Below are 56,771 nucleotides of genomic sequence, written 5' to 3' on the forward strand. Positions count from 1 at the left end.
ATCGACCGGGCGATTACTCCTGCCAGACCGGATGCACCACTGCCGTGATCTGGAAATCCCGGCTTTCCTGGCCGATCTTGCCGGTCAGACCGGCGTGGTGGTCGCGGATTTTGTAGTTTTCGCGTCCATCGGAGAGGATATACCAGCTTTTCCGGGTTTTGGCAGCATTCTCGCGGGCCGCGACAACGGCTTCATTGTAGGTCATGGCGGTTCCTCGATGAGTTAAGACGTTCATTTTGTGTTCTTTGGTGTTACTGGTTTTTGGGTTTGCAAGATTTTTCAGCTAGCCAAGAGGCGATTCCCATGGCATGCTTGACGATGGGTTTGTGATTTTGCCACTTGGGGAGCGACCATTTTTTAACGATTGTCAGTGGTTGCGGGAAGAGCGGCTGTCTGGCGATCTCAAGGATGCGTTAACAGGTCTCCCCGTCAGGCAAACGGCATTCTGCCTCGAATGGACGAGGAGTTCAAGGGAAAATTTGATTTTTTTTCTTATTTGTTTTTCAAGGATTTTTTTATTCATGATCCCTATTGATCATTCCAATCGTCTGATCGGGGTGCAGAGGTTTTTTTCTTGATTCACAAGGGGTCTGGATTGGTTTTTCAGGGTATGAGGTTTTCGTGACTGGGGAGCTGAAATGAGCAGATTTTCCGGAAAAAGGGTATTGGTAACCGGCGGTGCGGGTTTTCTCGGATCGCATTTGTGTGAGCATCTTCTGATCGAGGGTGCGGATGTATTGTGCGTGGACAATTTTTTTACCGGCAACAAAAGGAATATTCTCGCTCTATTGGATCATCCCTTTTTTGAATTGCTGCGTCACGATGTAACCTTCCCGCTGTATGTCGAGGTGGACGAGATTTTCAATCTGGCTTGTCCGGCCTCGCCGATCCATTATCAATTCGATCCCGTGCAAACCACCAAGACGAGCGTGCATGGGGCGATCAACATGCTGGGTCTGGCCAAGCGGGTACGGGCCAAGATCATGCAGGCATCGACGAGCGAGGTGTATGGGGATCCACAGGTTCATCCGCAACGAGAGGATTACTGGGGCCATGTGAATCCCATCGGACCACGATCCTGTTACGACGAGGGCAAACGTTGCGCGGAGACGTTGTTTTTCGACTATCATCGTCAGCATCGGTTGCGCATCAAGGTGGCGCGGATCTTCAATACCTATGGTCCGCGCATGCATCCCAACGATGGTCGGGTGGTCTCGAATTTCGTGGTGCAGGCGCTGCGCGGGGATCCGATCACGGTGTACGGAGATGGCACGCAGACGCGTTCGTTCTGCTATGTCGATGACATGGTGGAGGGTTTTTTGCGGCTGATGTGTTCCGGGGACGACTTTCTCGGGCCGGTGAATCTCGGCAATCCCGGCGAATTCACGATGTTGGAGTTGGCGAGCAAGGTGGTGGAGCTGACCGGTTCCCGATCGTCGATCGTGTTCGCGCCGTTGCCCACCGACGATCCCAGGCAGCGTCAACCGGACATCGGGTTGGCCCGGGAGCGGTTGGACTGGCAGCCAACGGTGGTTCTGGACGAGGGGTTGCGGAGGACGATCGACTATTTCGATCAGGTGTTGTCAGGTGAAAAATGAACGCTGCGACAGGAGCCGCTGGAATCGACGCCGCGCGGCACATCCGCGCGGTGTGGCGGGCCGCCCGTTGAGCGGGATCTCGATTGGGTTCATAATGGCTGCATGAGGAACATCCTGGACCCGGATTTCGATTCAACAGGGTTCGTGGTTTTGGGTTCACCGTTGTCGGGAGTTGCCACGCATGTCCTTGGAACCGTTTATCCGTCATCGTCTGGCCGAGCGCCAAGCGCTCGGAGAGGCGCCGATTCTGCTCATGTCCCATCTGGTGCTGGGTCATCCCTCCCTGGACGAGAACCGGCGCGTGATCGATGCCATGGCCGGGGCGGGTGTCGAGTTGATGGAGTTGCAGATCCCCTTTTCCGAGCCGATCGCCGATGGTCCGGTGATCGCCCAGGCCAATCAGCTCTCCCTGGACGCCGGCTTTCGCGTCGCCGATGGTCTGGCGTTCGCCCGTGAAATGGTTCGGCGTCATCCGGGCGTGGCTTTTCTGATCATGACCTATGCCAACATTCTCATGGCCTACGGGGTGGAACGGTTCATGCGCGCCGCCGCCGAAATGGGGATGCGCGGGTTGATCATTCCCGACTGGCCGCCCCAGGTGGCGGGGGAACCGATGGGGCTGTGCGCGGAGATGGGCCTGGACTGGGTGCAGCTGTTCACCCCCACCTCGACGGACGAGCGGTTGGGGTATATCGGCGGCCTGGCGCGCGGATTCTGTTACTGCGTGGCGCGCAAGGGGGTCACCGGCGCGCATACCGATTTCAATGCGGATCTGACCCAATTCCTCTCCCGCTGTCGTCAGGTGACCGGGGTGCCGTTGGCGGTGGGTTTCGGGGTCGGCACGCCCGCCGACGTGGCGGCCTTGTGTGGACAGGCGGAGATCGCGGTGGTGGGCACGGCGGCGATGCGGATTCATGCCGAACAGGGCGCCGAGGCGGTGGGGGCCTTCTTTCGTGGTTTGAGACAGGGGGTCGCGTGATGCCCGACGGATGGGATCAAGGGCCCATGGTCCCTGGACTCCATGCCCCGATCCGTTCGGATTCGTGACACCTCGAAGGCCCTGCCTCCGCACCTGAGCCGGCAACTTCGCACGCCCCAGGCCTCCAGCACCCGTAAACCGCCGCCGCGCACCGTCCTCCATGACCGAATCCTCCCACGATGTGCTGATCGTCGGCGCCGGTCCGGCGGGCCTGGCCGCCGCGCTGCACCTGAAACGACATCACCCTGATCTCACCATCGCGCTTTTGGAGAAGTCAGCCCGCATCGGCGCGCATCTGCTCTCCGGCGCCCTCCTCGACCCCCACGACCTCCTCCCTCTGTTGAGCCCCGAGGAGATCGCCACCGCACCCCTGGGACCGGAGGTCATCCACGAAACCCTGCTCCATCTGACACGCCACCACGCCATCCCCCTGCCGCACGGCTGGTCCCATCGCGGCTGTCGCATGCTCGCCCTGGGGAGCTTCTGCCGCTGGCTGGCTGGCCTGGCGGAACAGGCCGGGGTGGAGATCTATCCCGGATTCGCCGCCCGGGAGTTGCTGTGGGAGGGGGAGCGTCTGCTCGGCATCCGGACCGGCGATCAGGGGGTGAATGGCCGGGGCGAACCCGGACCCGGCTTCGAGCCCGGCCTGGCGATGCACGCCCCGGTCACCATCCTGGCCGAGGGGTGCCGGGGGCATCTGACCGGACAGGCGATCCGGAAACTCGACCTCAAGCGCGGTCGCCCGCCCCAGACCCATGGTCTGGGTTTCAAGGAGCTCTGGGAGATCCCGACCGATCGGACCGTCGCGGGGGTGGTGCATACCCTCGGCTGGCCACTGGCCGGATCCCAACACGGCGGCGGGTTCCTCTATCCGGTCGCACCCGGACGGCTGGCCATCGGTTGGGTGGTCGGGTTGGACTACCGGGATCCCTGGTTCGACCCGTTCGTGGCCTTCCAGCAGTGGAAAAACCATCCGCGCATCCGCGCCCGGCTCGTCCGAGGCCAACCGCTCGCCTTCGGCGCCCGCGCGCTGGTGGAGGGAGGGTGGCAGTGTCTGCCGCGTCTGGAGTTCGATGGGGGGGTGCTGATCGGGGATGCGGCGGGATTTTTGGATGCCGCCCGCCTCAAGGGGATCGGCAACGCCATCCGATCCGGGGTGGCCGCCGCGGAAGGGGTGATCGCGGCCTTTGAAACCGGGGATTTTACCGCCGCCGGACTGCGCGGCTATCCGGATCGGGTCGAGGCATCGGCCTGGATGGCAAGACTCAAGGAGGTGCGCAACGTGCGACCGGGATTTCGTGCCGGTTGGCTCCCCGGACTGGTCAACGCCGCCTGGGAACGGTTCAGCCGGGGCCGCTCTCCCTGGAGCTGGCGCTGGTCCATCGCCGATCGGGCCCGCTTGCAGGAGGTGACGCCAGATCGATCCCCCCCGACCATGCCCGCGCCGGCGCCCTGGATCCTCGACCGTTCCACGGCGCTCGCCTTGAGTGCCATCCGTCATCGTCACGATCAGCCATGCCATCTGCGGGTGCAGGATCCGGAGCGGCTCGCGAACGCGGGGCGAACGCGCTTCGCCAATCCCGAAACCCGTTATTGTCCCGCCGGGGTCTACGAGGCGAGGTGCCCGCCCGAGGTGGAACGGACCGTGACGCGCATCCGTGCGGAACGGTGTCTGCACTGCAAGTGCTGCGACATCAAGGATCCGTTGGATACCCTTGTCTGGACACCGCCCGAGGGGGGAAGCGGTCCGGATTATGGGGCGATGTAGCGTAGCGCCTCACGATCGCCACCAGCCCGGCAAGCGCCCTGATTCAACACGGAGGCATTGCCCCCCTCAGGCCTCTCTGGCTGCGTATTGCGCCGCTTTCTGGCGGATGAAATGCCGCCAACCCGGATCATCCAGGGCATCGGCAATGGTGAAGATGTCCTTGTCACCCCGTCCGGAGAGATTGATGATCACGATCGCATCCTCGGGGAGCGTGGGCAGCTCCTTCAACGCCTGGGCCACGGCATGGCTGGATTCAAGTGCCGGGATCAATCCCTCGGCACGCATCAACTCCTGCAACGCGGCAACCACCTCGCGGTCGGTGGCCGCCTCGAAACGCACCCGACCGGTCTGATGCAAATGGGCCAGGATCGGCGACACCCCGACATAATCCAACCCCGCGGCCACGGAGTGGGTGTCGAGCATCTGGCCGTCGCCGTTCTGGAGAAAGAAGGTCTTGTATCCCTGCGCCATGCCGACGGTGCCGGATCCCGAGGCCAACCGCGCGGCATGGCGACCGGTTTCGACCCCCAGACCGCCCGCCTCGACCCCCACCAGATTTACCTCCGGATGGTCGAGAAACCCCTGGAAGATCCCCATGGCATTGGAACCACCTCCCACGCAGGCATACACATGGGTGGGCAGACGCCCTTCGGCGGCCAGGATCTGCGCCTTGGCCTCGGTGCCGATGATCGACTGGAACCAGGAGACCATGGCCGGAAACGGATGAGCGCCACAGGCGGTGCCGAGCAGATAGTGGGTGTCGTCCATGCTGGCCACCCAGTCGCGCATCGCCTCGTTGACCGCGTCCTTGAGGGTTTTGGAACCGGAATGGACCGGAACCACCCGCGCGCCGAGCCGTTCCATCCAGAAGACGTTGGAACGCTGTCGTTCCACATCCTCGGCCCCCATGTAGATCACGCATTCGTATCCCATGCGCGCGGCCATGGTGGCGGTGGCCATGCCATGTTGTCCGGCGCCGGTTTCGGCGATGACCCGCCGCTTGCCCATGCGTTTGACCAGCAGCCCCTGACCCATGACGTTGTTGGCTTTGTGGGCGCCGGTCTGGTTGAGATCCTCGCGCTTGATGTAGACCCGGCGACCGTATCGGGCCGAGAGGTTTTCCGCGAAGGTCAAGGGGGTGGGGCGTCCGGAGTAGTTCTCCATCAGGCGGACGTAGCTGTTCCAGAACGCCGGATCGGCGCGCGCCTCCTCATAGGCCGCGGTGAGGCGGCGAAAGGTCTCGTGGAGGATCTCCGGGATGAAGGCACCGCCGAAGTCGCCAAAGTAACCGGTTTCCATGTTTGTTTCCCAAAGGTTCGGATCGCCAGGATTATCCGGATGACGTATCCGGATGTGGCGGGTACTATAGCGGTTCGCTCCCGCTTGAGAAAGTGCCACGAGGAAAAAAATGACCACGACCATCCATCAGCGGCTGTTTGGTGATTCCATACATGGAATCACCAAAGGTCCTGCACGAATCGAAAAAATCGATTCGCGCATTGCTGCGCAATCTGGCGGGCCATGAATGGCCCGCGTCGGCTGTTTGGCAGGTGCCAAACAACCGCTCAGGTGCGACTGCCGGAGCTGACCGTACACTATGCGCTGGTTCGCCATCCGCTGCGCAAGCGGTTGGCGCTGCGCGTCACGGCGGAAGGGGCGATCGAGGCGCGGGCGCCGATGCACATGAGTCAGGCCACGGTGGAGCGGTTTCTGCGCGATCAGGCGGCCTGGTTGACCGAACAGCTGGCGCGCTGCCGATCGCACCCCCCGACCCGTCCGGTGCTGGCCGACGGCGTTCTGATCCCGCTGCTCGATGAGCGCCTGGTCTTGCGCGTCGCCGGAGAGGGGATCACCCGCGCCCGACGGGTGGGAGACGAACTGTGGCTTCCCGTTCCGCTCTCTGCGGATGGGCTGGAGCTGGCCCTGGAGCGGTGGTATCGCCGTCGCGCCGCGGAATACCTGCCGGAACGGCTGGCCCACTGGGCCACCCGCATGGGGGTCACCTGGCGGACGGTGACGATTCGCGGTCAGACCGGTCGCTGGGGGAGTTGCTCGAGTCGCGGCGCCATCAATCTCAACTGGCGCCTGATGCGTCTGCCTGTCCGGCTGGTGGATTACGTGCTGGTGCACGAACTCTGTCACCGCTTCGAGATGAACCATTCTCCGGCCTTCTGGGAGCGCGTCGCCGCCGTGCTGCCGGATTGGTCGCATCTGCGGCGTGAGCTGCGGAGGTACCCGATCGCGGGTTGAGTGTTTCAAAGCAACGGATCGTCAGATATACAAAAGATAAGCGGATCAATCCGTTCTGTCATCCGCTGACCAAGCCTGTTCGCGCTGCAGGCGGGCGATGAAAAAGCCGTCCATGTCGTGCAGGGCCGGCTCGAAACGAAGATCCCCTTCAGGCATCAGGGCCGAGGCGGGCAGATCGGGGGTGTCGGGCGGGATCGGCACGCGTTGCCAGTCGGGATGGCGCGTCAGAAAGGCCTCGATCTGTTCGCTTCCCTCTTCCGGTTCCAGGGAGCAGACCGCGTAGACCAGCAGCCCGCCCGGAAGCAGTCGTGCGGCACACGCCTCCAGGATCCGCTTCTGCGTTTCGGCCATGGCAGCCGGATCTCCGGCCTGGCGGCGCCAGCGGATCTCCGGATGACGCCGGATCACCCCGGTCGCCGAGCAGGGCAGATCCGCGAGAATCTTGTGAAACCGCCGTCCTTCCAGAAGCGTCGTCTCCGCGGCATCCCCGGTGATGATCTCCACCCCGTCAACCCCCAACCGGGTCAGATTCTCCCGCAGGGTCCGCAACCGTCCCGCGTGCGCATCGACCGCGCAGATCCGTGCCCGGTTTTGCGTCAGGGCGGCCAGATGGGCGGTTTTTCCTCCTGGCGCGGCGCAGAGGTCCAGAATCGCCTCGTCCGGGCGGGGATCGAGCAGTCGGGCCGGCCATTGGGCGGCGCCATCCTGCACCAGAAACCACCCTTGCGCGTAGCCGGGCAGAGCCTCGATCGCCGGGGCTTCCGTCACGATCACCCCTTCGGGCGCGTGGGGATGGGGTCTGCCGTGTGCGCCGAGAGCGGCCAGCAGGCTCTGTCGGTCGGTTGCCAGGGTGTTGACGCGCAACGTGAGTGGCCCGGGGTGTTGATTGGCCGCCAGGCGTGCGCGGGTGGTGGTCTCGCCTGCGTTTGCCAGCCAGCGGGATACCAGCCAGGTGGGATGGGAGAATTCGGTCGCCAGTTGGTTCAGCGGATCGGTCCGGGAGGTTGGGATCGCCTGTGGATCAACTTGTGTCGCCGCGCGCAGAACGGCATTGGTGAAGCCGGCCAGGGGGCGATCCGGGGAGGTTTTGATCAGGGTGACCGCTTCGTCGATGGCGGCATGGGGTGGCACGCGCAGGAAGTGGATTTGATAGAGCGCGGTGCGCAGGACCGCTCGGGTCAGGTGTTTGTTGGCTGCCAGGGGGCGGGTGAGGCAAAGGTTCAGGATGGCGTCGAGCAGACTGAGGTTGCGCAGGGTGCCGGCGGCGATCTCCAGGGCGAAGTGGCGATCGCGGGGTGGAAGTTGGGAGAGTTGCGATTCGTCGAGGCGCAGGGCCAGGCCATCGCGGCAGACCCGTTGCACCGCCAGGGCGGCCAGACGGCGGGCGGTGATCGGGTGGGTGTTTCGGGATGTTTGGGAGGGTGTGATCGATGCGGTGGTCATGGGGGCCGTGGAGCGAAGATCCCCACTGTTGCGGGGATGACATGGGGATCGAGCCGGTTTGGTGACGGCCTCGCGAGGGGCCAGACTCCGTATGGCGGGATTCACGGGCAATCAACGGAAGGAGGGGCCGACAGGAATCACGGATCCAGGATGAAGACGACTCGGCACGGTCACGGGATGACGATCACCCCGTGGCCGGGTCCAATGCGGGATTCATCATGATTTCTTGTCGTTCGGCGCGGCCCTTTCCTTGTCCGGCAGGGTCTTTTCCCTGGTGATCATCCCCTTGCCATCGGGCAACAGCAGCTGCAAACGGAAACGGACGCTCTCCGGCGGCGGCTTGACGAACAGAATCTGATAGGCGGCGGTCTGGCCTGGCATCATTTTGCTGACCTTCAGACGCTTCTCCTCGCTTTGCAGGCCGGCCATGGTGCGCAAGGCCGCCTCGCTGCTCTCGTCCAGGGATTTGTCATCCACCACCCGACCCACGTACCCCAAGGCCGAGGTCAACTCCTTGCCCTCGGCATCCAGCAACACCACCCGGATCGCCGGCACATGTTTGACCAGACGGCTGGTGTTGGCCATCTCACCGGAGATCAGCAGCACCATGCCATGCGGATAACGACGCCACTCACCCTGGGCAGAGTGGAAACGGTAGTCGCTGAACAGATCGAAGCGCTTGTAGGTCCACCAGTCGGTCTGGGCGAGCAGACCCACGCCAAGAGCGATCAACAGAAACACCGACAGGAACCAGAGCCGACGCGCGCCCGGTCCCCCTCCGGACACGGGCTCCTCCACCGTCTCCTCCTCGACGGTATCATCGATCAGATTGGGTTCCACTTTCACGAAAGTCTCCTTTTTCGGCTCCGACTTGACCGGCGCGGGTGGCGGCGGTGGAGGTGGCGGAGGCGGTGGCGGCGGTGGGGGTGGTGGGGGTGGTGGTGGGGGTGGTGCTTGCTTTTCTCGTGCCAGTCTTGCAAGTTCCAACTCCCTGGCCGTGGGTTTGCCCAGGGCCAGTCTCCCCAACGACCCGACGACGGTTTCGGCGTCATCATCCACATCATCGACCGGAGGAGGGGGTGGCGGTGACGCGACGCGCGCCGGAGCGACCGGGGGCGGGGGAGGGGGCGGTAACGCCTCCTCCTCTTCCAGCTCCTCTTCCAGCTCCTCTTCCGGCTCGGCTTGCAGATAGGTGTCGATCAGACCGCTCCGGGCAGGCGCCGACTCCTCTTCCATGTCGCCGGAGAGATCTCCCATCAACCCACCGAAGGCTTCGTCCGCGGAGATCTCCTGGGCGACCGGTTGCGCCTCGCGGGTGGTGGCATCCGCGTCGGAGGGACCAAAGGCATCCATCACCGGGATGTCGCCAAACGCATCCAGATTGATATCCTCTTCCTCGATGATCTCTTCCGGTTCGGGCAGGTCCGCTTCGCCGGGCTCGGCTCCCTCTTGAAAAAAGCGGGCCGACTCCTCGGCGGGCAACTGCCTGAAATGTTCGGTCTGGTGGTCTGTCGCGCTCTTCGAGGCGACGCCTCCGGCAGGAGTCCGGGTGGTCTCACCACCGCGCACGGCCTCGCCGGCGCGCGCATCCGACCCGCGTACCGTTTCGCCCTTGGCGTCGCGACTCTTGGGCGGCGGCTGAAAAAAGACCGCCTGACACTGGGAACACTTCAGCTTGCGTCCCGAAGGACGCAGGATTTCGTCATCGACGTCGAATTGCGCGCGACAACTTTCACATTGAACGATCACGTTTCGACTCCACGATCGGAAAGCCGCCAGACAAAATAGCACGATCCTACTATACGGAATTCTCGCGTGCGAAACAACGCAACCCGGTCAACATATCGCCTGAACCCGCGGGATGGGATGAGAATCCTTTCCAGGCACCCGTTTGAGGCGGTCCGCAAGGTGTGGGAGCGCGTGACAACAGAGATCCACCTCTCCAGTCATCCGCTTGAGGCGGTCTGCGTGGACAACCAGAGCTTTGATTTAACGAAACGGACTTGTGATCCGACCTGGGAAACGATACCATGAAAAATGACTGCCAATCCATCGTGTTCACGGTGCCATGATCCAATTTCACAACGTCACGCTGCGCTATCCCACCGGTCACGAAGCCTTGAAACGGGTCTCCTTCCGTCTGCCCAGGGGATCGTTTCACTTTTTGACCGGTCACTCGGGCGCTGGCAAGAGTTCGGTGCTGCGCCTGATCTACCGGGCCGCGTTCCCCTCGGAGGGATCGGTGCTGGTGGATGGTCGCGACGTGGCACGCCTGACCCGCGGTCAACTGCCGGCGCTGCGTCGCGGGATTGGGGTGATCTTCCAGGACTTCAAGCTTCTCTACGACCGGTCGGTCTTCGACAACGTGGCCCTGGCCATGGAGGTGGCCGGTCACGAGCCGGCACGCATTCCCGGACAGGTGCGCCGGGCATTGCAGAATGTCGGCCTGCTGGAACGGATGCATCAAAACCCCATCACCCTCTCGGGCGGTGAACAACAACGCCTGGCCATCGCCCGCGCCACGGTGAACCGTCCACCCCTGGTGATCGCCGATGAGCCGACCGGCAATCTCGACAAGGAGATCGGACGCCACATCATGGCGCTGTTCGAGGGTCTGCATCGGCAGGGAACCACGGTTCTGGTGGCGACGCACGATCTGGATCTGGCCGCCGAACTCGCCCATCCCCGCCTGGACATGCGCGATGGCGCCCTGTTGCACACCGCGCCGCAACCCATTTCCGATGAGGATGCCGCATGATCCGGCCCTCTCCCCATTCCGGCGACGCAGGCTCACCCCCCGGCGCGCCGGCCCGGATGCCCCCAGGGGGATATGGCCTGTTCGCGCGGATTTTCCACGCGCGTGCCATGAAACAGGCGTGGCGTCCATTTGCCGAGCGCTCGCTCTCCCACTGGACCACCAGTCTGGTCATTGCCCTGGCCTTGACCATTCATGGTCTCTTTTCGTTGTTGCTGGTCAACGCCAACCTCGCCTTGACCCACTGGGAAGATGACAATCTGGTGACGGTGTTCATGCGTCGCGGGGTGGAGCGTGAGCAACTGATCCAGGTGGGCAAGCTGATCAAGGGTCACCCAGGTGTCGCGGAGATGACCATCATCCCCCCCAAGGAGGCGGTGACACGACTCAAAACCATGCTCGGCGACGAGGGCGCCCTGCTCGATGAGCTGGATGAAAATCCCCTTCCCTATTCGCTGGAGTTCCGCATGGTCCGTTCCGTTCCCGCCCAGACCGAATCCCTGGCCAAGGAGATCGGCGCCATGCCGGGTGTGGAGTCGATCTCCCATGACCAGCAGTGGGCCGAACGTCTTGCCGCGTTGATTCGTGCGATCCGTTTTCTGGGCAACGCGATTTCGCTTTTGTTGCTGCTGGCCGTGGGACTGATTGTCTCCAACACGATCAAGCTCACCATCATCGCCCGCCGTGACGAGATGGAGATCATGCGCTTCCTGGGCGCGGACGATGCGTTCATCCGGGCGCCTTTCATCTACGAGGGGCTGTTGCAGGGGATCCTGGGCGCGTGTGGCGCCCTGTTGTTCACGAGCGCGCTCCATTTGGGCGCGCGCGGGGCGATTCTGGAGATCGGGCAGAGCTTCGGCATGACCGTGCAATGGGCCTTTCTGCCCTGGACGCAGCTGTTGCTGATCGTGCTGATCGGGGCGATACTGGGTCTGGCGGGCGCGATTCTTTCGGTGTCGCGTTTTCTGGATGTCTGAGTCTGGCGTTTTTTGGCGCGGCTCCGAATCAAGGATTGCCTTTGGCCGCTGAATCGGACCATAATTGTCTTCTCTAGCGTGGAACGCCCGCCAGGGAGGTCCACGGTCGGGGGTGAGTTTTTTTTGCCCCCATTATGCCAGTTTACTGGAACTCCCAAAGGGAGCTCCATGGTACGGGGGGTGAGGGGGGTCTTCCCCCATCCTGTAAGTTATACGACTCGAACCCATGACGAGGATGGAACGCCATGTCAGAGATTGGAGAGATTCCACGGGATTTGCGTTACAGTCGGGAACACGAATGGGCGCGTGTTCTGGACTCCGAAGTGGAGGTCGGCATCACCGCCTACGCGGCTCACGCCTTGGGGGATGTGGTGTTCGTGGAGTTGCCGAAGGTCGGAACCCGTCTGGAGCAGGGCAAACCGTTCGGCGTGGTGGAGTCGGTCAAGTCGGTCTCCGACCTCTTCGCGCCGGTGAACGGCACGGTGAGCGCGATCAACTCGGAGTTGGAATCCGCGCCTGAGCGGGTCAACGAGGCCCCCTACGCCGAGGGATGGATGATCCGTCTGCGTCCGGATCAACCCGATACGGTGAACGGAATGCTCTCCGCGGACGACTACCGGACAATGCTGGAGAGCGACAGCCACGGCTGACCCGATCCGGCCAAAGGGTGCGTGCGCCAACCCGTTTGGGAGGGGTTGACCGGCTCCGAAAAACCGGTTAGTATATGTGGATTCGCAGCACGGGCGGTTAGCTCAGGGGGAGAGCACTACCTTGACACGGTAGGGGTCATAGGTTCAAATCCTATACTGCCCACCATTTTTAGATGTAAATCAAACGGTTGGCTATATCTGTAGCCAACCGTTTTTTGTTGGGTGCCGGGGTGTGATCCAAAATGATCCATCTTGTGTGTGCCTCACTCCGGCCTGTGCATGGATGAGGAGCTTCACGGCGTCATTTTTGGCAGGCGTTGGCTCCAGAATCGCCAACGCCTGCTTGACCTGTTCCGGCGCCGGATGGCCCGGGCGTTCCGTGGAGCGGATCGAACTTAAGCCGCGAGAGGCTTTTTCCGTCTCCGTCTCCGTCTCCGTCAACGGTGCATGGCATGGTCAGAGTCCAGTGAGTGCCATCCCGCCCAGCATCAGGGTCAATACCAGCCATTCCAGAACTCCGCTCCAGACCAGCAGCCGGACGATGCGTCTGGTTGATGGTTTCAATCCTGGCAACCACGCCAGATACCAGCGACAAACAGGGATCCACCCCAGGCGGGCGTGCCAGAACAGGTGACGCCGTACCGCGCGACCCCATGGGATCAGGCTCGGGTCGATCGCGCGGGCGCGGGCTTCTTGTGCCGGGGGCTGGTCGGGGAGGGGGTGATAGTGTTCCGTGAGGGTCAGGGCCGAGCCCTGATCGTCGTGTTCCCGCCGGGTGATCTCCAGTGCTCTTTTCCAACCCGAATCGTAGGTTAGCAACCAGCCATCCGGTATTGCCGAGCAAGTGATCTGGCAGGTGGTATGCTGGTCGTTGGCTTCGTTGAAGGCGTGCAGGTGGGCGCGCCATTCCGGTTGCAGCGGGTTGGGGTCGGCTTCCCAGCGATCCAGGCGCAGGGTGGGGTTCAGGCCGAACAGGCGGCGGGGATTGGTGTCGATGAACTCTGCCAGTTCGGTTGCGGTGAGCCACGGGATGGAGACCGTGACCCAGTTGCGGTTGTCGGATGGGGGAGGTGGTTGGTCCATGGTGGGGTGAGGTCGATGGGTGATGGGAGGGGTTCTGCTGGCGGGGGGCCGGGCAAGGCCCCGAGGTTTTGAATGGGCCTGGCGCTTCGGGGCGCCGCTTTCCGTATGTGAACCGGAGACCTTGGCCACCCCGTAACGGTTTACCCGCGGCTTCCCTCCCACGGCGCGATCAGCAACGGTACCTCAAGCCCCCGCGCCAACCCCTCGATCCGTACCCGATCCCGAAACCCCGGCACCCCTCCAGGTCGCCGCGGCCCGATCACCATCATCGTCGGACTGATCTCCGTGGCCACGCGCAACATGACCTCGGTCACATCCCCCTGCCGCAAGAGCGCACGATAACCAAGCCCGGAAGCCAGACACCGCTCCCGAACCCCAGCCACCACCACCTGGGCCTCTTCGGACAGGAGATTCTCCAGATAGGAGCCGAACGCATCCCGCGTGGCGGCGTTGTTCAACCAGTCGTCCCCCATCATCCCTTCCCAAAAGGCCGGCACCACCAACAGATGCGTGACGCGCGCCTGCAACAGAAGCGCCATGCGCACGGCCAAGGCCTCGGCACGTCGGGCCCCCGGCGTGCCGTGATGGGCCAACAACAGGTCCACGCCCGCATCCAATCGCGTGGATGCGGGCGTCCCGCCATCACCCATGTCCGATCACCAGCAACACGCCCACGGCAATCACCAGAGCCGCCACCAACGCGGCGATATCCTCCAGACGGTCGCTCTTGAAGATCGACAGCGCTGAACCACGATCAAAAGAAGGGTGTTCCATGCCGACACCTCACACGGTTTTGGAGACAAAAAGCAAGACCACGATCAAGGAACCCACCGCCTTGATCAACCCCACCACCGATCCGATCACCAGCGGCGTGCCCCCAGCCTGACGAAGGGCATGACCGGTGATCTGCATGCCGAGTCCGATCAGACCCAGCGCGAACAACCAGGCGATCCAGTCGCGATACGCCTTGATGACCGGCGAGTCGTGCCAGGCGGCCTTGCTGGCGTTCTCCAGAACGCCCCGGGCGGCACCGTCCAGTTGCGGGATCTTGGCCGCGGCCTTGAGAAGGTTGTCCTGATCACGGGAGGTGAGCTTGCGGTTGGCGATGAGATCGGAGAGGGCCTTTTTCTCCTCCGGGGTGCGCATCTTGGGGAGTTCACTCTCCAGGAGCCTGGCCTGTTTGGGCTTGAGGAGTTTCTCCTCCTTGATCTTGTCGCCGCTGAAAAATTTTCCTTGATAATGGTCCGCAGGCGCGAAGATGCCCAGGGAACTCAAGGCGAACATCAGGATGAATCCCAGCACGAAGATCGGGAATTTGCTCACCAGCACATGCACCAGATCCACCTGGGTGGCGCTCTCCTCGTGTTTGACGTACCAGGCGGCCAGCCACAGCACGATGATCGGCAGGAACAGGACACGGGTGATGTTGAAGATTTCGGCGACCTTGAGGGTTTCGATCCCCTCGGGATCGAAGGCAAGGGCGGCGCCCGCCACCTGGGCAGAGTTGAGGATGCCGGTTCCGGCCCAGGCGCCGAACTGAACCGGCGTCATGTGGAACAGATGGCCGACGGTGGGGAAGATGAACATGCACATCACCCCCCAGGCCAGGATGGTGCCGATGGTGTAGGCGATCTCGGCGGCCTTGGCCTGGACCACCGGCGCGGAGGCCACGGTGGCCGAGACGCCGCACACCCCCATGCCCGCGGAGAGGACACCGGTCATGGAGTTGCTGGATTTCATGCGCCGCCCCATGAAGAGCACGATGCCGACCGAGCCCAGCACGAAGATGCCGATCAACACCACGCTCAAGGCGCCGAGCTGGGCCAGTTCGGCGGCGGAATAGAGGGTGCCCAGCAGGATCACGCCGGTTTTCAGGAACAGGCGCGACAGGCGCACGCCGTTGGCGGCCCAGGCGGGAATGCGCAGCACGTTGACCACGAAGATGCCGATCAGGATTCCCAGCACCACGTAGTTGAGGTTGAAGATCTTGGCGAAGTCCCAGGAGAGGGCGCCGGAATCCTTGACCGCCTTGCCCCAGTTGGCGAAGAGCGGGTCAAGCCCCCAACGGACCATCAGGGCGATGATCATGATGAATCCCACCCCTGGAATCGTGGAGACGATGTAATCCAGATGTCCGGGTTTCGGGCTCCAGGCCAGGATGAACAGACCCGCCAGAGTGAAAAAGCCGCCGAAGATGAAGGAGAGTTTGGCCTGGAACGCTTTTTCCTGATCGAACTTGGATTTCGGCATGCGCAGGGTCGGAGCGGGTTTTTTCTGCGCCTGGGCCAGTTCGGCGGCGACGCGCGATTCGGCTTCGTGCTTCTCCTTGACCGAGACGTGATCCTTGAAGGCCGACTGTTGCAGCGAGGATTGCAGCGTGTCCACCATGCCCAGATGGTTCAGGCCGCCCCACAGCAGGATGAGCAGGCCGATGATCAACAGCGCGGGCGATTTATGGGTATAGATCATGATCAAGACCTTATCTTTAAGGGGTTACGATTCTGGTCCCCTGCATTTGGCGGGGTCCAGGGGCCATTGGCCCCTGGTGGGATCCAAGGGCAAAGCCCTTGGGACTCTTTGTTTGCCTTTCGCGCGCGTTGATCGGAACAAATCGTGCAAATGCGCGGTCTCAATGTGCTCTCTCCGTTGTCCGCCAGGGCCATGGAGAGGGCGAATGACTCGCCGGGGACTCGCGGTCCCCCGTCCCCTGCCATGGTGGGGGTCGTGAATCGTTACGCTTTGGACAGGGTGGATCCGCGCGTCACTCGATCGGCAGCTGACGGGCTTTCCAGTCCGGGAAACCGTTGCGATACCAGTGGAGATTCTTGTAGCCCTCCCGCGCCATGACGGTGACCAGCTTGAAGGATTTCCAGCAGCTGGCGGCGTTGCAGAAGACCACATAGGCTTTTTGCTTGTCCGGCATTTTGCTCAGATCGTACTTGTCCTTGGTGGCGTCGAACTGGACATCCTTGGCGCTGGTCTCCGGATCGTAGGGCACGGAGATCGCCCCCTTGATACTGCCATCGACGAACTCGGCGGCCTTGCGGGCATCGACCACGATCGCCCCCTCGGCCTGGAGTTTCTGAACCCCATCGGCCTCGACCAGATTGACCCCGGCGGGTGGCGTGGTCGGAACCTGCGGCGGATCGCTGGCGTGGGCCGTGCCGATCAGCAGGGTGAGGGCCAGGACCAGACCTTGAATGAAGCCAATGGGACGAATGGCGGGCATGTTCTCCTCCTTGGAACCAGAATGATTATTTTATTCATGAAGGGAGTGCCCACGTCTGGCGGGCATCCTTGAGAAGAGTATAGGCCCTTCGCGTCTGATTTCAATGGTGGGAAAGCGGGCTTCGCGCGGTTATGGCGTGCGTGCGTTTTGGGCGTGGGGATGTGGATGTCACCCCGGAGTTGGGTGGATTCGTGGAGATCGTGAGGAAGCGCCTGCTCCATCCGCGTTGAAATCCAAGGATCATGGAGCCTTTCCCGCAGGCAGCGGACCAGGAAACGCCACGCGGACGGGAACGGATTCCCGAAACGGGAGGATAGGAAGTTTTATCACGCGCAAGGTACTTGCCGGGGAGAAAATTTTCGGTTATCCTTGGCTTTTAGGTGGAAAGGGGCTATAGTTCCCTCGACTGATTCGCGGATGGAGTGGGAAAAGTCGGCTATGCCGGCTTTTTTGGTTTCTCGGGCTGGTGAATCGCACGGTTTTAAGCAAGCCATCCGAGCCATCAAGTCCGAACAAGGCTTTCGATCGTCCAGACAAAGGTTGGCGTGGTTTGACCGAATCTTCCGAAATTCAACCGATCCGGCTTACCCTGGCCGAGCAGCTGGAAAAACTGGCCAGCGAGGCTGCCGTCGCCGAGGGGTGCGAACTGGTCGGCGTGGAGCTGCACTCCGAGACCGGGGGACGCCTGATTCGCGTTTTTCTCGACCGCCCGGAGGGTGGCCTGCGCATCGCCGATTGCGAGGCGGTCAGCGAACGGCTGTCAGGGCTGATGGATCTTCACGACCTCATTCCAGGCCGTCACCGCCTGGAGATCTCCTCGCCGGGCTTGACCCGACCCCTGAAACGACGCGAGGAGTTCAGCCGCTTCAAGGGGCGTCTGGCCGTGATCCATGCCGTTGTGGCGCCAGGAGAGGTGACCCCCGAGCTCCCACCGGTCGCCACGGAAAAAGGGCCGGGTCGCAAGCCGGTGGCGGGCGCCAACCGGAAGATGGTCAAGGGCACGCTGCAAGGCATGGAAGAGGATGACGTGCTGATCGACGTGGGTGATGCCCGGCAGCGCATCCCCTTCCGCCTGATCGCCAAGGCCCATCTGGATTTTGAGTTTAACCGTGGAACTCCCGAAGGGAACTCCACTGGTGGGGGGTGAGGGGATTCTCCTCCCATCGAAAATATCAGCCATAGCACCGGGTGTCATTCATGAGTGTTGAAATCGTACAGATCGCCGAACAACTGGCCAGGGAAAAGGGCATTCCTCGTGACATCGTCATCGAGGCCATGGAAGATGCCATCCGTACCGCCTCCAAACGCAAGTACGGCGCCCACAAGAACATCCAGGTGACCTTCGAGGGCAAGTCCGGCGAGTTCAAACTCAATCAACTCCGCGAGGTGGTCGAGAACGAGGATGCGCCGGGCTACGAGGGTCCGGATACCCACATGTTGCTCTCCGAGGCGCAGAAACTCAATCCAACCGCCAAAGTGGGCGATTTTCTCGCCGAACCCCTGCCGCCGATCGAATTCGGGCGCATCGCCGCCCAAACCGCCAAGCAGGTGATCGTCCAGAAGGTGCGCGAGGCCGAACGCGACAGCGTTTACCGCGAATACATCGATCGCAAGGGCACCCTGGTCAACGGTCTGGTCAAGCGGGTGGAACGCAACAACATCTACGTGGATCTGGGACGCGCCGCCGCCTTCCTGCCCCACGAGCATCAACTGTTTCGGGAGCACTACCGTCCCGGCGACCGCATCCGTGCCTACATCCACGAAGTGCGCGACGTGCAGCGCGGTCCGCAGATCATCCTCTCCCGCACCGCGCCGGAGATGGTGCCCAAACTCTTCGAGATGGAGGTGCCGGAGATCTACGACGGCATCGTCGAGATCCGCGCCGTGGCGCGGGATCCGGGCTTCCGCAGCAAGATCGCGGTGCGCTCCAACGACGCCCATGTCGATCCGGTCGGCGCCTGCGTCGGCATCCGCGGCTCCCGTGTCCAGGGGGTGGTGACCGAACTGCAGGGCGAACGCATCGACATCATCGAATGGTCGTCGGATCCGGCGGTCTTCGTCTGCAACGCCCTGGCGCCCGCCGAGGTGATGAAGGTGGTGATGGACGAGGACGAAAGCCGCATCAAGGTGATCGTGGACGAGGATCAGCTGTCGCTGGCCATCGGACGGCGCGGCCAGAACGTCCGTCTGGCCTCGGAGCTGACCGGCTGGAAGATCGACATCATCACCGAGCGCGAAGAGGCGGAAAGCCGCGTCGAGGAGTTCGGAGCGATTGCCCGCGAGTTCATGGAACGGCTCGATCTCGACGAAGAAGTGGCCACCTCGCTGGTTCAGGAGGGGTTCACCACCCTGGAGGAGGTGGCCTACGTGCCCCTCGAGGAGCTGGCCGGCATCGACGGCTTCGACGAGGAGATCGCCCGCGAACTGCGTACCCGCGCCCGGGATCAGCTGCTGCACTCGGCCTTGGAGAACGAAGAGCGCAAGGCGGCCTTGTCGGTCGATCCGCGCATCTCCCAGCTGCGTGGCCTGACCGATACCATGGTGATCGCCGTGGCCGAGAAGGGGATTACCCAGCTGGACGATCTGGCCGATCTCTCCACGGACGAGTTGTTGGATATGGTCGGCAATGGCCTGAGCCGCAAGGATGTGGAACGGGTGATCCTGCAGGCGCGCGAGCTGGCGGGCTGGTTCGAGGAGTGAGGTGACCGCCCCGGATCGCGCGGATCGGAACGCGAGCCCCCCCCGGAAACGGGAGAAGCCGCGTCACCGGTCGGCTGAAAAGGAGAGTCGGGAGCGTTCGAACGACGCCGGTCGGGCCGGGAGCGGTCGGGCCGAGGTGTCGCGGGCCGGGAGTCGGGCTGGGAGCGGTCAGGCCGAGGTGTCGCGGGCCGGGAGTCGGGCCGAGGTGTCGCGGGCCGGGAGCGGGCGCGAGGCTCCGAACGTCGGAACGCCGCGCGTGGAGGCGACGGAGGCCGCTGGGGTCGGCGAGGGCGTGACGGGCTCGCGACCGATCGGTCGGGAGGCGCGCGACTCCCCCTGGCGGCGTTGCGCGATCAGCCGCAACCGGCGTCCCAAGGAGCAGTTGTTGCGTTTCGTGATCGATCCGGGCGGTCGTCTGGTCGAGGATGTGTCCTCCTCCCTGCCTGGACGCGGCATTCATGTGCTGCCGGATCGAAAACGGGTGACGGCGCTCATGACCCGGCATAAAATGGGTCGCGACGAGGTGGATGTCGTGCTGACACGTCTGGCCGGGGCACTGGAGCGGCGTTTGTTGGACGGCATCGGACTGGCGCGGCGTACCGGCGGGTGTCGGGTGGGACTGCGCGAGTGCGAGGAGTGGATCCGGCGCGGGGCCCGTCCGCTGATCCTCATGGCCGAGGATGCCGTGGGTCTGCGCGAACGGCTGGAGCCGTTGGGCGCCCCGCACGGGGGGATCGAGATCGTCCGGGTTCCGGGAACCGAACGATTGGGGGCCTTGTGGTCCGGTCGGACGGTGGTGGTGATCGCGGTGTTGCATTCGGGTGTTGGTGCGCGGATTCGTGCCGACGCCGCCCGATGGTGGAGTTTTACGCGCGCGGATGCGGGATGATGGCCCATGAACGCGACGGCATGCTGGTGCTTACGAAGGAGTTTTACGCGCGCGGATGTGGGATGATGGGGTGGGTTTGGGGTTGTTCCCCCCGGCACGGCAAGGCGCGCGAAGTGGCCGGGTTGAGACGTTTAAACGACGATGCCGATGGGCATCGCACTGGTGGAGAAGGTTCGGTTGAGCGACTTGAATGACAACGATGGCGATGGCGATGGTTCGCGGTTGACCTTGAAGGCCCCGCGCCGCATTGTGCTGCGCAAAACGGTGGAAGGGGGCTCCATCAAGCAGAACTTCTCCCATGGCCGCAGCAAGAGCGTGGTGGTGGAGGTTCGCAAGAAGCGCACCTTCGTCAAGGGTTCGGGCGATGAGGTCGATGGCCTGGATGTGGTGCGCGAGGAGGCGCAACTCAAGGAGAATGCGCGCATGGGCGCGGCATCCTCTTCGGTCGCCTCCGCGACGGATCCGGGCAAGGACCGCAAGCATCAGATTCTGACGCCGATGACCCCGGCGGAACGGCAGTCGTTCCAGGAGAAGCAGGAGCAGCAGGAACGGTTGGCGCGCGAACAGGCGGAACAGGAACGTCTGGAGGCCGCACGGCGCCGTCTGGAGGCCGAACGACAAGAGGCGGAACGATGCGCCGCCCGTGAGCGCGAGGAGACCGAGCGTCGTCTGGAGGCCGAGCGGCAGGCCGCGGCGGCGGTCGTCGCGCCGGTTGTCGAACCGACCCCTGAGCCGACCCCCGAGCCGACCCCCGAGCCGGTGAAACCAGAGCCCGAAGCGGTTGTCGAGCCTCGTCTGGTGGTCAAGCCCGCCGCGGACAAACCCAAATCCGAAATCAGGCCATCGGGCCTTGCCGCCACGGTGCGCATCGAGGCCGTCCGGCCCCGCGAGCCTGTCGCGACCAAGCCGGATGTGGCTGCCACCCCGCCCGCTTCCCGCGCCGCCACCCGCGAAACGTTGGTCCGTTCCACGGCCCCGCGTCCGGCCACGCCGGTTGCGTCCGTCGCGCCCCTGGTTTCCGATTCCGCCGAGGAGATGGTGGCCGAGGAGCCCAAGCCGCTGGTGCCGCCCCGTGAGGAGAATCGCAATCTGACCCGAGCCCAACGGGAGGATCTGGCGCGCAAAAAGACCGAATTGCTGGTGGCCAAGCGGCTCACGCAGCTCAACGAGTTGCGCGAACAGAAGCGGCTCATCGACGAGCGGCGCGCGGTCGAGGCCGACACCACCACCAGTGGCGATGGCAGTGGCAGTGGCGATAGCGCCTCCCGCGAGACCCTCAAGAGCAAGGGCAAGCGCAAGGGTGGCAAGAAGGTCACGGTTCCGAACCTGCCGCAGGAAAAGCAACTCCCCATGCGTGGCAAGACCCCTCTCATGGGGACCAAGCCGATGGCGCGTCGCGGTGCTGTGGGTCGTTTCGACATGCCGGCTCCGCAGCCGGTGCTGCGTGACGTGATCATCCCCGAGGTGATCACGGTGGGCGAGTTGGCCAGCCGCATGGCGATCAAATCCTCCGAGGTGATCAAGCGGCTCATGGCCCAGGGGATGATGGTGACCATCAACCAGGTGCTCGACCAGGATACCGCCGTGTTGGTGGTGGAGGAGCTGGGGCACCGTCCGAAGACCATCTCCGAGGGCGCAGCCATCGAGGCCGAGCTGGCCGACAGCAACGATCTGGACAAGGATCTCACCATCCGTGCCCCGGTGGTGACCATCATGGGTCATGTCGATCACGGCAAGACCTCGCTTCTGGACGCCATCCGCAAAACCGATGTCGCGGCGCGGGAGTTCGGTGGCATCACCCAGCACATCGGCGCCTATCAGGTGTTGATGGAGAATGGGGCGATGATCACCTTCCTGGATACACCGGGTCATGCGGCCTTCACGGCCATGCGTGCCCGTGGCGCCAAGGTGACCGACATCGTGGTGCTGGTGGTGGCCGCCGATGACGGTGTGATGCCCCAGACCGTGGAGGCGCTCAACCACGCCAAGGCGGCCAAAGTGCCGATCATCGTGGCCATCAACAAGATCGACCGTCCGAACGCCAATCCGGACCGGGTGATGCAGCAGCTCTCCGATCAGGGTCTGATTCCCGAGGCGTGGGGTGGAGAGACGATCTATCTGCAGGTGTCGGCCAAGGCCGGAATCGGCATCGAGAGCTTGAAGGAGATGATCCTGCTCCAGGCCGAGGTTCTCAATCTGCGCGCCAATTTCGGCAAGAAGGCCCGCGGGTTCATCATCGAGGCCAAGCTCGACAAGGGGCGTGGCGCGGTGGCGACCTGTCTGGTGGCCAACGGCGTGTTGCGGGTTGGCGACATCTTCGTGGTCGGTTCGGAGTGGGGCAAGATTCGCGGTCTGCTCAACGACAAGGGGCACTCCGTCACCGAGGCCCCGCCGGCCACCCCGGTGGAGGTGATCGGTCTGTCGGGCGTGCCGTCGGCGGGGGATGATCTGATCACCGTTCCGGACGAGCGGCGCGCCAAGGAGATCGCGGCGTTCCGCATGCGCAAGAACAAGGAGCTGGAGCTGGCCAAACAGATCCCCACCACCAAGCTCGACGATCTGTTCGACCAGATCAAGCAGGGCGAGATGGAAGAGGTGAAGGTGGTGATCAAGGCCGATGTGCAGGGTTCTCTCGAGGCCGTGTCCGATGCGCTGCTCAAGATCACCCACGAGAAGATCCGCGTCAACATCATCCACACCGCCGTGGGTGGCATCACCGAGTCGGACGTGATGTTGGCGGTGGCCTCGCATGCGTTGGTGGTGGGTTTCAACGTGCGGGCCGATGCCAAGGCGCGCGAGCTGGCCAAGCGCGAGCAGGCGGATATGCGGTTCTATTCGGTGATTTACGATCTGGTGGACGACATCACCAGCGCCATGGAAGGGAAGTTGTCGCCGATTCTCAAGGAGGTGACGTTGGGACGCGCCGAGGTGCGCGAGGTGTTCCGCATCACCAAGGTGGGTTTGGTGGCCGGTTGCATGGTGCTGGATGGATTGATCCAAAAGAGCAATTACATCCGTTTGCTGCGCGACGAAGTGATCGTGTATGTTGGGACCATTCACGCCTTGAAACGTTTCAAGGATGATGTGCGCGAGGTGCGTGAAGGGACGGAGTGTGGCATCAGTCTGGACAAGTTCACGGATCTGAAGACAGGGGATCTGTTGGAGGCGTTCAGTCGCGAGGAGGTCAAGGCGACCATCGGGTGATGCGGCGTGCATGAGAGGTCGTGATGCGGCGTGCTTGAGATCGTGGTTTCGATTGCCTGAGCGCCGGGGGTTTTTTGCAACAGCGGAACTCCCGCGCGTCTCCATACGGATTGGGTGGACGGAATCGGCCTGAATCGGCTAGAGTATTCGGGAAGATCACCTTCTGTGGGGAGTACGTCGCCATGTCCGGTCTTGTCGCCACTTTTGATACCCACAAATTTGTCAAGCAGATGGTTGCCACCGGCTTCACCGAGGAGCAGGCGGAAACCCAGGTGGCACTGCTGACCGATATTCTCAGCTATCAGCTTTCCACCAAGGCGGACATCTTTCAGATGGACACGCATGTGCTGGAGTTGCAGCGGGATATCAAGTCCCTGGATGCCGGGATCGAGACCGTTCAAGCCGATCTGAAACGCGACATCAAGGAGCTGGATGCCAGGATCGAGACCGTTCAAGCCGATCTGAAACGCGACATCAAGGAGCTGGATGCCAGGATCGAGACCGTTCAAGCCGATCTGAAACGCGACATCAAAGAGCTGGATGCCAGGATCGAGACCACGCGAGCCGATCTGCAACGGGACATCGAGGCCACGCGCGTTGGATTGCAACGGGACATCGAGGTCGCCAAGTCCGAAACCATCCGATGGACGGCTGGGATGTTCGCGGCCCAGACCGCCCTGATCATCGGCGCCATGTTCGCGGTGATGAAGTTTTCGCAACCCGCGTTGGCGCCGGTCAGCCCGTCACTCCCCCTGAGTGCCCCCCTGACGCAGACACCCCCGCCGGGGTTGGGAAGGTGATGCGTTCCGCATGTTGAGTCCGTGGTTTTTGCTTGGGACCGGCGAGGGGTGGACGCATCCCTTTCACGGAGCCTGCCCATGATGCGGGTCGGCGTTCTCGAAGTGCGGCTGGAGTTGCCCGGCGTGCGCTCCCTGAAAGAGAAACGCGGCATTGTCAAGAGCCTGCTGGAGCGTATCCGCCACCGCTTCGAGGTGGCCTGCGCCGAGGTGGACGAACTGGACCGCTGGGATGGGGCCGGGTTGGGGTTTGCCGCGGTGGGCAACGAAACGGCGGCGGTGCAGAGTCGCTTGCAGAAGGTGGCCAACTTCATCGAAGAGGATGGCGAAACGGTGATGATCGATTATCGACTGGAGATCGTGACGTGAGTGTGCGGGTGGATCGGGTGCGGGGACAGATCCGCAAGGAGCTGGCCGCCATGCTGCAACGGGGCGAGGTGCATGATCCGGGTCTGGCGCTGAGCATGATCTCGATCACCGATGTGGAGCTGAGCCGCGATCTGCACTATGCGGTGGTCTACTTCACGGTGATGGGACAGGAGGTCGGCGAGGTGATGTCCGCGTTGCAGCGGGCCTCGGGGTTCATGCGCGCACGGGTGGCCAAGGCCCTGGGTTTGCGACTGGCGCCCGAGCTGCGTTTCCAGCCGGATCAGTCGCTCAACCGCGCCGACGCGATGGAACGGTTGCTGAAAAGTATTCATATTCCAGAGGAAAAGCCGGGCGAGGGAGACACCCAGGCGGAGGCATGATCGATGGGGCAGGGAAAGCGTTCAAGGAGTGCCGGCCCACACGGCTGGGTGGCGATCCACAAGGAGGTGGGCATGGCCTCCACGCGGGTGGTGGAGCGGGTTAAACGCATCATCCGGGCGGGGCGGGCCGGACATGGGGGGACGTTGGACCCCTTTTCGGAAGGGGTTCTGCCCATTGCTCTCGGCGAGGCGACCAAAACCCTGGCCTCGGTGCTCGATGGCGACAAGGCCTACCGCTGCTGGGTGCGGTTGGGGTCCGAAACCGATACCGGGGATCCGACCGGCCAGTTCATCCCCGGAAACACCAACTTTCCGGATCGGGCGACGGTCCTCGAAACCATTGCCCGCTACCAGGGGGAGATGGATCAGATCCCGCCGGCCTATTCGGCCATCCATGTGGATGGGGAACGGGCCTACGATCGGGCGCGACGCGGCGAAACGGTGGAACTTCCGGCACGCCGGGTGGTGTTTCACGCGGTGGAGCTGGTGGAGTACGCCGGGGATGGTTTGATCATCCTGGACGTGCGCTGCGGCAAGGGAACCTACATGCGCGCCCTGGCCCGGGATCTGGGTCGGGAGTGGGGCTGTCTGGCCCACCTGGAACGATTGCTGCGTACCCGGACGCTGGGTTTTGATCTCTCCGATTGCCTGACGCTCGATGAGCTGACCAGGACGGTCGCCGAGGGACGTTTGAATGAGGTGCTGTTACCCGTGGATCGGGCGCTGGACGACATCCCGGCGTTGCGATTGCGGTTGGAGGCCTGGAGCCGTGTCTTGAGCGGTCAGGCGGCGTGGATCGACGCGGATGGGGTGGAACCGGGAACGGTTCGCCTGCTTTCGCCCGAGGGACACTTCGGTGCCATCGGCACGCTGGGTTCGGGGAGCGATCCCTCGGGCCGGCGATCGTGCACGCCCAAACGGTTGTTCAACCTGACATGAGAGCCACCAGCCATTTTTTTTCATTTCACATCAAGGAAGGAGTTCACCGATGTCGATCACCCAGGAACGCAAGCAGGCCCTGATCTTGGAGTATGCCACCAAGGAGGGGGATACCGGTTCGCCGGAAGTGCAGGTCGCCCTGCTGACCGAGCGGATCAACAATCTGACCGAGCATCTGCGCGGCAACATCAAGGATCACCACTCCCGGCGGGGTTTGTTGAAAATGGTGGGGTTGCGTCGTCGTCTGCTGACCTATGTGAAGGGGCAGAGCAACGAGCGCTATCTGACGTTGATCAAACGGTTGAATCTGCGCAAGTAGCTTTCATGATGGGGGGAAGACCCCTCTTACCCTCCGTCGTGGACCTCCCTGGCGGGCGTTCCACGGCAGCATGAGGGGGGGAACATCCCCATCACCCCCTTGCCGAGGGATGCCCGCGAGGCGCGCCCCGGTCAATCGCGTGGCTCCGGCGCGCGCGCTCCCAAAGAGAATCCGGGCGCCTCTGGCCGGTTGCCTCGCCACCCATACCACCGGACGCGTTCCCGCGTCCGGTGGATTTCACCCCTACCGATGGATAACCAATCAATCATGTTCAATATTTTCAAGAAAAGCGTACAATTCGGCCCGGAGGTGATCACCCTGGAGACCGGTCGCATCGCCCGTCAGGCCGATGGCGCGGTGCTGGTCACCTACGGCGAGACCATGGTTCTGGTGGCCGTGACCGCCGAGAAGGAGCCGCGTCCTGGTATCGATTTCCTCCCGCTTGGGGTCCACTATCAGGAGAAACACTGGGCTGCGGGTCGCATTCCCGGCGGTTTCATCAAGCGCGAGACCCGCCCTTCGGATCGCGAAACCCTGACCTCGCGCCTGATCGATCGTCCGCTGCGTCCCCTGTTCCCCAAGAACTTCACTCTGGACACCCAGGTGGTGGCCACGGTGCTGTCGTTCGACGGCGTGAACAGCGCCGACATTCCGGCCATGATCGGCGCTTCGGCGGCCCTGGCGATCTCCGGCTTCCCCTTCGAGGGACCGATGGGTGGCGCGCGGGTGGCCTATGTGAACGGTCAATACGTGCTCAACCCCACCACCGAACAGATGGCCGAATCGACCCTGGATCTGGTGGTGGCCGGTACTGGCGACGCGGTGACCATGGTGGAGTCCGAGGCCAATTTTCTCACCGAGGATGAGATGCTTGGCGCGGTGATGTTCGGTTTCGAGGGGTATCAGCCGGTTCTCGGTCTGATCCGCGAGTTGGCTGCCGCGTGCGGCAAGCCGCGCATGGAACTCCCTCCGATCGACAAGAACGAGGATGGCCTGCTTGCGGCCTTGCGTTCCGGTTTTGGCGATCGGATGCGCGCGGTGTACGAGATCGCGGACAAGATGGAGCGTCAGAAGAGCGTGGCCGCGCTGAAGGTGGAGGCCGCCGAGGCTCTGGGCGAGGGCGACAAGGCGCGCGCCGCCGAGGTGAAGATGGTCTGCAAGCATCTGGAGTCCGAGGTGATCCGCGAGCGGATCCTGTCGGGCGGCACCCGCATCGACGGGCGCACGCTCACCCAGATCCGTCCGATCGATTGTCAGGTGGGTGTGTTGCCGCGCGTGCATGGTTCAGCCCTCTTCACCCGTGGCGAGACCCAGGCCCTGGCCACCGTGACCCTCGGCTCCAAGCGTGACGAGCAGATCGTCGAGAGTCTGCATGGCGAGAGCCGCGAGCGGTTCTATCTCAACTACACCTTCCCTCCCTACTGCGTCGGCGAGACCGGTCGTCTGGGTGCGCCGGGACGGCGTGAGATCGGACACGGCAAGCTGGCCGCCCGTGCGTTGGCTGCCATCCTGCCCGAGCTGGAGGCTTTCCCTTACACCCTGCGGGTCACCTCCGAGATCACCGAGTCCAACGGTTCTTCGTCCATGGCCACGGTGTGCGGTTCGGTGCTGGCCATGCTGGATGCCGGCGTGCCGGTGAAGTCGATGGTGGCGGGCATCGCCATGGGTCTGGTGAAGGATGGGGAGCGGTTTGCCATTCTTTCCGACATTCTTGGTGATGAGGACCATTTCGGCGACATGGATTTCAAGGTGACCGGCAACGCTCAGGGAATCACGGCGTTGCAGATGGACATCAAGATCACCGGCATCACCCGTGAGATCATGGCGGTGGCGTTGCGTCAGGCTCGCGAGGGTCGTTTGCACATTCTGGGCGAGATGCAGAAGCGCATCGATGCGCCGCGTGTTGAACTCTCGCCCCATGCGCCGCGCATCTTCACCATGAAGATCCATCCGGACAAGATTCGCGATGTGATCGGTTCGGGCGGCAAGGTGATTCGTGGCATCACCGAGGAGACCGGCTGTCAGATCGACATCAGCGATGACGGCACGATTTCGATCTCCTCGGCCAATGGCGAGAGCGCCAAGGCCGCCGAGCGGATCATTCGCGGCATCGTATCGGACGTGGAGAAGGATGCGATTTACGAGGGCAAGGTGGTGCGGATCACCGATTTCGGCGCTTTCGTCAACATTCTGCCGAACAAGGATGGTCTGGTGCACATTTCGCAGATCTCCAACCAGCGCGTGGCCAAGGTTTCGGACGTGTTGAAGGAAGGTGATGTGGTCAAGGTCAAGGTGTTGGACATCGACCGTCAGGGTCGCGTCAAGCTGACCATGAAGGATTTCTGAAGAAGTGGATGGACTCCGGACCCCCGTCAACGCGGGGGTCCGGGGGCGATCATCGCCCCCGGCGGAGGTTCGGAGGCAGAGCCTCCGGGACTTTGCTGTGGCCGGGTTCGTTCCGGCCTTCGTCATCGCGGGGGACCGGGGGCGATCATCGCCCCCGGCGGAGGTTCGGAGGCAGAGCCTCCGGGACTTTTCTTTTGACTTTATCTTTTGACTCTTTTTTTGCTTTTGTCTTTCAGGCGCGACTTTACAAAAGCCTTTTTTCGCGCAGCGAAAAAAGGCCCGCGCCAGCCTTTGCTTTTGTCTTTCAGGCGCGACTTTACAAAAGCCTTTTTTCGCGCAGCGAAAAAAGGCCCGCGCCAGCCTTCCAGCCCGGTATCGTTCGCGCCTTTGGCGAACGATACCGGGCGCGCTTGCCTTGAACGAGCCGCCGACACGGATTGCGCTTGCCTTGAACGAGCCGCCGACACGGATTGCGCTTGCCTTGAACGAGCCGCCGACACAGGTCGCATCCTTGGCGAACGACACCGGTCGCGCCTGCCTTGAACGAGCCACCGTTGGTGATCCTCACCGAAGGTGGCTTTTTTGATGGGCGGAGTGTGTGCGTACCGCTGCTTTGACCTTTACCAGCCTTGTTCCCTTTCGCATCGCCCCCCGGTGTGCCTGCGTTGACGAACGAAACATCAAGATCCGGTTAAGATCTGATTAATTTAAAAAAAACAGCAAAAACATGGCTTGCGACGGACGGATCGATCACTAGAATAAGGGGCTCCCGTATTGACGCAACCTTCCCGACAGGAGTCCTCTCATGAAAAAAACCCTTTCCCTGCCTCTGTTTCTGCTCGTTTTCGGCATGGCCGGCAGCGCTATGGCCGCGGATTGCGTGATCAGCTATCACCGCACCGCCTGCGCCGGACAGGAGGCCACCTCCTATGCCAAGTGCGACGGCAAACAGGCCTGCGACAAGGACAACGCCGCGGCGACCAAGGAGGCTTGTGTCGAGGCGGCCAAGAAAGCCTGCCCGAACGATCGCACCGACATCACCAAGTCCAAGGTCATCAAGGCCAACTTCAAGGGTGAGGCCCTGGTCGGCGGTTTCAGCGATGCGGGTGCCGCAGACCCCAAGGGTGCCAACTTCTGCGCCGGGGATCGTCCGGACTTCAACAAGTGCAAGTAAGTTCGATCAAGGAATACCCGCAAGGGCGGTCCCTGGTCGGGGGGTGAGGCGTTCCTTCCCCCATTATGTAATTTTCACGCGCAATCAAACCAAAACGAACGGTGGGAGCCTGGCTTCCGCCGTTTTTTTTGGCCTTGTGAATTTTTTTGAAAAATGACTTGTAAGAAGTTGCTGGTTACCTGATGATTGTTAACACGGGATGCGGCTCAGACCGTCGAAAGGGGGACTCATCGGGCGGCGGGAAGCGATCCAAGGGTTTGACCATCACGATCACCAGGAGTTTTGTGCGTGGAAATCATCAAAATCGCTGTTGCCAAGGGTATTCACTGGGTGGAGATTCCCGGCGCCGGATTGCGGATCTTGTGCGGCTGCCCGATGGACAGCGTGAAACACCTGATGAAGCGCGGGCTGATCATCTCCACGGAGAAGAAGGGGGTTCCGTGCGAAACCGGACCCAATGCCATCCTGCTTTCGGATAACATGCTCCAGAATGGAGAGTTGGCCAACCTGGGCGAGTTCCCGGTGTTGCAGATGCTCTACAAGCAAGGTCTCATCATTCCCAATCATCCCAACAACACCGGGCTCAAACCGTTGCTCATCGGCCTGGCCGAGCAGGTCAACGCCCAGTTGCAGTACATCTACCGTGGCAACTACGGCCTGGTTTCGAAAGAGGAGATCGAGGCTACCGGGGTCGATCCGGCCACGGCCCACGAAATGATGCGCCTGAAATTGCGTTTTGCCTTTGGTGCGATCCGCTCCACCGATGCCCTGCTCGACACCTGCGTGGTCGGGGATGGGGAGGTGGAGATCCGTGAAGGGGTGATCATCCGCCGACAGGCGCGCAATGTCTACGAGTTCGCGTATGCGGGGGAGAGGGTGACGGTGGATCTCAACCTCGCCCCCGGCGAACGCTACGAATCGGCCTATCCGTTGGGGTTCCAGGCGCTGCCGCGTGAATATTTCGCGGTGGTCCACTCCGGCGAGGGGGATGGCTGGGATGTGAACCGTCCGAGCATGTCGAGCATCCTGATGTTCCACGGCAAGATCTACCTGATCGATGCCGGCCCCAATCTGTTCGCCAATCTGCTGGCCCTGGGGATCGGCATCGACGAGATCGAGGGGATCTTCCACACCCACGCCCATGACGATCACTTCTGCGGCATCACCACCCTGATGCGCTCAGGTCGCAAGATCCACTATTACGCCACGCCGCTGGTGCGCGCCAGCGTGGAGAAGAAACTGGCCGCCCTGCTCTCCATCGAGGAGGAGCGGTTCGGGGAGTTTTTCGAGATCCACGACCTGGAGCCGGAGACCTGGAACGATATCGAGGGGTTGGAGGTGCGTCCGATCAACTCGCCCCATCCGCTCGAGACCACGATTTTCATCTTTCGCTCCTTGTGGCAGGATGGGTATCGCAGCTATGCCCACTTCGCGGACATCGTGGCCCTGGAGGTGTTGGAGAGGATGATCACCGACGATCCAAGCCGTCCGGGGATCGATCGGGCCTATTTCGAGCGGATTCGCGCCGAGTATCTCACGCCAGCCACCTTGAAGAAGCTCGACATCGGCGGTGGCATGATCCACGGCGTGGCCAAGGACTTCAAGCACGACCCCTCGGAGCGGATCCTGTTGGCCCATCTGGCCCGTGAGTTGACCCCCGAGGAGCGGGAGATCGGTTCGAACGCCCCGCACGGCATGATGGATGTTCTGATCGCCGGTCAATCGGATTTCGCGCGGCGCAGCGCCTTTGCCTTTCTCCAGTCGGCGTTGCCGGACATTCCGATTCATCAGTTGCGCATTTTGCTCAACAATCCGATCGTCCACTTCAAGCCCGGCATGATCCTGCTCAAGGAGGGGGAGAGTCCGAAGAGCCTCTATCTGATCCTGACCGGCGCGGTGGAGAAGATCCGCACCAGCCAGAACTATCTGGGCCGTCTTTACAGCGGCACGATGATCGGCGAGGTGCCCGCCCTGGAGGAGAAGGCGGCGCGCTATACCTACAGCACCGCCTGTTTCGCCCAGGCGTTGGAGATTCCTGTTTTTCTGTATCTGGAGCTGGTGCGGCGCAACGACTTCACCGCCCACATCGCCAGGAACGCCGAGATGCGCGCCTTTTTGCAGGCGAGCGCGCTGTTTGCCGAGGGCGTTCCCGATCCGGTGTTGAGCCGGGTGGCCGAGGGGTTGCAGGCGCGCCGTCTGCCGGCGGGGTATGCGATCCCCTGTCAGGAGATGACCGCCCTGAATCTGATCGTCTCGGGTCGCGTGGAACGCAGCCTGGGGGGTGAACAGGTGGAGATTCTGGAAGCGCGCGACCACTTCGGCGAGGAGATGGCGGTGTTCGGCCTGCCGTGCCTGTTTCGTTTCCGGACCCTGGAGGAGACCGCGCTCTTCGCGATTCCCGCCGCGCGGTTGCGGGACATTCCGATCGTGCGCTGGAAGCTTTTCGAGGGGTATCACGAGCGCGCCGCGCGCATGGTTCACGCCAGCAACGACAAAACCTTGTTCCACTGGAACGCGGCCTTCGAAATTCAGATTCTGGAGATGGACATCCATCACAAACGATTGTTCGAGATCGCCAACGCCATCATCGGCCTTCTGCGCGCCGGGGAGGCGCGTCAATCCCTGGAACAGGCCCTCGACTCCCTGGTGAAATACACGGAGTATCACTTCGTTGCCGAAGAGAGGTTGATGGATCGCTATGATTATCCGGAACTGGAGCGGCACAAGGCGTATCACCGTCATCTGGAGCAGCAGGTCATGGAGTATCGTGCCCACATTCTGGAACATGAGGATCCGCGCGGGATCGATTTCAATGGATTCTTCACGGGTTGGATGATTCGCCATATCCTGAGCGCGGATCGTCAGTACAGCGCGTTTCTGAATGCGCGCGGGATCTATTGAGGCTGGACGAACCACGCCTCGCCAGGTGAAGGAGACCGGGGAAGATGACGAAAGGATGGGCGATCGGGCGGGCGACGGACGCGGATGCACCGGCGGTGGCCGGGCTGGTGGGTGAGTTGCTGGATGAGATTATGCGTCATTACGGCGAGCGGGCTTTCTGGTTCGATCGGGAGGGGACCGAGGCGCGGGTGGTGGAGGCTGTCGCGTGCGAGCGTCTTTTCATCTGGATCGCCCGCGCTCCGGACGGGGAGCCGCTCGGGGTGGTGACGGTGTGCGAGAGTTATGCCTTGTATGCGGAAGGGTTGTTCGCCACGATCACCGAGCTGTATGTCGTCCCCGCCGCCCGTTCGCACGGGGTCGGGGCGGAACTGATCGAACGGGCGCGGATTTTCGGACGGGAACGGGGATGGGGTCGGCTGGAGGTGACCACCCCGCCGTTGCCGGCCTTCGACCGTTCGTTGGCCTTCTACGAGCGGCAGGGGTTTGCGGTCACCGGGGGAAGAAAACTTAAATTTGTGCTGTGAATCGGGATACCCTACCCGAACAAATAGCGCATCAAAGCATAACCATAGCGGAACCATACCCTGGAGAGCCGGATCTTCGACTCCCCGAAGATCCGCGCATGCTCGTGACTGGGCACCTCGACAAGCCGGAAGCCCCTCCTCAAGGTTTTGATCACCATCTCCTGTTCGATGGTGGTGATCGCCTCGCGCAGATCCAACGCTTTCAACACATCCACCCGCAGGGCGCGAAAGCCGTTCTGGCTGTCGCTGATGCGGGCTCCGCACCGCCAGTTGATGCAGGCGGTGATGAAGGCGCTGCCGGCCAGGCGCCAGAACTCCTGAAACGACCCGTGCAGTTCGCTCGAGCCGCCCATGAGACGGGAGGCCTGCACATGGTCGGCCACACCCGCCTGGAGCGGGGCGATCAGTTTCGGGATGTCGGCCACGTCATGGGAGCCGTCGGCGTCGATGAACAGGACCCACTCGGTGGCAAGCGCCGGGATCGCGGCGCGGATGGCGTTGCCCTTGCCCAACAGCGGCACGGAGAGCACCCGCGCGCCGGCATGTTCGGCCAGTTGCGGAGTGCCGTCCGTGGAGAGCGAGTCAACCACCAGCACCTCGGGGGCGTACTTGAGACAGCAGCGCACCATCTCGACGATGGTTTCGGCCTCGTTGCGGGTCGGGATGACGATGGTGAAGGGGCGGGGAGTCATGGTCACGCGGTGCCGGAGAGATCGGGCAGGAGGTTGTTCAGGATGGTCGGGTAGGCGTCGCACGGGGTCCAGCAGCCCGGACAGCGGGCAGCGCGGATTTCGGCGCGGATGGCGCGGGTCGGCGCGCTGGCCAGGAGCGCGGCGAGGTTGCCGTCGTGATCACGCAGATTCCCGAGGGGACGATCCCAGATGCTGCACGGGTAAAGGGTGCCGTCTGCGGCCAGGAAAAGCGAGGTGTCCAGGGCGCGACAGGGCATGGGGTGGGTTTGGCCACGCAGGAACGCGCCGGCGCGGCTCAGGTAAAGGCACTCCAGAAAGGCGACCGGATCGATGAAGCGTCGGGATCTCTTGGCGTTGAGCAAGGCGGTGATTTCGTCCTGGCGGGCGGTGGCCCGTTCCGGCGTGAAGAGTCGGGCGGCGGCGTTGTCGTAATAGTGGGCCGAATGGTGGGCGAGGTTCAAGTGCCAGTGGCGGGCGGTGACGCCGGGAAACCGGGTCTGGACCTGGCGCATGGTCTCGTGGAGCGTGCCGGCGGTGTGATCCGAGAGGGTGAAGCCGAAAAAGAGTTGCAGACGCGGATCCGGATGGGCGCGGAAATGTTCGAAGACCGCCATCACCCCTTCCCAGTTGCCCGGCACGCCGCGCAGGGCGTCATGTTGGTCGGGCGGACCGTCGAGGCTCAGCGTGATGGTCAGGCGCGGCGGATCCAGGGCCAGGATCTGGCCGATGCGCTGGATGGTCAGGGCGGGGGAGACGGCGTTGGTGGGCAGATGCAGGTGATAGAGCCGGGGGACGCGGCGCAGGATGATGGCGACCAGCTCCGGCAGGTCCGGCCTGAGCAGGGGCTCTCCGCCGGTCAGATCGATCCAGGACCAGTGGGGATGGCGGGTGAGGAACCGGTCGATCTCGGCGGCGGCGAGGGGATGGGCGGGTTCGGACTTTTGCCAGATGTTGCAAAGGCGGCAGCGGGCGTTGCAGCGGTTGGTGACCGAGAAGGTCAACTTGTAGGGACGGGGATGGGCGCGGGGCAGGTTGGCCAGAAGGATCGCGCCGGCCAGATGGAGGAGGGGGCTCATGCGCCCGGACGACGCCCCCGATGCACCGTGAACATCTGAGGAACGCGCGGGTCCGAGGCGCCGTCGAGGGCGGTCCGGGAGACCTCGAGAAGCCATGGGGAGGCGTTGAGCACCTCGACCTGGCGGGGATTGCCATAGACGATGGTGACCGGCGCGGGGGAGCGCTGGATGCGCTCCTCGATGCGGAGCACGACCGACTGCATCACCTCGCGGTTGAAGGGATTGGACATGTAGACCAGCAGCGGCTCATCCGGCAGGTGGTACTCGGTGACATCCAGATGGACGATGGCCAGATCGGAGCAGCGTTGCGCCGGGTCGCGGAATTTGCGGAAGTTATCCGCCGCGATGTCGCAGAGCTGTTTGGCGAACTCCACGCCGAGGATGCGCGCGAAGGGGTGGAAGGAGGCCAGAAGCAGGGCGCGTCCCTTGCCGGCGCCCAGATCGATGAAGACGGTGTGCTCCTTGGGGATGGCGGGCAGCGCCATCACCGCGTTGAAGAGGGTTTCGTGGGTGCCTTGATACTCGACCCCCTTGTAGCGGTTGGGGGAGTCGATCTCGAGATCCAACATGCCGATGCGGCCCGAGGTATCGATGCCGTAGCGGTAATCCAGGGATTGTTTGCGGTTGCGCAGCCGTTTGATCCACAGGGAGGGACGGAGGGCGCGGCGCAGGCGGGACCAGGTGAGATCCTGGGATTTGTAATACAGATAGTAGAGCCGACGATAGAGCGGCGCGGTGAGCGGATGGGTTTTGAGGTGTTGTTTGAGATCCGTCATGATACGCGGCCAGGGCGGCAGGCTGGGGAACGGGTGATCGATCCGGGATGCGATGCCTTGACCCAAGGCGAGGGTTTTGGGTCGAATCGTCCCCCATGATTCCCCCCCCAATCCCTCTCTTTGCCTTACAAGAGCCTTACAAGGTTTTGCGATCCGCAACTCTAAGTTGCACAATAGCGGCCTATGATACACATAAGCTTCTTGAAGGGAAAGGTGAGGCAAACATGGAAGCGAAACTATCAACGGCCAAGGTGAAGAGCCTGGCGGTTCCAGAGGGTGAACAGAATCTCTTTGTATGGGATACCAGCCTCAGAGGGTTTGACGTGTGAACCATCAACGATGAGGAGCCAATGGTGACCACCGACCCACCATTCCCGTCCATCCTGTTCCAACGCCGTTCAAGACCTCGATTCACCATCCCCACCAGACCGATCCATAATTCCGCATGGGCGGTGGCATAGACGCGACTCACCCCGACCAGATCGGCAATCGAGATGTGCCACATGGAGAGAAACAGACTGAGAACAATCAGGTCAGCCCGAACAAAAAAGGCTGCAGCCAACGTCAACTGCATGCGCGGATCACGGGCAATGAATTTCAGGGCATCGTCACCACGCGAGGGTTCGATGGACAGATCCTGCTGGTGTGGTGGGGCAACAGTTTCTGTTTGATCATCGATGTCCCTGTATCCCCCTTTGTTTCCAAATCATGGCTTTTAACAATACGAATAAAAAAATATTGAACCTCCAACCAAATTATGATAAATATTTTTAATCCATACCTCTTCGGCAGATTCCTTTAAGGTGTCGTTCTTTGTGTTCTGTTATAGAACCTGTTGCTGAGTGCCACTACGGGGCAAAAAAATCCGTCGGCTGGCCTCATCCTGTCTTCATCAGGCTGGTTTTATCCCCTCTGATGGCAGGAATTCCGCTCTCAGTGAAGCCATTCCCCCCTTTTTTTATGCCCCATCAAAATGTATTTCGAGTGTAGTTTCTTAGATTGTGCGAGGCAGAGTGCAGATTCCTCTCCCCATTGCGCGAGGATCACGAACGGATCGCGCGACTGGAGCAGGAGTTCCGCGACCACATGCATGAGTTGAGCACCCGGCAGGATCAATATCTGACCGCTAACCAGATGCCGTGACACACAGATGCCGTTTTTGAAGAGGGGCGGACCATACCCCATGAGAACCCATTCGCGGGAATGACGCCCCAACTGGATGACGAACCTGTCCAATAAGCGTTGTCGCCCCAACTGGATGACGAACCTGTCCAATAAGCGTTGTCGCCCTAACAGAATGATGAACCTGTCCAATAAGCGTTGTCGCCCCACCAAGATGATGCCATCCGGTGCTGGGAGGTTTGGTTGCAGAGATCCTGATCCATGGTGGATGCCGCACAGCCAAAAGCTCTGAAGTTAATATTCCTGAGGTAAATTTTGCAATTGAAAAATGGTAACCTTTTCAAGAGTGATCCATCCGCTAAAAACTATCTTCTGGTTATTTTAATTATAACTAAATAAGTTAATTGACTTTTTGTTTGGGTTGTATAACACTTTTTTGAGCATCAATGATTTTCCATGTTTGGGATAGAGATTAAATATTCATCTTTTGTTTTTGGAAAGAATTATTATATTTCTAATATTATTTTGTTTTACATTTGTTAATTTATGGTAACAGAGAGGAGAGAGCAAGCTATATCACAGAATGAGTATGTATCTCAGTTCGCTTTTAAATATATTATCAAATAAATTGAACTGAGAGATGTTATGAAATTAATATTATCATACGGATCAACAAAGAAAATATAGTATAATGTATTGTTTTCGTGAAGTATAAAAGCACACAATCGCAACTCTTGTATCAGGATGATTGAAATACTTTAGATTATAGACAACACGGAATAACTTAGCATTATTGCTTGTACCCCATTCACCCAAATTCTTGCTAGGTTAAGAAGGAGAATCATCATGCTGAAATTGACGATGGATGTCTATTCCGGGCGCGAAAATCCCACCTGCCTGGTGGACGACGAGAATGAAGTGCGGGCTTTGCTCAAGGCGATGGCCGACAATCGTGCGGAGTTGTCCGACAAAATCAGCGACAATACCCAACTGGGATTTCGTGGTTTTCAAGTGGAACTCATGCATGATGGCCTGGCGAATGATTACGGGTTCGGTTCCAGCATCTTTGTTCCTTCGCTTGAAGCGACGGGCGCCGATTTGGCCAGCGATGTGACCGATCGTCTGTTTCGCGCCATGGAAATCTGGTTGTCCAAACACAGAGACAGCCTGGATGTGTCCGAGCAAATGGAAATCGGCCTGCGCCAACTGGCCATTGCCTCCCGGGGAGAAGGCGGACGTGTGAGCCTCACGGATGAACTCGGCGATACCCCGTCCGCGGAAAGTCAGGATGTTTCGGTTCGGGAATCCCGGGGGCTCGTTTCTTGTACCATCGAACTTGAAAGCTACAATCCCGGTTTCTGGAACAACAATCCCACAATTTTGTCCAGAAACAATTGCTACAACTATGCGAGCAACAAACGCACCGATACGTTCGCTCAACCGGGACGCGGTTGCGGCCGTCAGTACACGGCCACTACCTGCACGGATGTCGCCAATGCCGCCATGTGCGATGGTTTGCACAAGCGCTACAACTGCTTCCCGAACACTGAGATCCCGCGATATCTGGTGGCCCTGGTGGTGGCACCGGGTCCGGTTTTCAAGGATTTTCACTGGTACCGCAAAAACAGCCAGGGTTTCTGGAGTCACAAACCTGGATCCACCGCGGTACGCAATACGGACAACAGTGGCAAGATCATCATGAATCCGGAAACCTGTAATCGCGGATCGTACACCAATTTCTGCGGCTACTTCTATACCTGCAAGAGCCAAAAGATCAGATAAGTACGAAACGACCCCCGCAAAAAATCCCTTGGACAGATGCTCACGCAGCAGATGCTTACGTGAACTTTCATGGTTGAGCAGGAGACTCTCCACCATGCAAGGCTTTTTGCGGGGGGACGCATCACGTGTCCGGTATCCGCGATCCGGCGGACAGTCCGGTCCATTCGTATAACTTTTTAGATCGATGGAGAAAAAGGTTATGCAAGATCAGAATGGCGACAAACCATCTGGCCGAGTGAGCGTTGCGGATGACATGCCCCCTCCCCGTATAAGCAGGAGCACCTATCTAGAACGGACAGGTGGGTTGGGGGCTGGCAGACCTTCGAGTGGTGACAAGTTGCTCAATGGCAGTTGGCTGTTGAGAATTTCGCCGACCGGAAAGGGCAATGAGGATATCCGTGGTCCGATGCGGATTGAGGTCGATAATGGGCACATCCGGGTTTCTGGTGATATTTATGTCAAAAGTCGCCTGGCAACACAGAGCATGGAAGAGTTGATCCCCTCCAGTGCCGTCAAGATCGAGACGAACTGGTATCCGTCCTTCCCGCAGTCCCAATATCGCTGGTATTTCCGCAGCTCAAGTGCTGAAATGAAAAGGAATGATCTGTTTGTGCGTTTCGAACGCCATATCTGGAACGCGAAACAGCAACAATACGGACTGAAAGATAACGGAACCCTTGTTCTGACCTGCGGCATCGCCTTGAGCACGCCGCCGGGCGCTCCCAAACCAACCCTGGTGTGGCAAGGAAGAATAAATTTCGATAATTTTTGGTATGATGTCACGGCCATCAAAACCTCGCCGTATTTCCGGGGGTGTTTTGTGGAAGTGGATGTCATGGTCAATCGCCAATGGCCGGATGTGGCCAGCAGTTGCGATGGTTTGAAACAATTCACCTTCACCGAAAGCTACCGTGAGTCGGGAATGGATTTTCTGGCCACAGTTGACCAGACCAATATCCCCGAAAAAGCCAGCCTCTCCGTTCCCGATTTGCATACCATGATGGCCACCTATCAGGCGCCTCCCACGGCTCAAGACCAGTGGCGGTTGTGGTTGCTGGTGGGGTCATCCTCCGATGGTGGTGGCTTAGGCCTCATGTTCGATACGGGAAGACCACCCCATCGCCAAGGGGCCGCCGGTTTTTCTGATGCGATGATGGCAAATATCACCCGGATTCATCCAAGTTGCCGAGGGAAAAAACTTGGTATGTCCAAGCACTCCTTTCTGCGGACCATGATCCATGAGGCAGGCCATGCCTTCAATCTTTATCATCCCAAGCATGATGTGCACGGGGTTCCCGTGGGTACTACCATCATGAACCAAACACAGGATGTCCTGGGCTTTGCCACCGTGGTCAATCCCTATCCCTGCAACGCAACCATGGGCTTTGATCGCCATAACCTCGCATCCCTCATCCACTCTCCCGATCCCCAGGTGAAACCGGGTTGGAAAGAGTTCGGCTGGGGACACGGGGTTGCCCATCCCGGCATTGCCGAACCCGCGGACGTGGCGGGCATCAGCAGTGGTGACCTCTCCACCGATCTGGAGTTGCGTCTGGAGGGCATACCCAAGCAGCTGGTGCGCGGCGAGATGGTGATGGTGACCGTCACCTTGAAGAACATCAGTAACCAGCCACAGGAGGTGCCACCCTCCCTCAACCTGGCCGAAGGCGATCTCAAGTTACATGTGACCACACCGAGCCAGCAGGATATTCAGGTGCGCGATGTGACGGTAATCTGCGCCGATCGCCGCTTTGTCACGCTCCAGCCCGGTGCGGAGATCAAGGGACAGATTCAGTTGCACTACGGTCCCCACGGACTGACTTTCAATACCGTGGGGCACCATACCATTCGGGCAGAGATGGATTTGGGCAACGGCCTCATGGTGCACAGTGCGCCGATTGATCTGACCATCAAGCCCGCGGTGACGGAAGGGCAACAGCAACTCGAAAAATATACCATGAATCACGATGTCGGGTTGGCGTTTTCCCTGGGGGATACCGGTCTGTCGCAGAGCACCTTCGATCAACTCAAGCAGATTGCCACAGAGTTCCCGCGGAGCTATACAGGGATTGCCTCGGGTTTGATTCTGGCCAATACCTTGTTGCGGGATTTGGTGAATGTGCGCAATGGCGAAATCCTGCGCGCCAGTCAACCGGAGCGAGGCACGGAGATTCTCAATGGAATCACCTATCTGCTCGGCTCATTGGAAACCCTGGCGCGCCTGGCGACCGTGGTGGTCTCCCCCCGTGACCTCGTGGCGCCAGTTCTGCAGGAGGTCAGAAAGCACATTCAGAAAGCTGTCGGTCTGGACGCCTCATCCGCCGACAAAGATGGTGGTGGCTCCGAGGATGACATGGGCATGAGCAATGTGCTGAAAATTCTGGACGACCATCTGTCGTGACGGGATTTGCCTTATAGACCCGCACCCGGTGTCGTGCGGTGCTGTCGTTACCGAGGAATGCCCATAAAAGGCATTCCTCGGTTCATTCATGGGCGCGGGTTTCAGCCGCGGCAAGCAAGCAGCCCATGCGCCATTCGGGTCAAACCGCGTTGCCATGCCTTATTTCAACCTTCTGGTTGACCAAGGGGCATGCTAACCTTTTTGGCGGCATGAACCGGAAAGGTCGCTGGGTTAAGCTCTTCCCTCCGTGGTTTGACAGACCGGTCCTGGGGAAGGATACTCTCGGGATGGGCGTGATCCTGGAGGTCAAACCGTTTGCGGAACCCTTTCAGAGCGCAGATATTCCACGTCATCGGCTAACAACCGTCTGCGCACCACCCGCGGCTTCCTGTCGGAGTCAACCGAGGCTCTGATGGCTGCGATCCATCATCCCCTGAGAAAAGAGCCCCACAGGGAAAGCATGTGGTGCCGTTGGGAGAGACATGCGTTGTGACACGCAGACAATCGTGCTTTCCCCAAGCCGTTATTGGCTATTCTTGCTGCTGGTGTTGTCCGGTGCGATCGTGGAGGCGCGGGAATCCGAGGGTGTCTTGCCGGTGAGGGAGAAACAGGTGATGACCACATTGGGAACCGGCATTCATCTTGGTGAGTGCATGGTGTACTGCGACGAAGAGATCTGGATCAAGGAGAACATCATTCTCTATCAGGCCCGGAGTCCATGGCCGGATGAGGAGATGTTTCCGGATATTCGCCAGGAAATCCCCTTGGATGACGCGACCGCCCAGACCATTTGGAACCAGGTGGATCCGGCGGTGTTTCCCGGTCTGCCTGCGCGCACGGGCCAACCCGATGCCGATGATCGGGGCATGGAGTGGCTTGTTTATGGCGATCACAACGGGCAGGTGCGCATCGAATTCCCCGCGGGCGAGCCTCCAGCAAGCGTCGCCCAACTGCATGCGCTGTTGCGCGCCTTGCGGTTACGTCTTTCCCGGAAACTACGACCCGACTTGCGCTAAACGAATGACGCACCAACCCACGCGCACGGCTTTCCAACCCTGATAAGTCTGCCGGTTCGGATTGCCAGGCACCGATCAATCAACCTGGATCTGGCAGTTACGAATGATTGCATGATCGACCATATGGTTCATGGGGTGAATTGTAAAACAATATAAGCTAACTAATTTTGCGGCAGGACTTTCTTTCGATGCGCCAGATGGCTCACGTGGTTGCATCAGGTGAGCGTTCGCAACTGCCGGATCTGGGATCAACCGCGCCCACGAACCGGGTGACCGGTGCGGTTCTGATGCACGCCTGCACCCCGGGTTACCGCTGATGGTGCCATGCGCGGCATGCTTCACACGCCCGTCCCTTCCTTTTCCATCTCCGCGAGCAGTTGTTCAACCACCATGGCCCACTCCCCTGAAAATTTCGACAGGGCAAGGTGGAGCAACCGCCGTTCCATCCCGCGTTTGCCGTCGTATGTTGTCAATGAAACCTGCATGGCATTCAAGGCAGAATAAACCCGCCCCTGATGCACGATGATTCTGGGAGCCCAGGGAGAGGGCGCCCCTTCGAGACATAGACCGCGATAACCTAACTGATCCGGAATGGGGAATTGTCCAGATGTTTCAGGCAATTGCGCCAACCATTGCAGCACCGCGTCTTCTTCCTGCTCTTGCAATACGAAGGAGGGATTGGCACGGCCACTGTACAGATCCAGGGTCACAGTGATCATTTTTTCTGCTCCGTTTGTAAAGCATGTTTGTGGGATCAGGGGAAAAAGGAGTTCCCCCTGTTTCACTCCTGGCTCTTTTCCTGGTTTTTAGGGGCAGGAAAAACGCTTTAGTAAAGGGATGTCGCGACTCCTTCGTTGCTTAGCTCTGTCCTCTTGGCGGCTTCGAGTTCGCCGTCACGAGCATCCCAGATCTCATGATGTCGTCCTGCCAGCAGTGAAACGCCGCCCAAAAGGCTATCGCCGATTGAGTCAACCGAGAGACGTAGCCAGATTATCCTTGAAGAAGTATGATGTTACGACTATCTAAGCGCCATTGGAGTCACACCCCTGCTTGCAGGGTAGTCTTACAATAGCCTTACAAATTGTCGTTATCAGGGGTTTTGATCTGTTTGCTGAGGAAGAACTGATTGATTTTTCAGGATAAAAATTGGAGCGGGTGAGGAGAATCGAACTCCCGCCTTAAGCTTGGGAAGCTTAGGCCCTACCATTAGACGACACCCGCGTTTGGCAAATCGCATTTTTGAACCCTGATTGGGAATTCTAGGCGATCCCTGGCCCTGGGTCAACACCATTTTTCCCGTGGCACGCCGGCAAGGGAGCTTCGCGGTCGGGGGGGATAAGGGGGATCTCCCTCCATCAGGTCTGTTTCCTGTGCGCCCGCCAGGGGGCGGATGGGTCCGGATCCGGACCGGGGTTGGCCCGTGACGCGGTTTTTGGGATCGCGGTGAAAAACTGTGTTCCCTTTTGGCGCGGAAGCAGGTAAAAGAGAGGGTCATGAACACTACGCCCCCCTCCAAACCTCCCGCGCATTGGCTCGACCGGGTATCCTGGCCGGTGTTGTTGCTGTTGGCCGCCTGGCTGGCCGTGGCGCCGATCACGCCCGAACCCCATCTGACCGAAAAGCTGCGCATGCTGTTCGCGGGTGAACTCTCCCGCCCCATCGACATCTTCGATCTTTTTCTGCACGCCTCGCCCATCGTGGTGGTGATTCTCAAGGCCCGGCGTCGGTTCGCCGGCCCTGGCTCGGGATGAACATCGTCCTGATCGGTCCCCGCGGGGTGGGCAAGTCAGGCGCCAGTCGCATCCTGGCGCGCCTGACCCGCTTTCCGGTCCTCTCCACCGATCTCCTCCTCTCCTACGAACACGACGGCCTGCCGATCCCCGCGATTCTGCGTGCCATTGACGGCGACTGGAGCCGTTTCCGCGACCTCGAATACGCGGTGGTCGCCAAGGTGGCGCGTCTGGATGGGGTGATCATCGACACCGGCGGCGGGGTGGTGGTGGATCTGGACGACGCGGGCGGCGAGATCTACAGCGAACGCAAGCTCTCCCTGCTCAAGCGAAACGGCTTCATCGTCCATCTGACCGGCGATCCGGCCCGTCTGGCCGCCCGGGTCGCCAGAGACCCCAACCGTCCCGCCTTGAGCGCCGCCCACTCCGAAGAGGCGATCATGCGCCGTCGCGAACCGCTCTACCGCCGCGCGGCGGATCTGACCGTCGATGGCGCGCGCATGCGTCGCGAGGAGCTGGCGGAGTGGATCTTCAAGCGACTGCCCGGCGCGGCGTCCGGTCTTCATTGAGCGCCTGTCCGGCCATGGCCGGACCCCCCGACTCTTGCCGTGGAACTCCCGAAGGGAGGTCCACGGCAAGGGGGGTGATGGAGTCTCCCCCCATCATGTTAAGTTACCGTGGAACTCCCGAAGGGAGGTCCACGGCAAGGGGGGTGAGGGGGTTCTCCCCCCATCATGTTAAGTCAGATCGGGGTTGCGTCTCCTCTCCCGAATGCCGTTCATCACCCCCGTTGTCCTCCGATCGTTCGCCATCGCTCCGGATTGTCCCTGTTGGGGTAACTATTCACCACCCCCTCATGCAAATTCACATTCCCCCGTTTCCCTGCGGTCAACGGGGGAATGTACAAAGGACGGTGCGTGCTTGCGCATTTTTCGCAAAAACTGCGAAAAATTCTTATCATAAAAGCGCGCGAAAGGCCAAGTCAACGTCATAAAAGCCAAACCTCAGGGCTTCGCCCCGAACCCCACCGGGGGCGATAATCGCCCCCGGCCCCCCGTAATAGAGGGGGAGCTGAATCGTTACCTGTTGGGAACATTTTTCGCTTCTCTTCTTGATCCGCGCGACCGATACAGCTTCGCAAGCGGGGACTCCAGCGTCTTCCCGCCGGTTTTCGAGTGTTGCGTATGTAACGGAGGTGCATCATGAAGATCTCCTGGCCAACAGACCACCCGCTCCATCCTACGCGGGTCGCGGAAAACAGACTTCGGCAACAGGCCGAGGAGACCCATTTTCATGCCCCGGAACGGCCTCGCATGATCCAGAAATCCGATCGGATCACCCTGTCGGATCCGGGCGTCACCAGCGGCGCCCTGGTCGTGCCGGTATTGTTCTCGCCTCACGTCCTGGTGGAACGCCACATCCAGGGGATGGTCAACGAGGCCATGAGCGCCGTTTTGCACGAACCCACCCAACTGCCGGAACCGGATGGAATCCGTCAGGTGGTGGTGGTCAAGGAGTGAGACGGCTGATTTTGGGGAATTGATGGAAAAATCGATTTTTTGATTTGCATTCAGCCCCATTCGCTCCTATTTTCACCTGCTTGACCGTGTGGTTGCAAAATCGCTTTTGCGCGTTGAAAGCCGCTTTCCGGGAGAAGAATAGAGAGCCATGATCCGGACTCTTGGTTTGGTTGTCCTTTCGATGCTGGCGTGGATGACCCCTGATGGGGCATGGGCCGGTGATCCGGCGTCCCAGGCTCCCCGCCCGGCGGGTTACGATCCCAAGGTGGCCTGTGAACGCTACGCCCGCGAGGATGGCATCCAGCCCAACCACCTGGTCGATTACATGAATCAGTGCCTGCGGGATCTGGCCAACGACCAGATGCACGCGGAAGAGGAGCCGGATCCGGCTTTCAACGAGGCGGAGGTGGAGGCCCTGTTGAATCCCCCTGCCTCGCCCAAACCACCGGATCCGGTCAAACCGGCGGGGGCCAAGCCGCCAGCCACGGGTAAACCCCCGGCGCCGGCGCGCCCGAAACAGCCGTGAACGCGGTTCTGGCCGGAGCGGCATGGGCGTGGACCGGTTCCTGTCTGATCGGTATGGGTGTCGCATGGAGTCCCGACGGAAAAGGGAGAGAAGCATGAACGAAAAATGGATGGTATCCGCGATGTTGGCCGGTGGGGTGCTGCTGGGTGCCGCGTTGGCCGGAGCGGCGGAGGCGGTTCCCTCGGAGGAGGAGTTGATCGCCCAGTGCAAGCAGTTCGCCATTGAGGACCAGGTTCCGCCCAAGGAGGTGGATGCCTATGTCACCCAGTGCGTCCTCGACCTGAAGGAGCAGTATCTGCCGATCGGCGGGATGGACAATCCGATCTTCGCCCCGCCCATCGAGGGGCTGAAAGATCCCTTGAAGGATCCGCCCAAGCCGCCGACCCGCTAACCTGACATGATGGGGGGAAGAACCCCCTCACCCTCCGTACCGTGGACCTCCCTGGCGGGAGTTCCAAGCTAACGTTCGGGATGGGTGAAGCCCCTCACCCCGAAGCGTGAACCGCCCTTGCGGACGTTCCACGCCGACGGTCCCGACGCCTCCGTTCCACGCCGACGGTCCCGACGCGTCCCATGCCTTGCCGGATCCGGATTCGATCGACACCCCGGAGCCAGGCAAGGCATGGGACGCGCGCCAGACTCATGCCGCATGGTCGAACTCACCCGGCACGGCCCACCACCTCGAGCCGTGTTCGCGCCCCCGAACCATCGACCTCGTGGGTGACCCCCCGCACCACCGCCCGGTATCCCCCTCCGCGCCACCCATCCCGCACCTCGATCAGCTCTCCGGGCAGAATCTCCGGACGATGCACCAGGCTCAACCGGATCTCGCGCAGCGGCTCCCCGGCGTCCAGTTCCGCCTCGGCCCTGACGCGCCGCGCACGGGTGTCGGTCAGCAAGGGCGAGACGATCTCCCGCTCCCGCCAGGGTGGACCCCCGGCACGGGTCATCACCAGCGCGTGGCCGGGTTGGAGGGTTTCGACCCCGCGCGCTACGAGCAGCATGGAAAAATCATCCGCGCCCGCCACTCTGGCCGGCACCTTCAGGGGATGACACCGGGCATCCGCCAGGGTGACCAGCACGCGGGCCACGGCCACCCCCGTTTCCGTGGCGGTGACGGTGCGGCCATCCGGTTCCAGGGTCAGGGCGCCGAGATCCGCGCCCATCCAGACCACCGATTCGATGCGACTGGCCGGGCGTGACAACACCGCCCGCCGCCGGTTCTCGAAACGCAACAGCTCGGTGCGACCGCGCGTCACCGTCTCGCCGGGCATCCAGTCGCCACTCGAGGCCGATAGCCCGTCCAGGGTCACGCCCGGCGAGGCCATGGCCAACACCCGCACCGTCTGATCGGGCTCCGGACCGCCCGCCGGAATGGCCAGGGGATCGACCTCCAGCCAGATTCCCGGCTTTTGCAGCTCGTCCGCCTCGGCGCGTACCGTCACCCGGTTGATGCGCGTGCCCGAAATGCCCATTTCGCGCAGCTCCAGCAGGTCATCTCCGGCATCCAGCTCATGGGTCGGGGTGATCCGCTCCCAGTCGGGCAGGGGATGGGGATGACGCGGAGCCAGCTCCAGCACGCCATCGGCACGGGAACGGATCTCCCCGCCAACCGCGGAGGCGATCCGGGCGGCGATGCCCAGGGGGGTCTCCTGGTCCGCGCGCAGCCGGAACGCGGGGAGCAGCCAGTCGGGCAACCCCCAGATCACCGCCTCGCCCAACGCCTCTTCGACCGCCGTTCGTGCCGTGACCGGGTGTTCCCAGCTCCAGGCGCGCGGTGGCGCGAAGGGCGCCCCATGGCGCGCCGCCACGCCCAGCAGGATCCACGCCCGTTCCATCCGTCCGGATTCCGTCAGATGCCTCCCCTTGTCCAGAAGCAGCATCCGGAACGATATCCCAGCCCAGCCGAGGGTCACGGTCTGCTCCAGACCCGGCTCGATGCCCCCTCCGTCGCGGGCCGGAACCAGCCGCGCCCGCCAGGCCACCTGATCGGGGCTCCAGGAGAGCGAGGCGCTTTCGAGGACGAGCCTCTGGCCGTCGAGGGTGATTTCGGGCCACGGAGGGATGCGCGGCACCCCGTCCCCGAGCAGGCGCCACCACCCGTTTCGCGCGGATCGCGTCGGATCGCGGCTCAGGAGCCTGAATCCCTGCCCGAGCCGGGCCATGCGGGTCACGCCGTCGGCGCGGGGCTGGACAAGCTGGACGCCGACGCGCCGAAGGAGCGACCAGAACGCACGTCGTCCGGTCGCGATGCCATCGTGCAGCGGTTGTCGGGATCCCGACTCCAGACGCGACTGCCACATCTGGAGGTGGTCGGTCCCGCGTGGCGTCCGTTCCGGCAGGGTGAAGGCGCGCCACTCCAGATCCACCCAGTCGGACAGATCGCTCCACGCCCCCTGATCGTGCCAGACCACCCCGTCATCCGACCACTGGCAGCGCATCTCCTGCGGCGCCTGATCGAACAGAGCCGGCAGGATCCACAACGCATCGACCGCCACCGCCTGGCCCGCGCCAAAGTCGTAGGCCACCCAGGACGCCCCGAAGGGTTCGTCGCTGGACCACCAGGTCTGCGTGTCGTCGTCGAACAGATAAACGGCATCGGCGTCGTTGTGGCTGGCCGAGGCACTGCCCTGGCCACACAGGTTCCCGGTTCCACCGAATCCTCGCATCTGAATCCCGGCGAGGGTGATCCAGCCGTTGATGCCAGACGTGGAGCGCGTCATCAGCAAACGCCAGTAACGGTGTGCCATTCCAAGCCTCACTCCGGTTGTGGAAAAAAGAGGATATCCTCGAAACGGGTATTCGGACCCTCCACCAGGGTGGCGATCTCACTGGGATGGGAGAGGGGCCAATAGGTCGTACCGTAGGGAACCTGATCAACGTTCCAGATCAATTGGCAGCTGCGTTCGTAGGTGTCGCCCAGCAGATTGGCGGCGCGTATATCCGGAAGGGTGTAGGTGTTCGAAAAGCCGGTCACCTCGGAGGTGCTGTAAGGAATGGTCGCGGTATAACCGAACGAGGTGGTGATCTCCAGCCGCATGGCATTCCAAACGGAGCTGGCGCCGATTCCGATGGTGAGGACCAGATCGTGGTAGGTGATCACCTGTTTGTCGCTGTCCGAGGTGGGTAGCGTGGCCGGAGGGGTGAGGTTGTCGATGTACTGGTGCGGCATGAACCAGTGGGTTCCCGAATAGCCGATCGTCAGTTTGAGATCATATGTCCAGCTGAGCAACCGGTAGGTGGGGGTCCAGACCACGATCAGGATCGGCAGACGGAAGCGAGCCGACGGAACCGCTCCAGAGATGATGTGCTCGACCGAGTAGGGGACGCTCGAATAAATCGTGGAGCGTCGAATGGTGTGGAACGGATCCGGATAGGTGGTCGTATCGATCACATCGAAGAACGGGATCTGAACCGTGTGGCGTCCGGGCGGCAGCGGCAGGGGATCCCCCTGATCGGATACATAGAGGCGTGGATAGGTGGTCTCCAGGGTGCGGAGACCGGTGGTGACCAGATACAGTCGCAACCAGCTGCGCTCCTGACCCACCAGTTCGGTCAGCAGGGCCTCGTTGAAGGCGATCGTGTAGTAGGGCTCCTCGTATTCGCATCCGATGACCAGACCCGGCACCGGCGCGTACCAGCCCAGTTCCGGGTCGGCATACGCCGAGAGGGAGCAGACGAACGCCCAGTCGCTCGAATAGAGCTGCATCACCAGCCATTCCGGCGTGGTCGGGGTGTACTCCAGGCCATCGTCGCGGCGGATCTGAAACGAGTAGGTCAGCGCGGAATAGGAGAAGCCCACGATCCGGTCGAACGGACCGGCATCGAGGACGGGGAAGGCGGCGGTGGCCATGGTGGGAGCTCCGGAATGGATGATGAATCAGGCCGAACCGGCGAAACGAAGCGTCAACTCCGGACAACAGCCATTCGGGGAGGATTGATCGCACGGGCTGCCGTCGGCGCGCTTGAGCTTGAGCACCATCCCCACGGTCCGCTCCACGTCGATGTAGATCTCCGTGCTGCCGGGGGCGAAGATCCGTTCCATGCGCACCTGGCGCGACTCCTCGACATACTGGAACCTGGGGTTGCTGGCCGCCTCCACGCAGTCGCGGATCGCGCTCATCTCCCGTTCGTTGAGCAGGGAGGAGTTCGGCTGGATCGTCTGTTTGCAGCGGTCCCAGCAGGTCGGCTTGGCCGGGGGCTTGTAGCGGTAGCTCGCCCCCTCCTTGGAGAAGGGGGAGGGATCCTGGATCCGGTGTCCCGAAGGGGTGTCGGCGCGCGCCGGCCAGTAGGCGCGGCTGAAGGCGAGTTGCGTGGCGTCGTTCGGTCCCACGGCGATGATCCGCACCGGCGGCACGGCGGCATCGTGGATGTTGCCGGCCAGCCAGGCCAGACACATCTCCCGGAACAGCTCCGGCGAGGCCTGGGAGGCTCCGTTGTCGTAGGTGATCTCGTAGAGGGAGAACTCCGGCGTGTACGTCACCACCAGGGCGCCGGTCACCTCCTGATCATGGACGAAGGAGGCGCTCTCCGGATCGAAGCGGGGCGGATGGGTCTCCTCTCCCTGGGCGTCGAAGAAGCGTGACTGCTCGAGGATGCGCGCCATGGGCCGGTCGTGATGGTAACGCAGCCGTTTGACGCGGGTTTGCACCCACGTCAGGGTTTCGATCAGGGATTCCTGGCGACGCCCGAGGGCGTTGGCGGTGCCGCCCATCACCGTGAGGCGCACCGGATCGGCGCTCTCGCGGGCGCAATAAAGCCGTATCCGCTTGACGCCGGGCGCCACCTGGATCAGCGCCTGATCCAGCCACGAGGCGTAGGCCTCCAGCGGTCGCTCCAGGGTCCAGTTGGCCACCAGCGCCGGTCGCACCTGCACCGGGCGGGCGCCGTGATCATCCGCCACGCGCAGTTCGAACGGGGGGCGTTCGGCCTTGGCGCGCGGCGTGCAGTCCAGCAACAAGGCATCTTGCGGGTTGGTCATGCGCTCTCTCCGCTGATGGCCACGATCACCTGGTTGCCCGAATGGCTGTTGGCTCCCGCCGGCACGGTCCGTTTCTCCCAGAAGGGAAGGGCCGCCGGATGGGTGACGAAGGTGATGGTATCCCCGCTGGCAAAGGTTCCGCCCCAGGGTGGCGAGCCCCCGGTGATGGTGAACCAGGGTTTGCCGAAATCGGGATTGATGGCCGAGAAATCGTTCTGGATCGCGCCGCTCCCCACGATGCCCAGATCGTCCCCCACGCAGATGAATTGCGTGGCGCTGGTGAACGTGAGGGTCCAGGTCTGCTCGATGGCGCCGATGTGATCGAGGGTTGGCGGGAAGCCGGTTCGGTCGTAGCTTCCGGCCTGGGAGGAGAGTTGCCAGCCGGTCAGGCTGGCGGCGATGTCGGCCCCCTCGAGCACGGAGGCCACCTTGGTGACCCCTGCCGCGTAGTTGCAGGCCGGGCGGTTGCCGTCGGCCAGGGTGAGCGTGGCCAGATTGCCGTTCCAGGTCACCGCGTCGCTGGCGGCCAGGCGCAGGAATTCGCTGTTGCCGGCGGGTGCGTCGAGGCTGGTCTGGTCCGAGATGCGGATCAGGTCCCCATCCTGGAAGATGGCATCGCCGTTCGCGTCGTTGCCCGGTTCGACCACCACCTGCAAGGTGGCGTCATCGGCGATGATCGGGCTGTCGAGGATTCCCACGCCGTGGCAGCGCGTGTAAGCGTTGGCTTCGGCCTGGGTATCGGTTTGGGTTCCGGCCAGCAGCACCACGCGGTCATCTCCGGGCGTGCCGGTTTCGATGAAGAGGCGCGGGGCGATCAGGGCCAGGTCGTCGTCGTTGGCGATCTTGATGAAATTCTTTCGATATTTGACCGATCCGGCGTTACGTTCCGCTTGGGGGACATCGGGCCAGACGTTGTTTTTCACCCCGTCCGGGATTTCCAGCGCGGACATCGTGCCGCCGTTGGTCGGGCCGTCGTTGACGTTTCGTGACCGGTACCATTTGATTTCACTGCCCTGAATGGCCATGTTTGCATCTCCGAGAGGGTGAATGTCAGGGGATCAGGACCCCCTGCCAGCGCAGGGGGCCTGAATCGTTCCTTTGTGTCTTCTGGCGCGTGGCCCCTGGACCCCGGTGGTGGCAAGGGGTCAAATCGTCAACAATCGGATTGTACCCGTGAACCGGTCCTGATGAGGCCAGACCGGCTCCACGGCAAAGGCCGGCGGGGTGTCGTGACGAAAGATCACCGTGCCGTGCCAGTTCTCCCAGACGAGCGGATAGGAGGCCCCGGCCAACGCCGCCAGCACGGCCAGGGCCTCCACCGTGTCGCGATCCAGCCAGGCCGCGTCGTTCCGGGCTTCCAGCGTCACGGGACGTCCCGCGAACTGGTTGCGAGCCCAGATCACCGGTTTTCCGCCCAGAGTGCGGACTACCGTCTGTTCGACGAGCGCGGCGGCATGGCGGTCGCTCCACACCAGTCCATCCGGCAATACCACATCGCCAAGTTGTTTCATGTCACTCCCCAGCCGTCACGAGACGCGTGGCAAAACGCATCGGAAACAACGCCACCTCTCCGGTGAAATGGGCTCCCGGCGCGTTCACCATCCGGAACGGGGTGAATCCCTCCCCAGGCGACCAGCCGAGCAGCGCCCGACTGACCGCGTTCAACACCGGTCCGGCCTCGCGCCGTTCGCCCGCGCCACCCTGGGCGTCACGGACGTTGCGTACCGCCACCACCACCAGCCAGAACTGCTCGAAAGCCTGCTCGGAGCCGGCATGGGCGAGGGGCGCGTGACCGTCGAAGATCAGATAGAGGGCCGGCGTCGCGCCACTGCCCGCCGGGATCTCCTTGATGTCACGCGCTCCGCTCACCCGGCGCGCCAGCGGCAGACGAAGGCGCAACCGCTCCAGAATCGGCTCCTCGGCCACGAAGAGATCGTCCATGCGCTAGAACCCCCATAAGGTGGTGTCGTCGAAGGCGCGCGGCGCGGCGTCGAAGGCGGGTGAGCCGGCACTGCCCGCCACCACGCCGGTGGCGCCACCCGCGATCCCGGTTTTCCCCGCGCCCAGGGAGGTGAGCCAGGCCATGGCCCGCTCGTAGCCGGCCTGAACCGCTTCGGGAATCCGGTCGCGATGCAACAGACGCCGCGCGATCTCCCCGCACAGACGCGGCAAGGGGCTTTGGGCAATCCGCGCGTCGGAGAGCGGCAACAACTGGCGCGTGACCAGATAGGAGTCGATCAGCCGCGAGGCATCCTCCAACGCCTGGAGGAGCGCGCTGGCGCCGACATCGGCGGCGTCGGTCTGATCCGGGGAGAAGCCGGCGCGGCTGCCACCCTCGAGGGTGAGACGCAGCAGCTCCGGCGAGACCGGGGTCAACTCATCGGGGACCGCGACCTGCGCCAGCTCGCGGGCGCCGAACCACAGCATCATCTGGACAGGTTGGGCGTAGGGCATGGTTTTCGTCACCTCATAGGGGTCAGGACGGCATCCCGTTCGGCAGCCGAAACGGGATGCCCCATCAGACGGCTCAAGGGCTCCAGACGCGGCTTGCCGTCGCGGGTCCAGAGAGCGGGATCATGCGGATCGAGCGCGGCGATCGCCTGTCGCAGCGGATCCGGAACGGTCGAGCGATCCGGATCCGCCGGGGCGATGGCCCCGGCGGTCAGGAGGGCGCGCGCCGGTTCGGGTGTCAGCGCCACCCGGTCGCCAGGACGGTACGACAGGCCGTCATGGCGCAACGGAGCGAGCACCCGATGCCAGGTCATGGCGGTCACGCGGGATTGCGGATCAAGAAGCCGGAGAGGATCCCGGTCAACACCGGCACCCGCTCGTAGGTGACCGGATAGATCCAGCTTTTGGCGTTGTTCTCGTAGTAGGGGCGTTCCACCAGCGGATGACCCTCCATGGTGTAGGTGTAGCCGAAGGAGGGATCCTCGATTCCCGAGGAGTGGGCCGGGGTGTAGGCCAGGATGGCGTGGTTGCCCCAGATGTCGATATCCTGGCCGGCATCGTTGAAGGCCACCGCCTTGCCCACCGCCACGGTCTGGAGATCCCAGAGAGCGGCGAGCATGTCCGGGGTCACCGAGTCGCGGCTGGTGTACTTGAAGCGGTCCACCACCTGGGGATGGCTTTTGAGGGCGGCGAAGGCCTTGGCCGAGAGCACCAGGGTGTTGGGATAGATGCCCACCGAGGCGCGCACCGCCTCGCGGGCGGCGTCGATGTCGCCGGAGGGGTTGGAGCCGCCATCGCTCCACTGATCGGAGCCGGAGAGGGTCAGCTTGTGGTTGTTGTCGTAGTTGTCGGGATTGGTGGCGAGGCTGGCCTGATCGTACTCCAGGGTCAGCGACAGGGCGCGCAGGGCGCCGCTGATGGAGCGCTGGGCCAGATCGATGCCCGGCGCGCGGCTGGCGTCACGTTGATACTCGCGGGGCACCTGGGCTTCGATGGAGTCTTGCATGAGGGCGAAGCTTTTGCCCAGGAAGCCGAACTGGATGCGCCGGGTGGCGGCGCCGGGGGCGCGTCGCACCTGATAGAGCTTGAAGCTCTCGCGTCCGAATTCGAGCACCTGCCCGCCCGACACCTGCACCGGCACCTTGGGGAAGAGCGCCTGGCCCACATGTTCGGCATGGCGATAGCCCTGGGCGATTTCGGTCAACACCGGGTCGATGACCCGCACCTGATTGGGAGACATGAGCATGACGGATATCACTCCTTGGATAAGGATTCATGAACGGTTGAGAGAGGTGGGGCGATCCGTTGGGATCAACGCCGCAGCAGGATTTCGATGAAATCGCCGGCGCCGGCGGCGGGTTGCAGGGCGTCGCCGAGGATGAATTCGGGCGGATCGCCCCCTTCGAGGATGGCGCCGTTGGCGGCGGTGCTGGTGACCGGGATGGCGCCGGCGGCGATGTGCAGGCCGCTGGTGGCCGGGATCACCCGACCCTGGGCATCGGCGATCAGGGCCTGTCCGCGGGTGATGGCGGCGCCGGTTTCGGCCACGGCGGTGCCGTGGGTGACCACGGCCAGGGCGGCGCCCGAGGTGGCGGCGCTCATGGCGATGCCCATGGCTTTGCCGCCCTGGGCGGCGATGGCGGCGCCGTCGAAATCCACGGCGCGGCAGGCGGAGATCGTTTCGGAGGCGATGACGGTCAGGGTGAGGACGGCGATGTTCTGTTGGCTCATGATGATCTCTCCTTGGCTCACGCGGTCACGGCCAGGGCGGCGGTGAGGTAGTCGGTGTGGTGGGCGTTGGCATGGGCGAGGATGCGCGCGTGGCTTTCGAGATCTTGCGGATCGACGCTGAACCCGGGCGGAACCTGGAAGCGGAGCGCCGGGGATGGGTCACGACCCGCGGGGGCGTGTTCGGCGTAATCCACCTGGCGCGGCAGCTCCTTGAGGAACCCTTCCAGGAAGGCGCGGCGTCCCTGGTTTTCGGCGAACTCCACCATGCCGGCGTCCGCCAGGAAGACCAGAAAGGCCACCAGCCCGTCGCGGAAGCGGGGCAGCACCCGTCCATCCGCCACCAGGGCATCGACGAACTCGGCGGCACGCGCCTGTTTTTGCGTCTCTTCGGCCTGGCGCAGCGTTTCTTCGCGTTGGGCGATGCCCTCCATCTGTTCGGCGAAGCGGGCTTCGCGGGTGGCCAGTTCCCGTTCTTGCAGCGCGAGCCGTTCCCGCATCTCCTGGAGCGATGGCTCCTCCTTGTCGATCTTGTCGTGCATGCGTGACTCCATGGTTGGTTGCGGCGGTGTCGGGATCGACTCCGCCTGGGTGGGTGCGCACGCCTCGCCCACGGCCCACGGGGCGGACGAGGCATCTTCGTGGAACGCGACCTGCGGCAATCCCTTCACCGCCGGAGGTTGCGCCCCCAACAGTCCCACATGGCGCGGGTAGTAGACGCCAGGAGCGGGATTGCCGGGTCCGTTCGGGGTGTAGAAGCTGACCGAGACGTTGCGATAGCGTCCCTGGGCAACCAGTTCGATCACCGTGGGATCGAGTTCGATCAGCGTGGCCATGAGGGTGCCCTTTTCCAGGGAGAGGGCGGCTATCCAGCCCCAGGCCGGGGCGTCGTGGCGCGGATGTCCGATGACCAGCGGCGCTTTCCAGCGTTCCGGGTCATAGGCGGCGACCGTGTGCGCAAGGTCGGCATCGGTGATGACCAAGGTCGTTCCGCTCATGTCTGCGTGACGACCCGACTTGAAAACCGGTATGGTGATGGAGGAGGTGTTCATGGCTGCGGAGTATGCCGGTGGGGTGTGGAAATGGGCATGCGCAGGGGTTCGGCACATTTTTAGGGTCGTTTTTTGGGGTGAATGTGTTAGAATGGGACAGTGGCGCATTTCGGATTTCGATAAATGACGCGACCAGGGAATCTTGAGTTTCTTTAAGAATAGATGAGGGTTTTATGGGTCAATCTCACGATCAGGTTCCCTCTTTTGAGGAGATCGAACTGGACAATCCGATCGGCGCGGTGGAGGAGTTCACCATCAACCAGGATTGGAATGCCGAGAGAACCAACGAATACGAGTTGTGGGCCGAGATGCCCGGTCAGTGGGGCAATCAACGGTTGTGGGTGGCCTTTCACGAGGAGACTGGTTATTTGCAGTTCAATGCCTACATGAATCTGAAGATTCCGCAACGTTTTCTGCCACAGGCTGCGCAGACCATCACGTTGATGAACGAGCGGGTTTGGTTGGGTCATTTTGAGATTTGGAGTGAGGAGCGCACCCCGGTGTTTCGGGTGGTGTTGCCGTTGCGTGGTGCGGAGTTGCATCCGGAGCAGCTTGAGGATGTGATTGCCGCCATTGAGGAGGAGACCGATCGGTTTCATCCGGCCTTGCAATGGGTGGTGTGGGGTGGGAAGACGCCGGAGGAG

Annotated in this window: 55 protein-coding genes and 2 tRNA genes (1 of these 57 only partly in view); 31 read left to right on the plus strand and 26 right to left on the minus strand. The window is 62.0% G+C overall.

All coding sequences use genetic code 11. From position 1 onward, the window contains the following. Positions 1-13: 13 nt before the first annotated feature. Positions 14-205, minus strand: coding sequence for a hypothetical protein (locus tag ACOY6C_RS00240; protein WP_420903465.1), 192 nt, complete (start codon positions 203-205; stop codon positions 14-16). 433 nt (positions 206-638) lie between these two features. On the opposite strand from ACOY6C_RS00240, the gene ACOY6C_RS00245 reads away from it, so the two are divergent. The 3 genes from ACOY6C_RS00245 to ACOY6C_RS00255 all read left to right on the plus strand — a co-directional run bounded on the left by ACOY6C_RS00245 (position 639) and on the right by ACOY6C_RS00255 (position 4,345). Further along, a complete protein-coding gene (locus ACOY6C_RS00245) occupies positions 639-1,598 on the plus strand; it encodes a UDP-glucuronic acid decarboxylase family protein (protein WP_420903466.1) in 960 nt (319 codons plus the stop codon). Between the two features lie 181 nt (positions 1,599-1,779). Next, complete coding sequence (trpA, locus tag ACOY6C_RS00250; RefSeq protein WP_420903467.1) at positions 1,780-2,577, plus strand: tryptophan synthase subunit alpha; 798 nt, start codon at positions 1,780-1,782, stop codon at positions 2,575-2,577. 160 nt (positions 2,578-2,737) lie between these two features. Continuing rightward, positions 2,738-4,345 carry an electron transfer flavoprotein-ubiquinone oxidoreductase gene (locus ACOY6C_RS00255; protein ID WP_420903468.1) on the plus strand — a complete coding sequence of 536 codons (1,608 nt, stop codon included), beginning with the start codon at positions 2,738-2,740 and terminating at the stop codon, positions 4,343-4,345. 66 nt (positions 4,346-4,411) lie between these two features. Here ACOY6C_RS00255 and trpB read toward each other — a convergent pair whose 3' ends face one another. Continuing rightward, positions 4,412-5,644 (minus strand): tryptophan synthase subunit beta, encoded by a 1,233-nt coding sequence (gene trpB, locus ACOY6C_RS00260; protein ID WP_420903469.1) that lies wholly within the window; start codon positions 5,642-5,644, stop codon positions 4,412-4,414. A 222-nt stretch (positions 5,645-5,866) separates the two neighbouring features. On the opposite strand from trpB, the gene ACOY6C_RS00265 reads away from it, so the two are divergent. Beyond that, the gene (locus ACOY6C_RS00265) at positions 5,867-6,595 is read left to right on the plus strand and encodes a M48 family metallopeptidase (RefSeq protein WP_420903470.1); all 729 of its coding nucleotides are present in this window, start codon (positions 5,867-5,869) and stop codon (positions 6,593-6,595) included. Positions 6,596-6,640: 45 nt separating this feature from the next. Here the strand turns inward: ACOY6C_RS00265 and rsmB are convergent, their stop codons facing one another. Beyond that, complete coding sequence (gene rsmB / locus ACOY6C_RS00270) at positions 6,641-8,038, minus strand: 16S rRNA (cytosine(967)-C(5))-methyltransferase RsmB (protein WP_420903471.1); 1,398 nt, start codon at positions 8,036-8,038, stop codon at positions 6,641-6,643. Between the two features lie 216 nt (positions 8,039-8,254). Further along, positions 8,255-9,787, minus strand: a complete 1,533-nt coding sequence (locus ACOY6C_RS00275; protein ID WP_420903472.1) for a zinc-ribbon domain-containing protein — start codon at positions 9,785-9,787, stop codon at positions 8,255-8,257. Positions 9,788-10,106: 319 nt separating this feature from the next. Here ACOY6C_RS00275 and ftsE point away from each other — a divergent pair, with 319 nt between their 5' ends. The 4 genes from ftsE (at position 10,107) to ACOY6C_RS00295 (ending at position 12,586) form a co-directional block, all read left to right on the plus strand. Beyond that, positions 10,107-10,796: a cell division ATP-binding protein FtsE gene (ftsE, locus tag ACOY6C_RS00280; RefSeq protein ID WP_420903473.1), complete on the plus strand. Its 690-nt coding sequence runs from the start codon at positions 10,107-10,109 to the stop codon at positions 10,794-10,796. Then, positions 10,793-11,770 carry a permease-like cell division protein FtsX gene (gene ftsX, locus ACOY6C_RS00285; protein WP_420903474.1) on the plus strand — a complete coding sequence of 326 codons (978 nt, stop codon included), beginning with the start codon at positions 10,793-10,795 and terminating at the stop codon, positions 11,768-11,770. Before ftsE ends, ftsX begins: the two co-directional genes overlap by 4 nt. A 245-nt stretch (positions 11,771-12,015) precedes the next feature. Beyond that, the gene (gene gcvH, locus ACOY6C_RS00290; RefSeq protein ID WP_420903475.1) at positions 12,016-12,420 is read left to right on the plus strand and encodes a glycine cleavage system protein GcvH; all 405 of its coding nucleotides are present in this window, start codon (positions 12,016-12,018) and stop codon (positions 12,418-12,420) included. Positions 12,421-12,511: 91 nt separating this feature from the next. Beyond that, positions 12,512-12,586 (plus strand) — tRNA-Val (locus ACOY6C_RS00295). Between the two features lie 290 nt (positions 12,587-12,876). Here the strand turns inward: ACOY6C_RS00295 and ACOY6C_RS00300 are convergent. From ACOY6C_RS00300 to ACOY6C_RS00320, 5 genes are all read right to left on the minus strand, one after another. After that, positions 12,877-13,503, minus strand: coding sequence for a hypothetical protein (locus tag ACOY6C_RS00300; protein WP_420903476.1), 627 nt, complete (start codon positions 13,501-13,503; stop codon positions 12,877-12,879). A 140-nt stretch (positions 13,504-13,643) separates the two neighbouring features. Continuing rightward, positions 13,644-14,108 (minus strand): universal stress protein, encoded by a 465-nt coding sequence (locus tag ACOY6C_RS00305; protein ID WP_420903477.1) that lies wholly within the window; start codon positions 14,106-14,108, stop codon positions 13,644-13,646. A gap of 37 nt (positions 14,109-14,145) precedes the next feature. Continuing rightward, positions 14,146-14,277 carry a hypothetical protein gene (locus ACOY6C_RS00310; RefSeq protein ID WP_420903478.1) on the minus strand — a complete coding sequence of 44 codons (132 nt, stop codon included), beginning with the start codon at positions 14,275-14,277 and terminating at the stop codon, positions 14,146-14,148. 9 nt (positions 14,278-14,286) lie between these two features. Then, on the minus strand, positions 14,287-15,972 hold the full coding sequence (locus ACOY6C_RS00315) for a YeiH family protein (protein ID WP_420903479.1): 1,686 nt from the start codon (positions 15,970-15,972) through the stop codon (positions 14,287-14,289). Between the two features lie 292 nt (positions 15,973-16,264). Further along, a complete protein-coding gene (locus ACOY6C_RS00320; RefSeq protein WP_420903480.1) occupies positions 16,265-16,732 on the minus strand; it encodes a rhodanese-like domain-containing protein in 468 nt (155 codons plus the stop codon). A 550-nt stretch (positions 16,733-17,282) separates the two neighbouring features. On the opposite strand from ACOY6C_RS00320, the gene ACOY6C_RS00325 reads away from it, so the two are divergent. The 10 genes from ACOY6C_RS00325 to pnp all read left to right on the plus strand — a co-directional run bounded on the left by ACOY6C_RS00325 (position 17,283) and on the right by pnp (position 28,675). Further along, positions 17,283-17,879 carry a ribosome maturation factor RimP gene (locus ACOY6C_RS00325; protein ID WP_420903481.1) on the plus strand — a complete coding sequence of 199 codons (597 nt, stop codon included), beginning with the start codon at positions 17,283-17,285 and terminating at the stop codon, positions 17,877-17,879. A gap of 50 nt (positions 17,880-17,929) precedes the next feature. Beyond that, complete coding sequence (gene nusA / locus ACOY6C_RS00330) at positions 17,930-19,432, plus strand: transcription termination factor NusA (RefSeq protein WP_420903482.1); 1,503 nt, start codon at positions 17,930-17,932, stop codon at positions 19,430-19,432. A gap of 1 nt (position 19,433) precedes the next feature. After that, positions 19,434-20,321 carry a DUF448 domain-containing protein gene (locus ACOY6C_RS00335; RefSeq protein WP_420903483.1) on the plus strand — a complete coding sequence of 296 codons (888 nt, stop codon included), beginning with the start codon at positions 19,434-19,436 and terminating at the stop codon, positions 20,319-20,321. Between the two features lie 147 nt (positions 20,322-20,468). Further along, positions 20,469-23,525, plus strand: coding sequence for a translation initiation factor IF-2 (gene infB, locus ACOY6C_RS00340; RefSeq protein WP_420903484.1), 3,057 nt, complete (start codon positions 20,469-20,471; stop codon positions 23,523-23,525). A 182-nt stretch (positions 23,526-23,707) separates the two neighbouring features. Continuing rightward, the gene (locus ACOY6C_RS00345) at positions 23,708-24,325 is read left to right on the plus strand and encodes a coiled-coil domain-containing protein (protein ID WP_420903485.1); all 618 of its coding nucleotides are present in this window, start codon (positions 23,708-23,710) and stop codon (positions 24,323-24,325) included. Positions 24,326-24,403: 78 nt separating this feature from the next. After that, a complete protein-coding gene (locus ACOY6C_RS00350; protein WP_420903486.1) occupies positions 24,404-24,691 on the plus strand; it encodes a DUF503 domain-containing protein in 288 nt (95 codons plus the stop codon). After that, positions 24,688-25,071, plus strand: coding sequence for a 30S ribosome-binding factor RbfA (gene rbfA / locus ACOY6C_RS00355; protein WP_420903487.1), 384 nt, complete (start codon positions 24,688-24,690; stop codon positions 25,069-25,071). The genes ACOY6C_RS00350 and rbfA overlap by 4 nt, the downstream gene beginning before the upstream one ends. A gap of 3 nt (positions 25,072-25,074) precedes the next feature. Continuing rightward, entirely contained in the window at positions 25,075-26,010 is a 936-nt protein-coding gene (truB, locus tag ACOY6C_RS00360) for a tRNA pseudouridine(55) synthase TruB (RefSeq protein ID WP_420903488.1), read from the plus strand. Between the two features lie 49 nt (positions 26,011-26,059). After that, complete coding sequence (gene rpsO / locus ACOY6C_RS00365; RefSeq protein ID WP_420903489.1) at positions 26,060-26,329, plus strand: 30S ribosomal protein S15; 270 nt, start codon at positions 26,060-26,062, stop codon at positions 26,327-26,329. Positions 26,330-26,596: 267 nt separating this feature from the next. Then, positions 26,597-28,675, plus strand: coding sequence for a polyribonucleotide nucleotidyltransferase (pnp, locus tag ACOY6C_RS00370; protein ID WP_420903490.1), 2,079 nt, complete (start codon positions 26,597-26,599; stop codon positions 28,673-28,675). 200 nt (positions 28,676-28,875) lie between these two features. Here pnp and ACOY6C_RS00375 read toward each other — a convergent pair whose 3' ends face one another. Continuing rightward, a complete protein-coding gene (locus ACOY6C_RS00375; RefSeq protein ID WP_420903491.1) occupies positions 28,876-29,175 on the minus strand; it encodes a hypothetical protein in 300 nt (99 codons plus the stop codon). Positions 29,176-29,480: 305 nt separating this feature from the next. On the opposite strand from ACOY6C_RS00375, the gene ACOY6C_RS00380 reads away from it, so the two are divergent. From ACOY6C_RS00380 to ACOY6C_RS00390, 3 genes are all read left to right on the plus strand, one after another. Next, entirely contained in the window at positions 29,481-29,849 is a 369-nt protein-coding gene (locus tag ACOY6C_RS00380) for a hypothetical protein (protein ID WP_420903492.1), read from the plus strand. A gap of 288 nt (positions 29,850-30,137) precedes the next feature. Next, positions 30,138-32,750: a bacteriohemerythrin gene (locus ACOY6C_RS00385; RefSeq protein WP_420903493.1), complete on the plus strand. Its 2,613-nt coding sequence runs from the start codon at positions 30,138-30,140 to the stop codon at positions 32,748-32,750. Positions 32,751-32,794: 44 nt separating this feature from the next. Beyond that, a complete protein-coding gene (locus tag ACOY6C_RS00390; RefSeq protein ID WP_420903494.1) occupies positions 32,795-33,274 on the plus strand; it encodes a GNAT family N-acetyltransferase in 480 nt (159 codons plus the stop codon). 11 nt (positions 33,275-33,285) lie between these two features. On the opposite strand, the gene ACOY6C_RS00395 is transcribed toward ACOY6C_RS00390, so the two are convergent. Genes ACOY6C_RS00395 through ACOY6C_RS00405 form a run of 3 tightly spaced genes read right to left on the minus strand, consistent with a single transcriptional unit; the run spans position 33,286 to position 35,818 of the window. Next, on the minus strand, positions 33,286-33,966 hold the full coding sequence (locus ACOY6C_RS00395; RefSeq protein ID WP_420903809.1) for a glycosyltransferase family 2 protein: 681 nt from the start codon (positions 33,964-33,966) through the stop codon (positions 33,286-33,288). Between the two features lie 2 nt (positions 33,967-33,968). After that, positions 33,969-35,042 carry a radical SAM protein gene (locus ACOY6C_RS00400; protein ID WP_420903495.1) on the minus strand — a complete coding sequence of 358 codons (1,074 nt, stop codon included), beginning with the start codon at positions 35,040-35,042 and terminating at the stop codon, positions 33,969-33,971. Next, positions 35,039-35,818 (minus strand): hypothetical protein, encoded by a 780-nt coding sequence (locus ACOY6C_RS00405; RefSeq protein ID WP_420903496.1) that lies wholly within the window; start codon positions 35,816-35,818, stop codon positions 35,039-35,041. The genes ACOY6C_RS00400 and ACOY6C_RS00405 overlap by 4 nt, the downstream gene beginning before the upstream one ends. A gap of 445 nt (positions 35,819-36,263) precedes the next feature. Here ACOY6C_RS00405 and ACOY6C_RS00410 point away from each other — a divergent pair, with 445 nt between their 5' ends. From ACOY6C_RS00410 to ACOY6C_RS00425, 4 genes are all read left to right on the plus strand, one after another. Then, entirely contained in the window at positions 36,264-36,560 is a 297-nt protein-coding gene (locus ACOY6C_RS00410) for a hypothetical protein (RefSeq protein WP_420903497.1), read from the plus strand. Between the two features lie 1,226 nt (positions 36,561-37,786). Further along, positions 37,787-38,722: a hypothetical protein gene (locus ACOY6C_RS00415; protein WP_420903498.1), complete on the plus strand. Its 936-nt coding sequence runs from the start codon at positions 37,787-37,789 to the stop codon at positions 38,720-38,722. Between the two features lie 337 nt (positions 38,723-39,059). Continuing rightward, positions 39,060-41,123 carry a hypothetical protein gene (locus ACOY6C_RS00420; RefSeq protein WP_420903499.1) on the plus strand — a complete coding sequence of 688 codons (2,064 nt, stop codon included), beginning with the start codon at positions 39,060-39,062 and terminating at the stop codon, positions 41,121-41,123. A gap of 506 nt (positions 41,124-41,629) precedes the next feature. Beyond that, positions 41,630-42,139, plus strand: a complete 510-nt coding sequence (locus ACOY6C_RS00425; protein ID WP_420903500.1) for a hypothetical protein — start codon at positions 41,630-41,632, stop codon at positions 42,137-42,139. A gap of 338 nt (positions 42,140-42,477) precedes the next feature. Here the strand turns inward: ACOY6C_RS00425 and ACOY6C_RS00430 are convergent, their stop codons facing one another. Both ACOY6C_RS00430 and ACOY6C_RS00435 read right to left on the minus strand, forming a co-directional pair. After that, positions 42,478-42,858, minus strand: a complete 381-nt coding sequence (locus tag ACOY6C_RS00430; protein ID WP_420903501.1) for a hypothetical protein — start codon at positions 42,856-42,858, stop codon at positions 42,478-42,480. A gap of 428 nt (positions 42,859-43,286) precedes the next feature. Continuing rightward, positions 43,287-43,360: transfer RNA gene (locus tag ACOY6C_RS00435), tRNA-Gly, on the minus strand. 272 nt (positions 43,361-43,632) lie between these two features. On the opposite strand from ACOY6C_RS00435, the gene ACOY6C_RS00440 reads away from it, so the two are divergent. The 5 genes from ACOY6C_RS00440 to ACOY6C_RS00460 all read left to right on the plus strand — a co-directional run bounded on the left by ACOY6C_RS00440 (position 43,633) and on the right by ACOY6C_RS00460 (position 46,306). Beyond that, a complete protein-coding gene (locus ACOY6C_RS00440; protein ID WP_420903502.1) occupies positions 43,633-43,890 on the plus strand; it encodes a hypothetical protein in 258 nt (85 codons plus the stop codon). Beyond that, positions 43,887-44,438, plus strand: coding sequence for a shikimate kinase (locus tag ACOY6C_RS00445; protein WP_420903503.1), 552 nt, complete (start codon positions 43,887-43,889; stop codon positions 44,436-44,438). The genes ACOY6C_RS00440 and ACOY6C_RS00445 overlap by 4 nt, the downstream gene beginning before the upstream one ends. A gap of 633 nt (positions 44,439-45,071) precedes the next feature. Further along, a complete protein-coding gene (locus ACOY6C_RS00450; RefSeq protein WP_420903504.1) occupies positions 45,072-45,389 on the plus strand; it encodes a hypothetical protein in 318 nt (105 codons plus the stop codon). Positions 45,390-45,582: 193 nt separating this feature from the next. After that, positions 45,583-45,915: a hypothetical protein gene (locus ACOY6C_RS00455; RefSeq protein WP_420903505.1), complete on the plus strand. Its 333-nt coding sequence runs from the start codon at positions 45,583-45,585 to the stop codon at positions 45,913-45,915. Positions 45,916-46,009: 94 nt separating this feature from the next. After that, the gene (locus tag ACOY6C_RS00460) at positions 46,010-46,306 is read left to right on the plus strand and encodes a hypothetical protein (protein ID WP_420903506.1); all 297 of its coding nucleotides are present in this window, start codon (positions 46,010-46,012) and stop codon (positions 46,304-46,306) included. 268 nt (positions 46,307-46,574) lie between these two features. On the opposite strand, the gene ACOY6C_RS00465 is transcribed toward ACOY6C_RS00460, so the two are convergent. The 11 genes from ACOY6C_RS00465 to ACOY6C_RS00515 form a co-directional block, all read right to left on the minus strand. Then, complete coding sequence (locus ACOY6C_RS00465) at positions 46,575-48,665, minus strand: hypothetical protein (protein ID WP_420903507.1); 2,091 nt, start codon at positions 48,663-48,665, stop codon at positions 46,575-46,577. An 8-nt stretch (positions 48,666-48,673) separates the two neighbouring features. Continuing rightward, positions 48,674-49,768, minus strand: a complete 1,095-nt coding sequence (locus ACOY6C_RS00470) for a hypothetical protein (protein ID WP_420903508.1) — start codon at positions 49,766-49,768, stop codon at positions 48,674-48,676. A gap of 27 nt (positions 49,769-49,795) precedes the next feature. Continuing rightward, entirely contained in the window at positions 49,796-50,896 is a 1,101-nt protein-coding gene (locus ACOY6C_RS00475; protein WP_420903509.1) for a hypothetical protein, read from the minus strand. Beyond that, positions 50,893-51,921, minus strand: coding sequence for a hypothetical protein (locus ACOY6C_RS00480; RefSeq protein WP_420903510.1), 1,029 nt, complete (start codon positions 51,919-51,921; stop codon positions 50,893-50,895). The genes ACOY6C_RS00475 and ACOY6C_RS00480 overlap by 4 nt, the downstream gene beginning before the upstream one ends. Before the next feature lie 120 nt (positions 51,922-52,041). Next, complete coding sequence (locus tag ACOY6C_RS00485) at positions 52,042-52,407, minus strand: hypothetical protein (RefSeq protein WP_420903511.1); 366 nt, start codon at positions 52,405-52,407, stop codon at positions 52,042-52,044. 1 nt (position 52,408) lies between these two features. Next, positions 52,409-52,837 (minus strand): phage tail terminator protein, encoded by a 429-nt coding sequence (locus ACOY6C_RS00490; RefSeq protein ID WP_420903512.1) that lies wholly within the window; start codon positions 52,835-52,837, stop codon positions 52,409-52,411. 3 nt (positions 52,838-52,840) lie between these two features. Next, the gene (locus ACOY6C_RS00495; RefSeq protein ID WP_420903513.1) at positions 52,841-53,350 is read right to left on the minus strand and encodes a phage protein Gp36 family protein; all 510 of its coding nucleotides are present in this window, start codon (positions 53,348-53,350) and stop codon (positions 52,841-52,843) included. An 8-nt stretch (positions 53,351-53,358) separates the two neighbouring features. Next, positions 53,359-53,661 carry a hypothetical protein gene (locus ACOY6C_RS00500; protein WP_420903514.1) on the minus strand — a complete coding sequence of 101 codons (303 nt, stop codon included), beginning with the start codon at positions 53,659-53,661 and terminating at the stop codon, positions 53,359-53,361. Between the two features lie 5 nt (positions 53,662-53,666). Beyond that, positions 53,667-54,593 carry a major capsid protein gene (locus tag ACOY6C_RS00505; protein WP_420903515.1) on the minus strand — a complete coding sequence of 309 codons (927 nt, stop codon included), beginning with the start codon at positions 54,591-54,593 and terminating at the stop codon, positions 53,667-53,669. Positions 54,594-54,658: 65 nt separating this feature from the next. Further along, positions 54,659-55,078 carry a capsid cement protein gene (locus ACOY6C_RS00510; protein ID WP_420903516.1) on the minus strand — a complete coding sequence of 140 codons (420 nt, stop codon included), beginning with the start codon at positions 55,076-55,078 and terminating at the stop codon, positions 54,659-54,661. 17 nt (positions 55,079-55,095) lie between these two features. Beyond that, positions 55,096-56,127, minus strand: a complete 1,032-nt coding sequence (locus ACOY6C_RS00515) for a hypothetical protein (RefSeq protein WP_420903517.1) — start codon at positions 56,125-56,127, stop codon at positions 55,096-55,098. A 173-nt stretch (positions 56,128-56,300) separates the two neighbouring features. On the opposite strand from ACOY6C_RS00515, the gene ACOY6C_RS00520 reads away from it, so the two are divergent. Continuing rightward, positions 56,301-56,771 carry the 5' portion of a type III secretion system chaperone family protein gene (locus tag ACOY6C_RS00520; protein WP_420903518.1) on the plus strand. It continues 42 nt past the right edge of the window, so only the first 471 of its 513 coding nucleotides appear in the window; its start codon is at positions 56,301-56,303; its stop codon lies off the right edge, out of view.

It is taken from the genome of Candidatus Magnetaquiglobus chichijimensis (assembly GCF_045865675.1).
Lineage (GTDB): Bacteria > Pseudomonadota > Magnetococcia > Magnetococcales > Magnetaquicoccaceae > Magnetaquiglobus > Magnetaquiglobus chichijimensis.

Coding starts and splice junctions, on each gene's coding strand:
- ACOY6C_RS00240 (WP_420903465.1), bottom strand. CDS start 205: ATGACCTACAATGAAGCCGTTGTCGCGGCCCGCGAGAATGCTGCCAAA.
- ACOY6C_RS00245 (WP_420903466.1), top strand. CDS start 639: ATGAGCAGATTTTCCGGAAAAAGGGTATTGGTAACCGGCGGTGCGGGT.
- trpA (WP_420903467.1), top strand. CDS start 1,780: ATGTCCTTGGAACCGTTTATCCGTCATCGTCTGGCCGAGCGCCAAGCG.
- ACOY6C_RS00255 (WP_420903468.1), top strand. CDS start 2,738: ATGACCGAATCCTCCCACGATGTGCTGATCGTCGGCGCCGGTCCGGCG.
- trpB (WP_420903469.1), bottom strand. CDS start 5,644: ATGGAAACCGGTTACTTTGGCGACTTCGGCGGTGCCTTCATCCCGGAG.
- ACOY6C_RS00265 (WP_420903470.1), top strand. CDS start 5,867: ATGAATGGCCCGCGTCGGCTGTTTGGCAGGTGCCAAACAACCGCTCAG.
- rsmB (WP_420903471.1), bottom strand. CDS start 8,038: ATGACCACCGCATCGATCACACCCTCCCAAACATCCCGAAACACCCAC.
- ftsE (WP_420903473.1), top strand. CDS start 10,107: ATGATCCAATTTCACAACGTCACGCTGCGCTATCCCACCGGTCACGAA.
- ftsX (WP_420903474.1), top strand. CDS start 10,793: ATGATCCGGCCCTCTCCCCATTCCGGCGACGCAGGCTCACCCCCCGGC.
- gcvH (WP_420903475.1), top strand. CDS start 12,016: ATGTCAGAGATTGGAGAGATTCCACGGGATTTGCGTTACAGTCGGGAA.
- ACOY6C_RS00300 (WP_420903476.1), bottom strand. CDS start 13,503: ATGGACCAACCACCTCCCCCATCCGACAACCGCAACTGGGTCACGGTC.
- ACOY6C_RS00310 (WP_420903478.1), bottom strand. CDS start 14,277: ATGGAACACCCTTCTTTTGATCGTGGTTCAGCGCTGTCGATCTTCAAG.
- ACOY6C_RS00315 (WP_420903479.1), bottom strand. CDS start 15,972: ATGATCTATACCCATAAATCGCCCGCGCTGTTGATCATCGGCCTGCTC.
- ACOY6C_RS00320 (WP_420903480.1), bottom strand. CDS start 16,732: ATGCCCGCCATTCGTCCCATTGGCTTCATTCAAGGTCTGGTCCTGGCC.
- nusA (WP_420903482.1), top strand. CDS start 17,930: ATGAGTGTTGAAATCGTACAGATCGCCGAACAACTGGCCAGGGAAAAG.
- infB (WP_420903484.1), top strand. CDS start 20,469: ATGGGCATCGCACTGGTGGAGAAGGTTCGGTTGAGCGACTTGAATGAC.
- ACOY6C_RS00345 (WP_420903485.1), top strand. CDS start 23,708: ATGTCCGGTCTTGTCGCCACTTTTGATACCCACAAATTTGTCAAGCAG.
- ACOY6C_RS00350 (WP_420903486.1), top strand. CDS start 24,404: ATGATGCGGGTCGGCGTTCTCGAAGTGCGGCTGGAGTTGCCCGGCGTG.
- truB (WP_420903488.1), top strand. CDS start 25,075: ATGGGGCAGGGAAAGCGTTCAAGGAGTGCCGGCCCACACGGCTGGGTG.
- rpsO (WP_420903489.1), top strand. CDS start 26,060: ATGTCGATCACCCAGGAACGCAAGCAGGCCCTGATCTTGGAGTATGCC.
- pnp (WP_420903490.1), top strand. CDS start 26,597: ATGTTCAATATTTTCAAGAAAAGCGTACAATTCGGCCCGGAGGTGATC.
- ACOY6C_RS00380 (WP_420903492.1), top strand. CDS start 29,481: ATGAAAAAAACCCTTTCCCTGCCTCTGTTTCTGCTCGTTTTCGGCATG.
- ACOY6C_RS00390 (WP_420903494.1), top strand. CDS start 32,795: ATGACGAAAGGATGGGCGATCGGGCGGGCGACGGACGCGGATGCACCG.
- ACOY6C_RS00395 (WP_420903809.1), bottom strand. CDS start 33,966: ATGACTCCCCGCCCCTTCACCATCGTCATCCCGACCCGCAACGAGGCC.
- ACOY6C_RS00400 (WP_420903495.1), bottom strand. CDS start 35,042: ATGAGCCCCCTCCTCCATCTGGCCGGCGCGATCCTTCTGGCCAACCTG.
- ACOY6C_RS00405 (WP_420903496.1), bottom strand. CDS start 35,818: ATGACGGATCTCAAACAACACCTCAAAACCCATCCGCTCACCGCGCCG.
- ACOY6C_RS00410 (WP_420903497.1), top strand. CDS start 36,264: ATGGGCGGTGGCATAGACGCGACTCACCCCGACCAGATCGGCAATCGA.
- ACOY6C_RS00415 (WP_420903498.1), top strand. CDS start 37,787: ATGCTGAAATTGACGATGGATGTCTATTCCGGGCGCGAAAATCCCACC.
- ACOY6C_RS00430 (WP_420903501.1), bottom strand. CDS start 42,858: ATGATCACTGTGACCCTGGATCTGTACAGTGGCCGTGCCAATCCCTCC.
- ACOY6C_RS00440 (WP_420903502.1), top strand. CDS start 43,633: ATGAACACTACGCCCCCCTCCAAACCTCCCGCGCATTGGCTCGACCGG.
- ACOY6C_RS00445 (WP_420903503.1), top strand. CDS start 43,887: ATGAACATCGTCCTGATCGGTCCCCGCGGGGTGGGCAAGTCAGGCGCC.
- ACOY6C_RS00450 (WP_420903504.1), top strand. CDS start 45,072: ATGAAGATCTCCTGGCCAACAGACCACCCGCTCCATCCTACGCGGGTC.
- ACOY6C_RS00455 (WP_420903505.1), top strand. CDS start 45,583: ATGACCCCTGATGGGGCATGGGCCGGTGATCCGGCGTCCCAGGCTCCC.
- ACOY6C_RS00460 (WP_420903506.1), top strand. CDS start 46,010: ATGAACGAAAAATGGATGGTATCCGCGATGTTGGCCGGTGGGGTGCTG.
- ACOY6C_RS00465 (WP_420903507.1), bottom strand. CDS start 48,665: ATGGCACACCGTTACTGGCGTTTGCTGATGACGCGCTCCACGTCTGGC.
- ACOY6C_RS00470 (WP_420903508.1), bottom strand. CDS start 49,768: ATGGCCACCGCCGCCTTCCCCGTCCTCGATGCCGGTCCGTTCGACCGG.
- ACOY6C_RS00475 (WP_420903509.1), bottom strand. CDS start 50,896: ATGACCAACCCGCAAGATGCCTTGTTGCTGGACTGCACGCCGCGCGCC.
- ACOY6C_RS00480 (WP_420903510.1), bottom strand. CDS start 51,921: ATGGCCATTCAGGGCAGTGAAATCAAATGGTACCGGTCACGAAACGTC.
- ACOY6C_RS00485 (WP_420903511.1), bottom strand. CDS start 52,407: ATGAAACAACTTGGCGATGTGGTATTGCCGGATGGACTGGTGTGGAGC.
- ACOY6C_RS00490 (WP_420903512.1), bottom strand. CDS start 52,837: ATGGACGATCTCTTCGTGGCCGAGGAGCCGATTCTGGAGCGGTTGCGC.
- ACOY6C_RS00495 (WP_420903513.1), bottom strand. CDS start 53,350: ATGCCCTACGCCCAACCTGTCCAGATGATGCTGTGGTTCGGCGCCCGC.
- ACOY6C_RS00500 (WP_420903514.1), bottom strand. CDS start 53,661: ATGACCTGGCATCGGGTGCTCGCTCCGTTGCGCCATGACGGCCTGTCG.
- ACOY6C_RS00505 (WP_420903515.1), bottom strand. CDS start 54,593: ATGCTCATGTCTCCCAATCAGGTGCGGGTCATCGACCCGGTGTTGACC.
- ACOY6C_RS00510 (WP_420903516.1), bottom strand. CDS start 55,078: ATGAGCCAACAGAACATCGCCGTCCTCACCCTGACCGTCATCGCCTCC.
- ACOY6C_RS00515 (WP_420903517.1), bottom strand. CDS start 56,127: ATGAACACCTCCTCCATCACCATACCGGTTTTCAAGTCGGGTCGTCAC.